Here is a 57,460-nt window from a genome sequence, read left to right as displayed (position 1 = left end):
ATCCGTCGTGCCACCGTCGAGGACGTGCCCGCGATCGTCGCCCTGCTCGCCGACGACGACTTGGGCGCGCGGCGCGAGTCACCGGACGACCTGGCGCCCTACCTGCGGGCGTTCGAGGCGATCGACGCGGCCGGGCACGAGGTGCTGGCGGTGGCCGAACGGGAGGGCGAGGTCGTGGGCACGCTCCAGCTCACGGTGTTGCGCGGCCTGTCGCGGCGGGGTGCGGCGAGGGCGCAGGTCGAGGCGGTGCGGGTGGCGTCCGCGCTGCGCGGGCAGGGGTTGGGTGAGCGGCTGATGCGGTGGGCGATCGACGAGGCGAGGGCCCGGGGTTGTGTCGTCGTCCAGTTCACGTCCGACAAGTCCCGCGTGGAGGCGCACCGGTTCTACCGCCGCCTCGGGTTCGCCCAGTCCCACGAGGGCTTCAAGCTGACCTTGTCGTGACGCGGGGTAGGTTGGCCGCGTACCTCCGCTCGACCGGGAAGCTGAAGATGATCCCTGTCCTCGCGACCGCGTTGACGGTCGTGGCGCTCGTCGCGGCCCTGTGGTCGCTGGTCCTGGTCGTCGCCGACCGGCCCATCACGCTCGCCACCAAGCCCACCCTCGGCCTGGCCGCGGTCGTCGTGCTGCTGGAAGTCGGGCTGCTCGTGCAGGCGGTGGCGGCGACGATCACCGTGCTGACCGCCGACCACCCCGGCCTGGACGCGCCCACGTTCTTCGGCTACCTGGTCGCGGTGGTGGCGGTGCTGCCGGTCGGGGCGTTCTGGGCGTTGGGCGACCGGTCGAGGTGGGGTGCCGGGGTGCTGGCCGTGGCGTGCCTGAGCGTGCCGGTGATGGTCCTGCGGCTGAACCAGCTGTGGGCGACCCATGGCTGAGCGGCGCGACGAGCTGAAGCGCACGACCAGGTCCGGGCCCGGCCGGATGCTGATCGCCGTGTACGGGATCTTCGCCGTCGCGGCCACGGCCCGGTCGGCGGTGCAGATCGCCACCCGGTTCGACCAGGCGCCGCTGGCGTACGTGCTGTCGGCGTTCGCCGCGGTCGTGTACCTCGTGGCCACCGCCGCGCTGGCCGGTGTCGTGTCACGGCGGATCGCCTACCTCGCGTGCGGGGTCGAGCTGGCGGGCGTGCTGGTGGTCGGCGCGGCCAGCCTCGTGGCCCCGGCGGCGTTCCCCGAGGCCACGGTGTGGTCGGACTTCGGCGGCGGCTACGGGTTCGTGCCGCTCGTGCTGCCCGTGCTCGGGCTGCTGTGGCTGCGCCACACCGGCCGCGCTCAGCTGGACCGCACCACGACGTCCACCCAGTAGTTCGTGGCGTTGAACGTCGAGTTGGGGAAGCTGCCCGCCGGTCCGTAGGTGAAGACGCCGTTGCCGCCGCCGCTCGCGCTCGACAGGCCGGTCAACGAGCCCTTCACGTGGTGGGCGCCGAAGAAGTCCGGCGTGGCCGAGTACGGCGCGTTCGTGTGGTACGACGCGATGTAGGTGACGCCGGCGGTCAGCGGCACGGGCGTGCCGAAGACGACCTGCTGCCAGCCGCTCGCCGTCTCGCCGGTGAACGTCGCCGACGCGAGCAGCACCCCGTTCGCGGTCCACAGGTGGGCCGTGTGGGCGCCGGTGTTCTGCGGTCCTTTGTAGAACCGGATCCCGACCGCCGCCGCGTCCGTCGCCGACGTGCGGAACTTCGTGCCCAGCTGCACGGGTCCCGAGTCGGCCACCGTCACGACGGCGGGCGTGTCGGCGACCTCGAAGAGGGTCCGCAGCAGCGGCGCGGGCGCGTCGACCACCACGTCCACCCAGTAGTTCGTGGCGTTGAACGACGAGGTCGGGAAGGCGGCGGACGGGCCGTAGGCGAACACGCCGTTGCCTGCAGAGCCGGCGCTGGACGGCGCGACGAGCGCGTCGCGGGTGTGCGCGTTGGCGAAGAAGTTCCCGGTGACGGCGTAGTTGCCGGCCGTGGTGTGGTACGACGCGACGTAGGTCGTGCCGGCGGTGAGGTCGACCGGTGTCGGGAAGGTCGCCTCCTGCCAGCCGCTCGCGGTCTCGCCGGTGAACGTCGCCGACGCGAGCAGCGTCCCGTTCGCGGTCCACAGGCGGGCCGCGTGCGTGCCGGAGTTCTGCGGCGCCTTGTAGAACCGGACGCCCTTGGCCTTGGCGCCCGTCGTGGTGCAGTGGAACTTCACGCCGAGGTTGACCGGGTGGGGGTCGTCGAAGCCCGCGACCGCCGGGGTGTCGGTCGGCCGGAACAGCGTCTGCCGGACGGCGGCGGCCAGCACGGACACGGACACCGTCGCCGACACGGGGGCGTTGTGGCCGTTGGTGATCGTGTAGCGGAACGTGGCCAGGCCCGCGAAACCCGCGCTGGGCGTGAACGTCACCGCCTGCGCGGCCGCGGACCACGTCACCGTGCCGTTGACGGGGTTGTCCGCGCCGGTGATCGACAGCGGGTAGCCGTTGGGGTCGCTGTCGTTGGCCAGCAGCGCCGCGGCCGGGATCACGATCGCCGTGCCCTGGTTGGTGGTGAAGCCGCCGTCGTTGCCCGCGACCGGCGGGAGGTTGCCCGCGCCGCCCGCGCGGGCGAAGACGACGTCGACCCAGTAGTTCGTGCCGCGGAACGTGTTGGCGGGGAACGTGGCCGACGCGCCGTAGGCGAACACGCCGTTGTCCCCGGCGGGCGCCGTCACCGCGCCGCCGGTCCGCGCGGTCGTGTAGTAGTTCGGGTCGGCGGAGTAGAAGCCGACGTTGTGGTAGGACGCGATGTAGGTCGCGCCGCGGGACAGCGCGACGGGCGCGGGGAAGTTCGCCTGCTGCCAGCCGCTCGCGGTCTCGCCGGTGAACGTCGCGGTCGCGAGCAGCGTGCCGTCGGCGCTCCACAGGTGCGCCGTGTGCGCGCCGGTGACGTGCGGGTTCTTGTAGAAGCGGATGCCGGTCGCCGAGCCCGCGGTGTTGACGGAGAACCGCACGCCGAGTTCCAGCGCGGCGTGCTCGGCCGTGCGCAGCGCGAACGGCACGTCGGTCGGGTCGAACAGCCGGACCGACGCGGCGGGCGTCACGGTCACGGCGACGCTCGCGGCGGGCGACTGGACGTTGAGGCTGTCGTCCACCGCCCGCACCCGGATCGTGTGCTGCCCCGGCAGGCGGGGCCACCAGTCGAACGTCCAGCTCGCCGTGCCCTGCGCCGCGCGCCACGACGTGCCGCCGTCGGTGGAGACCTCCACGGCGGCCACGACACCGCCGACGTCGCTCGCCGTGCCGCTGACCACGACCCGCTGCTGCTGCACGACGGACGCGCCGTTCGCGGGCGCGGCGATGACCGCCGTCGGCGGCGTGACGTCGGTCGACGCGGTCGCCGCGACCAGGTCGCCCTGCCGCGTGGTCGGCTGCACGGTCATGTCGGCGAACAGGTTCACCATCGTCTGCTGGACGGCGCGGTCCACCACGACAGGGGGATACGTGCCGTTGCTGGTCTCGTCGTGCACGGCGTCGAGCCCGAACGCCCAGAAGACGGTGCCCGCGCCGAACACGATGGCGCCGCTCGGGGCCCGGTAGAGGGTGAGGTGGTGGGTGGCGGGCGCGGCGGCCGTCGTCCGGCCGTAGTCGACCAGGTAGGCGTGCACGTCCAGCGAGGTGGACGACAGCCGGATGAGGCCCGGCGGGCGGAACCGGTTGTTCGGCGACTCGTCCCACTCGTAGCCGAGCAGCCCCGGCACCAGGTCGGTCGTGCCGCCGGGCGGGGTCAGGGCGACCCGGGTGTCGCGCCAGAACCTGGACCGCGTCAGCGGGTGCGGCACCCGGATGACGTCGTAGCGGTAGGAGTCGACCTGGAAGAGCGTGCCGGTCAGCGCGTTCTCCGGCCGGCCGCCGTCCGACGGCGGGGTGGCGGCGGTGTCGCGCCAGGTGCCGGTCCACTCCGCGCTCGGGTCGATCTTCTCGCCGGCCCAGGTCTCCTTGTAGCAGACCAGGGTGCGGCCGGGCGCCCCGGTGATGTCCGGCTCCCACCTGGTCTTCCAGTAGACCTCGTTGCCGCTGATGAAGACCAGGTGCACGCCCGCGTCGCGGGCCGCCTGGACGTGCGCGCGCTGGTCGCCCGACCAGTACTCGTCGTGGCCGGTGGACAGGAACACCTTGAACTGCGTGAGCGGCACGTTGCCGGGCCCGACGTCGACCGCGGCGAGGTAGGCGACGTCGTAGCCGTTGCGCTCCAGCCACCGGATCGCCGCGTACTCGGCGCTCAGCAGGTAGTCCTGCGGCGCGGCGGCGGCGCCGACCCGGTCGCGGGTGCGGATCGGGCGGTTGTAGCTGACCTTGTACGCGCGCCCGTCCGGCGCGGCGGTGGCGTTGCCGCCGTACAGGTTCGCCCCGCCCCACCCGTTGTAGGCGTGCCAGGTGGTGTCGGAGGTCTGGAAGGCGATGTCGTGCTGGGTGCCGTCGGCGCGCACCACGAACGGGATGTGGGACGCGCCGGTGACGCCGTCCTGCCGGACGAGCTTGGCCAGGTACACGCCGGACACGGCGTCCGCGGGCACCGCCCACGACGCCGTGACGCTCCAGTTGCCCGCGTCGTAGTAGCCGATCGCCGGGTCGCCGCCGGGCGCGGGCTGGGGTGACGGCGTGGTGCGCTGGATCGTCGCGACCTTCCGGGCGCCGAGGCCCGCGTAGTAGCCGAGCCGGTACACGTCGATCCGGTAGTTCGACGACGTCGTGTTGATCTTGAAGTCGACGGTCGTGCCGCGGTTGACGCTCATCCGGGTGGCGAAGCCCTCGATGGTGGGCGACGCCGGTCCGCCCAGGTCCCACTCGCTCGCCGGGTTCCCTGGCTTCTGGTTCTCCAGGGCGATTGCGTTGAGCGGCATAGACACCTCGCACAGGTGATGGCGGTCACACGTCGGATACCTGTGACATCACCCTGTGGTGAACCCTGTTACGGCCGGTCACGAACAATCCCCCGAAAGGAGTAGTGGTGCCGAAGCGTTCGCCGTGATAAAGATCACCGGACGGGGACGATCTTGTCGGGCATGGCATCCGCGCAGGTCAGAGGCGTCCTGAGGGGCGCGCGGTCAACCCATGTCTGAGTCCGTTCTCAGGTGGCGTGTGCCAGCGTTCGCACATCCGCCCGCGGCACCCCGAGCAGTCGCCTGCCGGCAGGTCCCGCCCACCAAGGAGATTCCCACGATGTCCGTGCTGGCTCGGCTGAGCCTGGCCAACCGAAGTCTCGTCGGGCTGCTCAGCCTGCTCGTGATCGGTTTCGGCGTGTTCTCGCTGCCCTCGATCAAGCAGCAGCTCTTCCCGTCCATCGAGTTGCCCGCCGCGGTGGTCATCGCGCCGTTCCCCGGCGCGTCGCCGGACCTGGTGGACAGCCAGGTCGCGGAGCCCATCCAGTCGGCGGTGCGCGGCGTCGAGGGCGTCGAGCAGGTGTTCACCCGCTCCGCCGAGAGCTCCGCGACGGTCCAGGTGATGTTCACCTACGGCACCGACATCGACGCCGCCGTGGCCAAGATGCAGCAGGCGGTGAACCGGCTCCAGCCGCGCCTGCCGCAGGGCGTCGAGCCGACCGTCGCGCAGGGCAGCACCGACGACATCCCGGTGATCGCGCTCGCCGCGACCTCCGGTGACGACGACATCGCCGCCGCGGCCCGGCTGCGCGCCGAGGTCGTGCCCGGCCTGGAGGCGATCCCCGGCGTCCGGGAGGCCACGGTCAGCGGTGAACGCGACCGCCAGGTCAACGTCACCGTGGACTACGCCCGCCTCGGCGCGGCCCGCGTGGACCCCCAGGCGCTGACCGCGGCCCTGACCACGGCGGGCGCGGTCATGCCGGCGGGCACCGTGCCGGAGGCCGACAAGACGCTGACCGTGCAGATCGGCAGCCCCGTCGCCACCGTGGACGACCTGCGGAACCTGCTGCTCGCCTCGCCCGCCGGCCCGGTGAAGCTCGGCGACGTGGCCCGGGTCGAGTCCGCGCCCGAGGCGGCGACCGTGCTCACCCGCACCAACGGCGAGGCCACGTTGGGCGTCGCGGTCACGATGACCGCCGACGGCAACGCGGTCGAGATCTCCCAGCAGGTCCGCGCCAAGCTCGGCGAGTGGGGCGAGGCGGCCGACTCCACGCTCACCGTCGCGTTCGACCAGGGCCCGCAGGTGGAGAAGGCGATCAGCGGCCTGACCACGGAGGGCCTGCTCGGGCTGCTGTTCGCGGTGGTCGTGATCCTGCTGTTCCTGCTGTCGGTGCGGTCCACGCTGGTGACGGCGGTGTCGATCCCGCTGTCCGTGGTGGTCGCGCTGATCGCCCTCTACACCGGCGACCTGTCGTTGAACCTGCTCACCCTCGGCGCCCTGACGATCGCGGTCGGCCGGGTGGTGGACGACTCGATCGTGGTGCTGGAGAACATCAAGCGGCACCTCGGCTACGGCGAGGAGAAGCAACGCGCCGTGCTCGACGGCGTGCGCGAGGTGGCGGGCGCGGTGACCGCGTCCACGCTGACCACGGTCGCGGTGTTCCTGCCGATCGCGTTCGTCGGCGGCATCGCGGGCGAGCTGTTCGGGCCGTTCTCCATCACGGTCACCGTGGCGCTGCTGGCGTCGCTGCTGGTGTCGTTGACGATCGTGCCGGTGCTGGCGTTCTGGTTCCTCAAGCGCCCGGCCGTGCCGACCGACCCGGAGGAGGCGGCGAAGGCGCGCGAGGCGGCGCTGGAGAAGGAGAAGCGCAGCCCGTTGCAGCGCGCCTACGTGCCGGTGCTCAAGTTCGCCACCACGCGCCGCTGGGTGACGTTGCTGATCGCCGTGCTCATCTTCGGCGGCACGCTCGGCCTGGCCGGCTCGCTGGAGACCAACTTCATCGACAACGCGGGCGGCACCGCGTTGCAGGGCAGCCAGAAGCTGCCGCCGGGCAGCAGCCTCGCCGCCCGGGACGACGCGGCGCGCAAGCTCGAAGGCGTGCTGGCGGAGACCGACGAGGTGGAGACCTACCAGGTCACCATCGGCACGGACAACAGCCTGGCCGCGTTCGGCTTCGGCGGTGACGGCGACACCAGCGTGCGCGCCACCGTGCGCGAGGGCACGGACCTGGAGGCGTTGCAGGACCGGCTGACCGAGCAACTCGCGAACACGCCCGGCGCGGGCGAGGTGGCGTTCGGCGCGGCGGCGTCCGGCTTCGGCTCGGACACGATCGACGTGCTGGTCACCGCGCCCGACGCGGACTCGCTGCGGGCCGCGGCCGACCGCGTGCGGCAGGTCGTGTCCGGCACGCCCGGCGTCGGCGAGGTCACCGACGACCTGTCGGTGAGCGCGCCGCGCGTGCAGGTGACCGTGGATCAGGCCGCGGCGGCGGCGCGAGGGCTCAGCGGCCAGGTCATCGGCCAGTTCGCGGCGCAGGCGCTGCGGGGCGTGCCGGTGGGCCAGTTGCCGATCGACGGCAGCTCGCAGCAGGTCGTGCTGCGCACGGGCACCACGCCGGCCGACGTGGACGCGTTGCGCGCGTTGCCGCTGCCGGGTGGCGTCACGCTCGGCCAGGTCGCCGAGGTGGCCGTGGTGGACGGTCCGGTGCAGGTGCGGCGCACCGACGGCGCGCGCAGCGCCACCGTGTCGGCCAAGGCCACCGGGTCCGACCTGGGCGCGGTGACGGCGGACCTGACGTCGCGCCTGGACGCGGTGGACCTGCCCGCCGGCGCCACGCACAGCATCGGCGGCGTCAGCGCCGACCAGGCCGAGACGTTCGCCGACCTGGGCCTGGCCATGCTCGCCGCGATCGCGATCGTGTTCCTGATCATGGTGGCGACGTTCCGCAGCCTGGTGCAGCCGCTGATCCTGCTGGTGTCGATCCCGTTCGCGGCGACCGGCGCGATCGGCCTGCTGCTGCTCACCGGCACCCCGCTCGGCCTGCCCGCGCTGATCGGCATGCTGATGCTCGTCGGGATCGTGGTGACCAACGCGATCGTGCTGATCGACCTGGTCAACCAGTACCGGCGGGACGGGATGCCGGTGCGCGAGGCGGTGGTCGAGGGCGGTCGGCGGCGGTTGCGGCCGATCCTGATGACCGCGGCGGCGACGATCTTCGCGTTGCTGCCGATGGCGTTGGGCATCACCGGCGAGGGCGCGTTCATCGGCAAGCCGCTGGCGATCGTGGTGATCGGCGGCCTGATCAGCTCCACGCTGCTCACCCTGGTGCTGGTGCCGACGCTGTACTCGATGGTCGAGGGCCGCAAGGAGCGCCGCCGGGCGCGCAAGGCCGCGCGGCCCGTCGAGGACCGGGAGCCGGTCACCGTCTGACGTTCGCCGGTTCGACAGGCCCCGTCGCCCTTGGTGGGCGGCGGGGCTTTGTCGTGACGGCGCTTATTCGGCTTCGCCGCGCCGGCCGTGCGACCCACAATGGCGAGGTGATCACGATGACCCCGGTGTTGGAGCGCCCGTTCGGTGACTGCCCGTTCTGGCCCGTCGAGCCGGGGGAGTACTTCCTGGAGGTGCCGCGCTCGCCGACCGCGGGCCGGGTCGCCACCCTGGCGTGGGCGCTGGTCGCGCACGGCGTCGGCGACGTCGACCTGAACGCCGACGTGCCGGACGCGGCCGGCGCGGTCGAGGCCTTCCTGGCCGCCGACGCCGACGAGGACGGCGACCGCCACTCGCCCGGCGGTCTCCGGGTCGCGTCGGGCGGGCTCGTGGTCCAGCCCGGGTGCTGCTTCGGGCTGGAGGAGTGGCGCACCTGGCTGGACGTCCTCGACGGCGAGGCGATCTGGCTCGGCCACAGCCCGGACGCCGTGATGGCGCACCGCGGCGAGGTGGTCCGGATCTGGCCGGACGACGACCTGGTGAACCCCCGGCGCACCGGGCCGCACGTCGACGTCCCGACCGCGGCCCTGCCCGGTCTCCTCCGGGACGTCCGGCGGGACCTGGTCGGGTTCCTCGACGCCCTGGGCGCGTGGGCGCGGTCCGTCGTGCCCGACCGGGCCGACCGCTTCGTGGCGGCCGTGGACCGGCGGCTGGTGATCAGCCCGCCCCTGGACCGCTGACCGTTCCGCCCGCACCGAAGCGGAGGCCGTCGATGAGCAGCGCGACCATCCGCTGCGTGTGGCCGTCGTCCTCCCGGGCGGGCAGGGTCAGGTTGGCCGTGGCGCGCAGCAGGTCGTACGGGTCGACGTCGGAGCGGACCTCGCCGGCCTCGGCCGCGCGGTCGAGCAGGGCGCGCAGGACGGGCACGAAGCGCTGCTGGAAGTAGGCGGGCAGGCTGCTGTAGGCCGGGTCGCCGGAGTGCAGGGCGGCGCTGAGCCCGTGTTTGGTGCCGATGAACCCGGTGAAGCGCTGCAACCACTTCACCAGCGCTTCGAGCGGCTCGTGCTGTGCGGCGAGGGCGGGCGCGGCGTCGGCGCACGCGTCGACCTCGTGCCGGAACACCGCGGCGATGAGGTCCGAGCGCTGCGGGAAGTGGCGGTAGAGCGTGCCCGCGCCCACGCCCGCCTTGGCGGTGATCTGGCGCACCGGGGCGTCCACGCCCGAGGTGGCGAACACCTCCGCGGCAGCGCTGAGCAGGGCGTCGGTGTTGCGCTGCGCGTCGGCGCGCACGCGCTTGCCCGCCCGCTCCCCGGTCACGCCGGCGTCGACTTCCTCGCTCACGACCACCCCACCTTGCTAAGCGGAACGTTGTTCCGTATCGTCGAAGTTGAACGTTGTTCCGTTTGTGTCAGCGTAGCGCTGCGCCGGGCACCTGCCAACGCACGAGGAGAACCATGAAGTACCGCACGCTGGGCCGCACCGGCATCAAGGTCAGCCCGTACGCCCTGGGCGCGATGATGTTCGGAGCCGCGGGCAACCCCGACCACGACGAGTCCGCCCGGATGATCCACAAGGCGCTGGACGCGGGCGTCAACTTCGTCGACACCGCCGACATCTACTCGTACGGCGAGTCCGAGGAGATCGTCGGCAAGGCCCTCAAGGGCCGTCGGGACGACGTCGTGCTGGCCACCAAGGCCCACCTGCCGATGGGGGAGGACCCGAACCGCCAGGGCAACTCGCGGCGCTGGCTGGTCCGCGCCCTGGAGGACTCCCTGCGCCGCCTGGAGACCGACCACGTCGACCTGTTCCAGGTCCACCGGCCCGCGCCCGACACCGACGTCGAGGAGACGTTGTCGGTCCTCACCGACCTCATGCGGGCCGGGAAGATCCGCGCCATCGGCACCTCCACCTTCCCCGCCTCGGAGATCGTCGAGGCGCAGTGGGTGTCCGAACGGCGCGGCCTGGCCCGGTTCCGCACCGAGCAGCCGCCGTACTCGATCCTCGACCGGCGGATCGAGAACGAGGTGCTGCCCGTCTGCGAGCGCTACGGCATCGGCACGCTCGTCTGGAGCCCGCTCGCCCAAGGCCTGCTCACCGGCCGTTACCGCAAGGGCACGCAGACCGACAGCAAGCGCGCGAGCTACGGCTTCAAGCACATGACCGACGAACGGCGGCTCGACGCGGTCGAGCAGCTCATCCCCGTCGCGCAGGACGCCGGGATGTCCCTGACGCACCTGGCGATGGCCTTCGCGATCGCCCACCCCGGCGTCACGTCCGCGATCATCGGCCCGCGCACCATGGACCAGCTGGACGACCTGCTGGCCGGCGCGGACGCCGTGCTGGACGACGACGTCCTCGACCGGATCGACGCCATCGTGCCGCCCGGCACCGGCGTGGGGGCGCTCGACATGGACTACCGCACACCGGCCGTCCAGCAGCCCCGCCTGCGCCGCCGCCCGGCCGACGAACGCTCGGCCGCCTGAGTCCGGCTGCCCCGTCGCCTGACCGGCGAACGCTCGGCCGCCTGACCTCGGGTCCTTTTACCGCTGATTCCGCATTCGTTCCCGGAATGGTGCTGCCCGCTTCTGCGGAGAAGGGGCAGCACCATTCTCTTCACCCATGGGACCGTTGATTAACGGGTAATGTGGTCAGCTGGAGTACCAGTCCACGCAAAGCTGGGCGACGTAACCGGTGCGGCCGTCCCACTTCACCTGGACCCACCAGTCGCTCGTGCCGCCGCACGCGGTGTAGCTCCCGCCCGACGTGGCCTCGCACGCCGCCGGCGCCTGCTGCCCGGGCTGGATGATGCCCAGGCGCGTGGAGTCGTCGTTCGCGCGCAAGCGGACGTTGACGCCGCTCACGCCCGATTTGGGTGTGACGTGACAAGCGGGCACCGCCGACCGGTCCACCGCGTAGCCGGTCGGCGCCGGCGCGGCCAACGACGCCGCGGACGCGGACGACGGCGCCAACGCCATCATGACGAAAACGATCAGCGCGCCCGTGGACGCGATCAGAGAATTCTTTTTCACAGCTCCCCCTTCGGGATCCATTCACGGTCCCGAAGGCGACGATAGCCATGACTTCGAAGACTTCGCAGTCCCTCGTCAGTGTGAATGCGGCGACACGCCGACGAGGGACTGTTGATCCTTTATCCGCGCATTCGCGCGACCGGTCAGGCGCCCGGCTCGTAAGCCAGGTTCGGCCGGAGCCAGCGCTCGACCTCCGCCACCGGCATGCCGCGCCGGCGCGCGTAGTCGACCACCTGGTCGCGGCCGATCCGGCCCACGGTGAAGTAGCGGGCCTCCGGGTGCGCGAAGATCACCCCGCTCACCGCCGCCGCCGGCGTCATCGCGAACGAGTCCGTCAACGCCAGACCGACCCGCTCGGCCTCCAGCATCGCGAACAGGTCCGCCTTCTCGCTGTGGTCGGGGCTGGCCGGGTAGCCGAACGCGGGCCGGATGCCGCGGAACCGCTCGGCGTGCAGGTCCTCCAACGCCGGGTCGGCGTCCGGCTCGAACCAGTCCCGCCGCGCCTGGAGGTGGACGTGCTCGGCGAACGCCTCGGCCAGCCGGTCCGCCAACGCCTTCACCATGATCGACTTGTAGTCGTCCTGCTCCCGCTCGTACCGCGCGGACAGCTCCTCGGCGCCGTGGATGGCCACCGCGAACCCGCCCAGGTGGTCGCCCGCGGGCGCGATGTAGTCGGCCAGGCTCCGGTTCGGCCTGCTCGCCGGCTTCTGCGTCTGCTGGCGCAGCATCGGCAGCCGCCGCCCGTCCACCACGATGTCGTCGCCCTCGGATTGCGCGGGCCAGAAGCCGTACACGCCCTTCGCCTGCAACGAACCGTCCGCGATGATCTGGTCGAGCATCGCGTTCGCGTCGTCGAACAGCTCCTGTGCCGCCGGGTTGGTCTGCAGGATCTTCGGGTACTTGCCCTTGAGCTCCCACGCCAGGAAGAAGAACGTCCAGTCGATCATCGCCCGCAGCTCGGCGAGCGACGGCTCGACGACCCGCAGCCCGGTGAACGCGGGCGTCGGCAGCTCCTCGAACGACACCGCCTCGGCGTTCGCCCGCGCCTGCTCCACCGTCAGCAACGGCGTGCTCTGCCGGTTCTCGTGCTCCTCGCGCAACCGCTGCTGCTCGACCCGCGTCGCCACTGCCAGCTCCTCGGCGCGCTCGTCGTCCAGCAGCGCCGACACCACGCCCGCCACCCGTGACGCGTCCAGCACGTGCACCGTGGTCTGGTCGTACACCGGCGCGATCCGCACCGCCGTGTGCTGGCGGGACGTCGTCGCGCCGCCGATCAGCAGCGGCAGCTTCATCCCGCGCCGCTGCATCTCCGCCGCCACCGACACCATCTCGTCCAGCGACGGCGTGATCAGCCCGGACAGGCCGACCGCGTCCGCGCCCTCGGCGATCGCGGTGTCCAGGATCTTCGCCGCGGGCACCATCACGCCCAGGTCGACCACGTCGTAGTTGTTGCAGCCCAGCACCACGCCGACGATGTTCTTGCCGATGTCGTGCACGTCGCCCTTCACCGTGGCCAGCACGACCTTGCCGTTGCCGCGGGTGGAGCCGGAGGCTTCCTTCTCCGCGTCCATGTACGGCTCCAGGTGCGCGACCGCGCGCTTCATCACCCGCGCGCTCTTCACCACCTGCGGCAGGAACATCTTGCCCGCGCCGAACAGGTCGCCGACGACCTTCATGCCGTCCATCAGCGGACCCTCGATCACGTCCAGCGGACGCGCGGCCTCCAACCGGGCCTCTTCGGTGTCCTCGATGATGAAGTCGACGATGCCGTGCACCAGCGCGTGCTCCAGCCGCTTCGCCACCGGGCCCTCGCGCCACGCCAGGTCGATCACCCGCTTGGTGCCCTTGCTCGCCACCGACTCGGCGAACGACACCAGCCGGTCCGTGGCGTCCGGGCGGCGGTCGAACAGCACGTCCTCGACCAGTTCCAGCAGGTCCTTGGGGATGTCCTCGTAGACCGCGAGCTGACCGGCGTTGACGATGCCCATGTCCAGGCCCGCGCGCACACCGTGGTACAGGAACGACGAGTGCATCGCCTCACGCACGGTGTCGTTGCCGCGGAACGAGAACGACAGGTTCGAGATGCCGCCGCTGATCCGCACGCCCGGACAGCGCTGCTTGATCAGCGGGATCGCGTCCAGGAACGCCTTGGCGTACCCGTTGTGCTCGGAGATGCCGGTCGCGACCGCGAGCACGTTCGGGTCGAAGATGATGTCCTCGGCCGGGAAGTCCGCCTTCTGCGTCAACAGGTCGTACGCGCGACCGCAGATCTCGACCTTGCGCTCGGCGGTGTCGGCCTGGCCCAGCTCGTCGAACGCCATCACCACCACGCCCGCGCCGAAGTCGCGGATGCGGCGGGCCTGGGCCAGGAACGACTCCTCGCCCTCCTTCAGGCTGATCGAGTTGACCACGCCCTTGCCCTGCACGCACTTCAGCCCGGCCTCCAGCACGCTCCACCGCGAGCTGTCGATCATGATCGGGACGCGGGCGATCTCCGGCTCGGTGGCGACCAGGTTGAGGAACGTGGTCATCGCCCGCTCGCTGTCGAGCAGGTCGGCGTCCATGTTCACGTCCAGCAGGTTCGCGCCGCCGCGCACCTGCTCCAGCGCGACGTCCACCGCCGCCTGGTAGTTGTCGCTCTCGACCAGCCGGCGGAACTTCGCCGAACCGGTCACGTTGGTGCGCTCGCCGATCATCACGAACCCGGTGTCCGCGCTGATCTCGAACGGCTCCAGACCGCTGAACCTGGTCCGGTCCGGCACCCGCGCCACCGACCGCGGCGGCAGGTCCTTGACCGCCGCCGCGACCTGCGCGATGTGCTCGGGCGTCGTGCCGCAGCAGCCGCCGACGATGTTGACCACGCCCTCCGAGGCGAAACCGTGCAGCAGCGCGGCGGTCTCGTCCGGGGTCTGGTCGTAGCCGCCGAACGCGTTGGGCAGCCCGGCGTTGGGGTGGCTCGCGGTGTAGGTGCCGGCGATCCGGGACATCTCGGTGACGTGCGGTCGCATCTCGGCCGCGCCCAGTGAGCAGTTCACGCCCACGATCAGCGGCTTCGCGTGCGCGACGGAGTTCCAGAACGCCTCGACGGTCTGCCCGGACAGCGTCCGCCCGCTCAGGTCCACGATCGTGACCGAGATCCACAGCGGCAGGTGCGGCGCGACCTCGCGGGCCGCGGCGACGGCGGCCTTCGCGTTGAGCGTGTCGAAGATCGTCTCGATGAGCAGCAGGTCGACACCGCCCTCGGCGAGCGCGCTGATCTGCTCCGCGTAGGCGTCCTTGACCCGGTCGAACGACACCGTCCGGTACGCCGGGTCCTCGACCCGCGGCGACAGGGACAGGGTGACGTTGAGCGGGCCGACGGAACCGGCCACGAACCGGCCGCCCGCCTCGTCGGCGGCCTGGCGGGCGAGCTGCGCGCCGCGCAGGTTCATCTCGCGGACCAGGTTCTCCAGGCCGTAGTCGGCCTGCGCGATGCTCGTCGCGGTGAACGTGTTCGTCGTCGTGATGTCCGCGCCCGCGGCCAGGTACTGCCGGTGGACGTCGAGGATGACGTCCGGCCTGGTCAGGTTGAGCAGGTCCGGGTCGCCGGTGACGTCGTGCGTGTGGTCGCCGAGCAGGTCGCCGCGGTAGTCGGCCGGGGTGAGCCCGGCGGCTTGGAGCATCGTGCCCCAGGCGCCGTCCAGCACCGCGACGCGCTGGTCCAGCAGCTCTCGCAGGGCGTTTTCCGACACGCGGCCTCCCAGGTTTGGGAGGCGCCCTTCGGATCGTCGAGCCCCGGCCGAGCGTGGCGGGCTCGTCGCCCGTTGCAGCGCCTCTCGATCGGGAGTCCGATCCTAGCGAACCACGCGATCGTGGGCGGACCCGCCCAAAGGGTGAGACGGCGGTGACGGGATTCAGCGCGTGATCACGACCTCCAGCGTGCGCGGACCGTGCACGCCTTCGACGCGTTCCAGCTCGATGTCGCTGGTCGCGGACGGTCCGCTGATCCACGTCTGGGTGCGCACCCCGACCAACGCCGCCACCGCGTCCGGCACGCCCGCCACCACCTGGTCGGCCCGCACGACCACCAGGTGGTAGTCCGGCACGAGGGTGAGGGCTCGGGGGCCTTGGTCGGCGGCGTCGTGGTCGAGCACGATCGTGCCGGTTTCCGCGACCGCCACGTGACAGGCCGTGACCACCGCGTCGGCGGCTTCGACGATCCCGCGAAGCGCTTCGCGAGCGTCCCCGCCAAGGGGAACCCTTGATTCGATTCTACCGACGGGGTCCGACAATTCCGCGTGCTCCGACCCCGCCCCACCCGGTTCCGACCCTGGTCCGCCTGGTTCGGCACCTGATCCGGTCGCCGGTCCCGCCGCGGGTTCAGCCGCCGGTTCCGCCGCTGGTCCGGTAGGTTCCGCCTGGGATCCGGTCGCCGGTTCGTCGCCCGGCCCGGCGGCCGATCCCGCCCCCGGCCCGCCGGCCGGTTCAGCCCCGGATCTCGCCCACCCCGCCGTCCACTCGGGCGGAACGCCGGGTGCCGTCACGACGTGGCGCGCGCCCCGGTCACGCAGCGCCGCGGCGACCGCGTCGGCCACCTCGTCGGCCGCCACCACGCGAACCAGCGCGCGGTAGTCGCGGAGGCGTTCGGTGAACAGTTCCAGGTCACCCGGCCCCCGCGTGCCCGCCGCCCGGTAGTCGCGCGGCACCGGCGGGACCTCACGCGGGCCCTTCGCCCGTCGCACCCTCGCCAAGACCTCGTCACGAGCACTCAACGTGACTCCCACCAGTCGCGGAACGTCTCCTGAGGCGGTTGTGGCAGGTCGCGGGCCGTCGACCAGCCCGGCAGCGGCACGTGCCGGCTCGCCACCCGCCCGAACTTGCCCAACCGCACCAGCCGACGCCACCGCCGCGCGTCCGACATCGCCCACGCCAACGCCCGCATCGCCGTCGACTCCGGCGTGGTCCGCTTCGACGACGTGACCCGCTCCCGCAAGTGCACCAGCATCGACGGGATGTCGATCGCCACCGGGCACACGTCGTAGCAGACACCGCACAGCGACGACGCGAACGGCAGCGTCGGGTTGCGGTCGACGCCGGTCAGCTGCGGCGACAGCACCGCGCCGATCGGACCGGGGTACGTCGAGCCGTACGCGTGCCCGCCGGTGCGCTCGTACACCGGGCACGAGTTCAAGCACGCCGAGCACCGGATGCAGCGCAACGCCGCCCGCCCGTCCGGGTCGGCGAGCGTGGCCGTGCGGCCGTTGTCCACCAGCACCACGTGGCTGGTCTGCCCCTCGGTCGGCCCCGTCCACACGGACGTGTACGGGTTCATCCGCTCACCGGTCGACGACCGCGGCAGCAACTGCAGGAACACCTCGAGGTCGCGCCACGACGGCACCAGCTTCTCGATGCCGACCACGCTGATCAGCGTGCGCGGCAGCGTCAGGCACATCCGGCCGTTGCCCTCGGACTCAACCACCACCAGCGACCCGGTCTCGGCCACGCCGAAGTTCGCGCCGGAGATGGCCACGTCCACCGTCATGAACTTGTGCCGCAGGTGCCTGCGCGCCGCCTCCGCCAACGCCCGCGGGTCGTCGGTCAGCTCCGGGTCCACGCCCGGCATCTCGCGCCGGAAGATCTCCCGGATCTCCGACCGGTTGCGGTGGATCGCGGGCACCAGGATGTGGCTCGACTTGTCGTTGCCCAGCTGGACGATCAGCTCGGCGAGGTCCGTCTCCACCGCGTGCACGCCGATGTCGGCCAAGGCCTCGTTCAGCCCGATCTCGACCGTGGCCATCGACTTGACCTTGATCACCTCGCGCGTGCCGGTCGCCCGCACCAGGTCGGAGATGACGCGGTTGGCCTCGTCGGCGTCACGCGCCCAGTGCACGTGCGTGCCGCGGCTGGTCAACGCCTCCTCGAACCGCACGAGGTACTCGTCCAGGTTCGCCAGCACCTCGTCCTTGATCGCCGCGCCCGCCGCGCGCAGGGGCTCCCAGTCCGGCAGCTCGCCGACGACGTTCGCCCGCTTCGCCCGGATCGTGCCGGTCGCCTTGGCCAGGTTGCGGCGCAACTGGGCGTTGCCGAGGGCCTCGCGCGCCGCCTTGGGGAACGGCTCGCCGGTCAGGTTCCCGCCGCCGGCGGGCATGCCCAGGAACGTCGTCATCGCGTGTGCTCCAGGATCTGGGCGAGGTGCAGCGGTCGGACGCCGCTGCGCAGCCTGCTCAGGCCGCCGCCGATGTGCATCAGGCACGACGAGTCGCCCGCCGTGAGCACACCGGCCTTCGTGCTCAGCACCGCGCTCATCTTGTCGCCGAGCATCGCGGTGGAGGTGTCGGAGTTCTTCACCGCGAACGTGCCGCCGAACCCGCAGCACGTCTCGGCGGACGGCAGCTCGACCAGGTCGATGCCCTCCACGGCGCGGAGCAGCCGCAACGGTCGGTCGCCCACCTTCAGCACGCGCAGCGAGTGGCACGTCGGGTGGTAGGTGACCCGGTGCGGGAAGTACGCGCCCACGTCGGTGACGCCCAGGACGTCCACCAGGAACTCCGACAGCTCGTACGTGCGCGCGGCGGTGTCCGCGGCGGCCTCGGCCAGCTTCGCGTCACCGTGCTTGCGGGCCACGTCGGCGTGCTGGTGGCGCACCGATCCCGCGCACGACCCGGAGGGCGCGACGATCACGTCGGCGCCCTCGAACGCCTCGACGTGGTTGCGGATCACCGGCATCGCCTGGCCGGGGTAGCCGGTGTTGATGTGCATCTGGCCGCAGCAGGTCTGGGCGGACGGGACGACCACCTGGTGGCCGAGCCGTTCCAGCAGCCGGACGGTGGCCTTGCCGACGTCCGGGAACAGACCGTCGACCAGGCACGTGACGAACAGCGCGACTCTCACCGCGGTGAGTCTAGACTCTGTGGTCTGACCACACCAGGCTGTGGTCAGACCACAGTGCGGAGGTGTTCCCTTGTCCGGGTACGGCGAGGTGCTGCGGCACGTCGAGGCGGAGCTGAGCGCGGGCCGGCTCGGCGTGGGGCAGCAGCTGCCCGCCGAGCGGAAGCTGGCCGAGGACCTCGGTGTCAGCCGCGCCACCGTGCGCGAGGCGATCCGGGTGCTGCAGGCCATGGGCGTGGTGCGCAGCGGCGTCGGCTCGGGACCGGACGCCGGCACCACCGTCATCGCCGATCCGGCGGGCGGGCTCGGCGCGGCCCTGCGCCTGCACCTGGCCACGCGCCGGCTGCCGATGGCCGACCTCGTCGGCACCAGGGTGATGATCGAGAGCCACTCCGTGCGCGCGGCCGCGGTCCGGCCCGACCACCCCGACCTCGTCCGGGCCGCCGAGCTGCTGACCAGGATGGACGCGCCGGACCTGGACGCGGACGCGTTCCACCAGCTCGACGCCGACTTCCACGTCGCCCTCACCGCCGCCGCGGGCAACGCCGTGAACACCGCGATCATGGCGGCGCTGCGCGACGCGATCCACCGGACCGTGCTGGACGCCGTGCAGGCGTTGCCGGACTGGTCGCGGACCGCCGTGCGGCTGCGCCGCGAGCACCGGTCGATCCTGCGCGCCGTCCAGGCGGGCGACGGCGAGCTGGCCGCCACCAGGGTCACCCGCCACGTCGAGGGCTTCCACCGCGAGTGGGTCCGCCACGCGTGAGCGGTGGGCGTTGGCCGCGCGACCGGTCCCCGGCCTTCGAGAGGGACCGGTCGCGGGCGAACGTCAGTCGCCGAGCGGGTTGAGCAGGTCCGCCTTGCCCTCGAACGCGAACAGCAGCAGGTCCGTCATCCGGAACGTCTGCGCGTCCGGTCCGAACGCCGGCCGCCACGACGGTTCGCGGACGATCGACGTGCGGCTGCCCTCGATGGCGCGGTGGAACACCTCGGCCACGATCCGGCCGCCCACCGGCCCGAGCCTGCCGTGGTTGAACTCCGCCTCCCGCAGCACGTACAACCACAACGGGGTCGCGACGGTCACCGCGGCCTTCTGCGCGTCGGTCAGCGCGTCCAACGTGACGCCCCCGTCGCCGACCAGGATCTGCTCGTCGGTCAACGGCTCCACGCCGAAGAACTCCGCCAGCTGCTGCCCGCTGGCCAGCCGGACCATGTTCGCCCGGGTCAGGTTGCGGAACGCCAGGTTGCGCTCGATCTCCGGGAACGTGGTGCCGCGCCCGGCGAACGTGCCCGCCGGGAGCTGGGTCAACGGGTTCACCAGCAGGCTGTCGACCCGCTTGGTGACGTTCCCGCCGTCGGCCGTCGGCGGCGCGAGGTCCGGCCGGTCGGCCTCGGTGAAGTCGAACAGCCTGCGGAAGTCGGCGATCCAGTTGGTGGGCAGCGTGTCGACCGTGCCCGAGTTGGGGTTGTCCAGGTCCGGCAGCGTCGATCCCGGGTCGAAGTTGCCGGACGTGCCGGTGAAGACGAACAGCAGGAACAGGGTGGCCGCGCCGCCCGGCCCGTCCGAGTTGAACACCCGGTTCCACTGGTACGCGCCCCGGATCATGCTGTGGCCCAACCGGTACGCCGCCACCGAGAACTCCAGCGGCATGGTGGGCTGGAGCCCGTGCGGCGACCGGCCCCGGCCCGGCGCCTCGAAGAACCGCCGACCGTTGGCGAACACGTCGTCCACGATCGCCGGGTCCACGATCCGCGGCAGGAAGTCGGTGCGCAGCATCCACTGGTAGTGGCGCACCACCTGCTCGCGTGCCGCGGTGAACAGCCGCGGCCCGGTCAGCCCGCGCAACGCCAGCTCGTCCACGACCCGGTTGTGGAACCTGATGAACGCCAGGTGGGTCTGGGCGACGGCCAGGTTCTCGTCGTTGCGGCTGTCCGGGATCAGCGGCCTGCGCCGGTCCGCCCCGGTCGTGCCCGCCGCGCCGAACCTCGGCAGGTCGAACCCCTCCAACGCGACGTTGACCCGTTCGTCCGGGAACGGCACCGGCGAGGTGCTGCCCACCTTCAGCTTCACGCCGTCCGCGGCGTAGAAGATGCGGTCGGTGCGGTCCTGGGGACCGCGCCCGTACACCGAGTCGAGGTCCAGCGCGGGCGAGCGGCCCTGCACCAGCTCGTCGAGCGTGACGTCCTCGCCGAGCTGCGACTCGGTGCGGTCCATGGTCAGGTCGTGGTCGACGAACTGGCCGAGGTAGGTGAAACCCGCCGGGATCGACGGGTCCGCGGAGTCGGGCTGCGGCACGTCCGCGGTCATGGCGGTGGCCAACGCGATCCTGGTCTCCTCGTCCAGCGGAGTCCCCTCAGGACCCAAGCGGGAGAACCGGAACCGCCGTAACTCCTCGACGGTGAGCGGCGCACGGGTCGTCGCCGTGCCGTCGCGGTCGAACTCGAGCACTCCTTCGCCCACGACGAAGAAGCTGTTCGTGCCGTGCTGTTTCATCGATCCCCCACGTCATTTGGTACGCCCGGGAATCCCGGGTGGGACGAACGCACCCCCTGTGGCCGCCCTCACCAACACATGTACCAGCATTTGTCGATCAGATACGCGGCCCATTCCACTGGTCCGGTCGCACTAGTCCAAGTGGGCGGGCAACCCGCAGGTCCACCGCTTCCTGTGGAAACCTGTGAATCCCACGCCACCGCGGTTTCGTCATGACCGTCACACCGCCGCCCACCGCCAGGCCCGGGGTTTCCCGGCGTGACCCTCTACCGTGACGGGGTGTTCTCCGACTTCCACCGCGCGCCCAACATCGCCGACCACCCCGACGTCTACGAGCGCGAGAACGAGGCGATCGACCCCGACGGGCGGTTGTGGCGGGCGTTGCGCGAGCGGGCCGACTGGGCTGGGCGCACGGTGCTGGACCTGGGCTGCGGCACGGGGTTCTGGCTGCCCCGCTACGCGGTGGACGCGGCCGAGGCGATCGGGGTCGAGCCCGATCCGGACCTGCTGGTCAGGGCGGCGGAGCGGGGGACGGTGCGGCACGGTTCGGCGGAGCACATCCCGTTGGCCGACGCGAGCGTGGACGTCGTGCACGCCCGGTTCGCCTACTTCTTCCCGCCCGGCTGCGACGCCGGTCTCGCCGAGGTGCGGCGCGTGCTGCGGCCCGGCGGCACGCTCGTCGTGATCGACAACGACGGGCGGCGCGGTGAGTTCGCCGACCTGCTCACCGCCTCACCGTGGGCGTCGGCGCAGTGGACCGCCGACACGACCGACGCGTGGTGGCGCGAACGGGGCGCCGAGCGCACCGAGGTGATGGCGTCGTGGCGCTGCCGTGACGCGGCGGAGCTGGAAGCCGTGCTGCGCATCGAGTTCCCCGGCGACGTGGTGGACGGCTGGGTCCGCGCGAACCCCGGCCGGCGGGAGCTGAGCTACGGCTACGTGCTGTTCACCGTGACCGCTTGACCGTGCCCCTGGGGTAGGGGTTAGACAGGGCGGCACACAGGGCGAGGGGAGCCACACATGATCGACTACGCCACGCACAGCCGGTTCACCGATCCCGGTCCGGCGGGTGAGTGGTTGGCCGGCGTCGGACCGGACCTGGCCGAGCTGCGGCGGGTCGCGTCCGGGCTGGTGTTCCACTTCTGGGGCAACGGGGACATCACCGACCACGGGTTCCCGGCGGAACGGCTGGCGGAGGTCGACCTGCGGTACGCGGCGGACATGTTCGCCCGGCTGCGCGCGCTCAACCCCGCGCCGTTGGCGGAGGAGCGTGCGCCGACCGAGCGGATCGTGGGCTGCTGCCGCGACTTCACGCTGCTGTTCGTGTCGATGGCGCGGCACCACGGGATCCCGGCGCGGTCGCGGGTCGGGTTCGCCGGGTACCTCTCGCCCGACTGGTACATGGACCACGTGGTCGCCGAGGTGTGGGACGGGAGGCGGTGGCGGTTGGTCGACCCGCAGTTCCTGGACGGCAGCGTCGACCTGATGGACGTGCCGAGGGACCGGTTCCTGGTGGGCGCGGACGCGTGGCGGGCGTGCCGGTCGGGCGCGATCGACCCCGAGCGGTTCGTGGTGTCACCGGAGCTGACCATCCCCGGCACGCGCGGCCTGACCCAGGTGCGGCACGACCTCGTGCAGGACCTCGCGTCGTTGAACAAGCACGAGATGATCCTCTGGGACCTGTGGGGCGGGTTGAGCGACGCGCCGGAACTGTCCGAAGAGGACGTTGCGGCGGCCGACGAGCTGGCCGCGTCGATGCAGGACCCTCACGTCGACCTGCGGGCCCTCTTCGACACCGACGCCTACCGCGTGTCGCCGGTGATCACGTCGTTCGACCAGGTGACTCAGGTGCCGGTGGAGGTCGTGTTGCGCTGACCCGAGGTGCGGGCGGCGGCCGGGCTGAGGCGGTTCATCACGGCCAGGTGCGAGGTGGGGAAGAGACGGGCCAGGAGGTCGGGCACCACGGCGGTCCACGCGATCAGCACCCGGCCCTTGCGCTTCGCCACACCGGCCAGGATCCGCTCGGCCGCCTTGTCCGGGGGATAGGTGAGGAGCTTCGCGAAGCTCTCCTTGCCCCGCGCCGCCTCCGCCGCGTCGACCCCGGCCGCCACCCGCGCGGACTCCGCGATCCTGGTGCGGATGCCGCCCGGGTGGACGCAGGTCACGCCCACGGCGCGGTCCGCCAGTTCGTGGCGCAACGACTCGCTGAACCCGCGCAGGGCGAACTTGCTGGCGGAATACGCGGTCTGACCGGGTGGCGCGATGAGCCCGAAGAGGCTGGACACGTTGACCACGTGGCTACCGGGGGTCGCCAGCAACGTCGGCAGGAACAGCCGGGTCAACGCGACGGGCGCGCGGAAGTTGACGTCCATGACCCAGTCGAACTCGTCGGCGCCGACCTGGTCGAACGTGCCACCCAACGCCACGCCCGCGTTGTTCACCAGCAGCGTGATCCTCGGGTTGGCGGCCAGCACGCGCGCCGCGAGCCCGTCCAGCCCTGCGATGTCCGCCAGATCGGCCACGACCGTCTCGACCTGGACGCCCCGGATCTTCCCGGCCACCGCCGCGAGCCGTTCGGCGTCCCGGTCGATCAACACGAGCCCACTGCCGCGCCGCGCCAACCCGTACGCGAGGTGCTCGCCGATCCCACTGGCCGCCCCGGTCACCACCGCCGTGCCACCCGCGAACCGGTAGGGCGAGAGCTGGGACATGCGGCCTCCTCGAACGTCGACGTTCCTCACCATTCTGGCCCGCCGCGCACGCCTCGGGCTCACCTTCACGCACCCGACATCGACCCGCCCCGACCGATCACGCCACCCGACCGATCAAGCCCACCTCATGCCCCGCGGCTCATGCCGCTGGGTCGGGCCGCCGAGGCCCGCCGCTGGGGTACTGCCGCTGGGTCGGCCCGGCGGGGGCGTTCGCAGGGGTGGTTGCTCGGGCTCCTCATTTCTTCAACCGACGTTTGACGGCAACGATAACGGCGTTTTCTGGATTGCCGAATGTCAAGTTCACTCGACAGTGTTCGGGTGACCGCCGCCACCCTTGGTGTTACCCCAGGTCGGAGGGGGTTGGCAGGTCCAGCACACTGGAGGGCATGACCACTCCCGAGCACCTCGACGTCGTGATCGTGGGCGCCGGACTGTCCGGTGTCGGCGCGGCCTACCGGTTGCGGGACGAGTGTCCGGGCAAGTCCGTCGCGATCCTCGAAGCCCGCGACACGATGGGCGGGACGTGGGACCTCTTCCGGTACCCCGGCATCCGGTCGGACTCGGACATGTTCACGCTCGGCTACCCGTTCAAGCCCTGGCGCGAGGCGAAGTCGATCGCGGACGGCCCGTCGATCCTCGACTACATCCGGGACACCGCCGCCGAGTTCGGGATCGACCGGCTGGTGCGCTACCGGACCAAGGTGGTCGCCGCCGACTTCTCCACCGAGACCGCCCGCTGGACGTTGACGATCAGCCGCCGCGACGAGCACGACACCGTCACGGACAGCGTGATCACCTGCGACTTCCTCTACTCCTGCGCCGGCTACTACGACTACGACCAGGGCCACGACCCGGTGTTCCCCGGCATCGAGTCGTTCCGCGGCGACGTCGTGCGGCCGCAGTTCTGGCCCGACGACCTGGACTACGCGGGCAAACGGGTGGTCGTGGTCGGCAGCGGGGCGACGGCGGTGACGTTGGTGCCGGCGATGGCCGAGACCGCCGCGCACGTCACGATGCTCCAACGCTCGCCGACGTGGATCGGTGTGGTGCCCGGTCGCGACAAGCTCGCCGACAAGGTCCGCGAACTGCTGCCCGCCAACGCCGCGCACCGGCTGATCCGCGCCAAGAACATCCTGTTCGGCCTGGCGTTCTACCAGTTCTGCCGCCGCTGGCCGAAGGCGGCGCGCAAGGTGCTCACCGGGCTGTCCGCCAAGGTGCTCAACGACGACGACGCGATCCGCGAGCACTTCACCCCCACCTACGACCCGTGGGACCAGCGGCTCTGCGCGATCCCGGACGCGGACCTGTTCAAGGCTCTCAAGCACGGTCGGGCGTCGGTCGTCACCGATCACATCGACACGTTCACGCCGGACGGCGTGCGGCTCAAGTCCGGCCGGGAGCTCCGCGCCGACGTCGTGGTGACGGCGACCGGTTTGCGGCTGCTCGCGTTCGGCGGGATCGCGCCGAGCGTGGACGGGCGGCGGGTGGAGCTGTCCGAGCAGTTCATCTGGCGCGGCGCGATGATCACCGGGCTGCCGAACTTCGCCGTGTGCGTCGGCTACACGAACGCGTCGTGGACGTTGCGCGCCGACCTCACCTCACGCCTGGTGTGCCGGGTGGTCAACCACATGGACCGGCACGGCTACGCGTCCGTCGTACCCACGCCGGACCGCCCGCTGACCCGCCGCCCGCTGCTGGACCTCGCGTCCGGCTACATCCAGCGGGCCATCGACGCGTTCCCGCGCCAAGGCGACCGCGGCCCGTGGCGGGTGCGGCAGAACTACGTGCTCGACGCGGTGTCCACGTTGCGCGGCGACCTGAGCCGGCAGCTCGTCGGCAAGCGGCGTGCGACTGGCAAACCCGCGACTGCCGAACCCGTGGCGGTCGACGGCGCGCTGCCGGTGGTCCAGGGCCGGTAGGACGTCAGGGCCGGTAGCGCAGGCCGTCCATCACGAGGTCGAGCATGCCGTCCGCCGGGCCGACGTCGGGCACGGTGAGCGCGATGCCGCCGATCGTGGCGATCACGTCGAGCGGTTCGACGTCCGGGCGGTCGACGGCGGCCAGCAGCGTGCGCATCGCCTCGGTCAGCCGGTCCTTGCTCTCCGCGTACGGGTCGCCGCCGGACGCGATGACGGCGCGCAACGCCTCACCCATGCCCTGCTTCGTGGCCATGTAGGCGACGAACCGGTCCATCCACACCCTGGTCGCCGCGTGCGGCGGCAGGGTGGAGAGCAGCTCGGGCACGGCGTCGCAGAGCTTCGCCAGCTCGTTGCGGTAGACCGCCTCCACCAGCGCCTCACGGGTGGGGAAGTGGCGGTAGAGCGTGCCGATGCCCACGCCCGCGCGCTTGGCGATCGCGTCCAGCGTGGCGTCCGCGCCCTCGGTGGTGAACGCCTCCAGCGCCGTCTCGATCAGGCGGTCGCGGTTGCGCTGGGCGTCCGCGCGCAGTGGGCGGGACAACGGTGCCTCCATACGGGTGTGACGCGGCTCTCACTGCTAACCGGAGGAACCTCCGCTTAAGGTGGAGTTACCGGAGGAACCTCCGCTTCAGTGTACGACAGGGGAGCAGATCATGACCGAGCACATCACCACGCCGTTCGGCGCGGACTCCACCGCGGCGGAGGTCGTGGCCGGTGTCGACCTGACCGGCCGGCGTGCGGTGGTCACCGGCGCCGCGTCGGGCATCGGCGTCGAGACGGCGCGGGCGCTGGCCTCGGCGGGCGCGGAGGTCACGCTGGCGGTCCGCGACACCGCGGCCGGGCGGCGGGTGGCCGACGAGATCGGCGGCGACGTCCGGGTCGCCCGGGTCGACCTGGCCGACCAGGCGTCCGTGGCGGCGTTCGTCGCCGGCTGGGACGGCCCGCTGCACGTCCTCGTCGACAACGCGGGCGTGATGGCCACGCCGGAGACCCGCACGCCGGAGGGCTGGGAACTCCAGTTCGCCACCAACCACCTCGGCCACTTCGCGCTGACCAACGGCCTGCACCGGTTCCTGGCCGCGGAGGGCGCACGGGTCGTGGTCGTGAGCTCCAGCGCCCACCTCATGTCGCCGGTCGTCTTCGACGACATCCACTACACCGACCGGCCGTACGACCCGTGGACGGCGTACGGGCAGTCGAAGACCGCGAACATCCTGTTCGCCGTGGCCGCGAACAAGCGTTGGGCGGCCGACGGGATCACGGTGAACGCCGTGATGCCCGGCGGGATCATGACGAACCTCCAGCGGCACGCCGATCCCGCGCAGATGGAGGCGATGATCGAGGGCGCCGTGGCCGACGGCTTCCGGCTGAAGACGCCGGAGCAGGGCGCGGCCACGTCGGTGCTGCTGGCGGCGTCACCGCTGCTGGAGGGCGTCGGCGGTCGGTACTTCGAGGACTGCGCCGAGGCCCTGCCGCACGAGGGCGGCAGCATGATCAGCGGTGTCGCGGCCCACGCGCTCGACCCGGAGGCGGCCGAGCGGCTGTGGCGGGTCACCGAGGAGACCCTGGCCGGCTGAGCCGGGCCACGACCAGGTCGATCACGGGCCGGTAGGCGCGCAGCTGGTCCGCCGGCCAGTCGCCGGACGCGCGGTTGTGGGTGACGATCCGGTAGATCAACGCCCGGAGCAGCACCTGATCCCACCCCGGCAGGTGCGACCACCGGTCGACCAGTGCCGGCGGGGCGCCGTACCAGCACAGGCAGTCCGCGACCGCGACCGCCGCCGCCCACGACGCGGGACGCCAGTACGGCGGCCAGTCGATCACCGCGGGCGGCAGGCCGGCGGCGAACAGCACGTTGCCCGGCAGGTCGCCGTGCACGACCTGGGCCGGCAGGTCCACCGGCCGGCGGGCCGCGACGAGCGGCTCCAGCAGATCGAGGGCCGCGGGGCCGACGTCCGCCGGCGCCTCCTCCCAGGCGACCCGGTCGCCGACCGACCACGGGTCGTCGCGCAGGTCGAGGTACGCGGGCCGGGGCACGTCGCGCACGGCGGCGTGGAACGCGATCCCGGCCCGCAGCACGTCGTCCGGCCTGCCGACGTCCGGCTCGCCCGCCACGAACCGGCACGCCTCCCACCCGTCGACCACCCAGTCACCGGTCGCGGACCGCACGGGAGGCGCGACCCGGAACGCGGTCGACGGCGGCAGCGCGGCGAGCACGTCGGCACGCCACCGCGTCTCGGGCTCGAAGTCCACCGGCTTGAGGACGAGCCCGCCGGCCCGCCACGTGCCGCCGCGGCCGCCGGGCAGCACGACGGGCTCGGCCGTGACGCCGAACGCGGCCAACGCCGTCCGGGGAGGTCTCGAAGGCGGTGGCACGGCCGGGATCGTAGGCAACCCGGCTCGGTGGCGGCGCGTCCTTTTCCCCAGGCCGAGGAGGACTGAGGACCACATGACCGGGCGAGCCACCGCACGTCGTGCCGGACCCGCGTGGGCGGGGTGGGCGATCGGCGTGCCGATGAACCTGGCCCTCGGCCTCGCCGGCTACTACCCGGTGCTGTCGCTGTGGCTGCTCGGCACGGTGGTCGTGCAGGAGTGGGGCTGGACGCCGTACGACTCGGACCTGGTCGAGGAGGGCTTCGCCCCGGTGGTGCTGCTCGCGGCCGTGCTGTGGGTCGTCTTCCTGCCGGTGGTCGTCGGCCTCAACCACGTCGTCACCCGCGTCACGGCGGTGCGGCGGCTGCCCTACCGGCTGGCCGCCGCGCTGCTCGTGGCGACGCCGTTCGGCTGGGAGCTGATCACGTCAGCTTGACGCCGGTGATCTCCGCGCAGGCGTCGAGCAGGCGGTCCTGGACCTCCACGTCGTACGCGGCGGGGTTGGCGCGCAGGTCCTCGCGCCACTTGAAGTAGCGGCCGGTGACGGTGGCGGCGGGCTCGTCGCTCGTCGCCAGCCACACCTGGGTGTCGGCGCCCGTCGGCAGCTCGTCCGTGGCGTCCGGGCCGCCCAGCTTGGTCTTGATCCAGCCGGGGTCGACCGCGTTGCTCAGCACGTCCGGCCACCGGCGGGCCACCGCGAACGCCAGCGCCACGTCCAGCAGCTTGGAGTCCGAGTACGCCTGCATGCCGTGCCACGGACCGCGTTCGTGCTGGAGGTCGTCGAGGTCCGCCACGCCCTGCGACTCCAGCCCGGACGTCAGGTAGACCAGCCGCCGCGGCCGGGGCATCAGGGCCGTGAGCAGGTACGGCGCCAGCACGTTGACCTGGAACAGCAGTTCGAGGCCGTCGTCGGTGACGGTCCGCTCGGGCAGGCCGCCGCCGAGCCCCGCGTTGTGGATCACCACGTCGAAGGGCTCCGCGGCGGCGGCCAGCTCCCTGGTCTGCGCCAGCGACGAGAGGTCGCCGACCAGCACGCCGTCCGCGCCCGGCACGGCGGCCAGCGCCTGCCCGGCCCGCGCCGCGTCGCGCGCGTGCAGCACCACCCGGTGCCCGAGCGACACCAGCGTCGCCGCCGTCTCCCGACCGATACCGTCCGCCGACCCCGTGACCAGAACGCTCGTCATGGGCGGCAGCGTACCGAGAGAGCGCTCCCAGGGCTCAGCCGTAGACCTGCCACCGGGCCAGCTGACCGGCCGGCCAGCCCGTGTTGCCGCTGAACCGCAGCCGCACGTGCCGGGCGCTCACGCCGGCGGGCAGCGCGACGGTGACCGCGTTGCCGGTGGCCGGGTCGAACACGTAGCCGGTCGCGCCGACGACCGTGGTGAACGCCGAGCCGTCCACGCCCGCCTCCACCGCGATGGTCTGCGTGCGACGGCCCCACGCCGGGTTCGGCGGCAGGCTCAGCACCATCCGGCGCGGCGCGGCCACCGTGCCGAGGTCGACCCCGATCCACTGCGGGAACGCGCCGTTCACGCTCTCCCAGTAGCTGTGCGGGTCGGCGTCGACGGCGAAGTGGCTGCCGTAGTGCTGGGTCTGGCCGCTCTGGGTGGTCGGCCTGCCCGCCGCCAGGTCGCGGTCGACGGGCGGTGTGTCGGAGAGCATCGGCTTGGTCGGGCGCACGGGGGTCAGCGCGATCGCGCCCTTGAGCATCCGGCCGCCGTCACCGGTGAGCCGCAGGTAGTAGTCCGACGAGCACCGCGTGCCGTCCTCGTCCAGGGCGAGGAAACCGGAGCCGGCCGGGATGCCCGCCTGCGTCTCCGGCGTCTTGGCGATCTGGTTGGCCTCGTTGTACTCGTCGAACATCGAGATGTAGACGCCCTGCACGCCGAGCCGGGCCATGTTGTAGAACTGCCGCCACATGAAGTCGCCGTGCGCCCGGTGCCGCCGGGACAGGTCGCCCGGCAGCACGCACGGCTGGTAGTCGATGCCGAGCCTGGCGCACTCGGCCAGGTCCGGCGAGTTCACGTTCGCGTGGAAGTGGTCGGCGTCCGTGACAGTCCCGATCCGGCCCACCATCCACGGCGAGATCATGTCGAAGCTGCGGTAGACGCCGCCGAAACCGGGCCGCGAGTCCTCGATCTCGCGCCGCCAGTGGGTCGGCACTCCGCCGATCAGGTACACGCCCTGGCCCTTGAACCAGTCGACCACGTCCTGGCACTGCTGCGGTGTGAACGGGCGGCCGGGGTCGTTGAAGCCGAAGCCCCAGACGCACACGACCGGCTTGCCGTTCTGGCGCGCGTACATGGGGGAGGCGGTGTGCGCGCGCATCTTGTCCAGCCAGTCGGCCTTGATCTCCGACTGCATGGCGGTCCAGTTCGTGACGTCGTACATGAGGTAGAACTTCACGCCGTGCGCCTCGGCGGCCCGCCGGACGTGCGCGGTGACGGCGTCGCGGATCGGGCCCTCGCCACCGTTCGGGTTGAACCGCTGCAACGCGGCGGTGTCGCAGCCGTACTCGCGCATCCAGCGGAAGTGCACGTCCACGGTCTGGTAGTCGTGGTTGGAGAACACGGTCGCCGGTCGGCCGTCGCCCAGGGCGCCGAACGCCGTCGGGTACCTGGTCGCGTAGTCGGTCATGTCCGGCCAGGCCATCAGCGCGTGGTTGGTCGGCGACGGCGGTTGGCCCCAGTTGTCGCTCCAGTGCCACCAGCCGTTGATCGGCGAGTTGTCGCCCCGTGCCGCGAACCAGCCCTGGTAGCCGACGGTGATCTTGCCGACCACGTCGCCCGGCGGGCTCGCCGCGCCCGCCGGGGTCGACGTGGTGGTGGTCAGGGCGGAGGCGGCCAGGGCCGATCCGAAGAATGTCCTGCGTGACAGGGGCACCGCACGCTCCTTCGTTGGAGGGACGGCACCAGCATGCAAGAAGTGAGCAGCGTCACGCAATAACTCGACAAACCGGGATTCTGTCGCCGGACCGGGACTACCCGAGTTCGGCGAGCACCGCGGCGGACTCCCGCGGCCGGACCAGGAAACCCATGTGGCTGGTGTCGAGGGTGCGCACGTCGAACGGGTTGTCCGGGAGCAGCGCGTCGGCCTCGCGGATGAACCGGTCCTGCAGCGCGACCGGGAGCGAGCGGTCGCCGGCCAGCCGGACGTAGGTGTGCGGCAGCCGTGCCCACGCGTCCGGGTCCACGCGGTCGGTGCCGCCGTCCAGGCTCTCGTCCGGCTCCAGGGTGTTCAGCGCGGCCAGGAACTCGGCGTCCGTGCCGTCGGCCAGGATCGCGGCCTTGAGCTTGGCCAGCAGGTCCGGGTCGGCGGTGCGCCAGTTCATCCGGAGCACGCCGAGGTCGGCCGGGTTGCCCGCGAGCAGGCCCGGGAGGTCGTTGAGCGCGCTCGACGCCCACTCCGGCCCTTCCGAGTACTCGCCGACGGTCGCGTCGACGCAGCACCACGCGGACACGTACACGACCCGGTGCAGCAGTTCGGGGACGGCGTTCGCCACCCCGGTCAGGGTCATCCCGCCCCGGCTGTGCCCGACGAGGACCACCGGCCCGTGCTTGCCCGCCCGCCGCACCACGTCGATCACGTGCGCGACGTTGTCGGCGTGGCTCGCGCCCTTGAGGCCGGCCGGCTCGACGGCGAGCGCGGCCGGGTCCTGGGGTGCCTGGTAGGACGCGGAGAACGTGGCGTCGAAGCCGTGTCCGGGCAGGTCGACGGCGAGCGCGCGGTGGCCGAGCAGGGTCAGCTCGCGCAGCAGGGGCGAGAAGTGGAACGAGTTGGAGTTGGAGCCCGGCACGAAGACGTAGATCGCGTTCATGCAGAGATCCTCACATTCGGTCGGGAGCGGGCCAGCAGCACACCTCCGATCACGATCACCCCGCCGACCACCGCGTGCCACCCGACGGGCTCGCCGAGCAGCAGCGCGCCGATCGCCGTCGACCACAGCGGCGTGACGTAGGTGACCGTGGACGCCACCGCCGGCCCGGCCGCCCGGATCACGTCCAGGTTCAGCACGTACGCCAGCCCGGTGCCGGCCGCGCCGAGCACGACCAGCGCCACCGCCGCCGACGTCCCCGGCCACGACGGCGCCCCGCCCAACGCGGGCGCGACCACCGCCAGCTGCAGCGTCGCGCACGTGATCTGCACGGCCGACAACGCGCTCGCGCTGTGGTCGCCGCCGGAGAAGAACCGCCGGGTGTAGGCGAAACCCGCGCCGTAGCAGGCGGTCGCGGCCAGGCACGCGAGGCTGCCTTCGAGGACGTTGTCCGCCAACCCGCGCCACGCGCCCAGCACCACGAGCACGCCCGTGAAGCCGACCAGCAGCCCGGCCACCCGCGCCCGCGTCATCCGCTCGCTCGGCACGATCAGCAGCACGAACACCAGCGTGGTCAGCGGCGTGGTGGCGTTGAAGACACCGGCCAGCACTGAGCTGACCTGCGTCTCGCCGTGCGCGAGCAGCGTGAACGGCGCCGCGTTGAGCAGCAGCGCGACCACCGCCGCGTGCCCCCAGGTGCGCCGGTCCAGCGGCACGGCCGCGCCCTGCGCCAGGCAGATCGCCCACAGCGTGAGCGCGCCGAACAGGCAGCGGGCCAACGCCACCCACACCGGGGGCACGCCCGCGTCCACCGCCACCTTGATCAACGCGAAGCTGCCGCCCCAGATCGCGGACAGCAGCACGAACTTCCCGGACGTCTGCACCGGGCGAGGATCGCCTCGCCTGCGATGATGAGTCCAACAAGTGACGCCCACCCACTCATGAGAGTTGTTCATGGCACTGAACCTCGCGCAGCTCCGCGCGTTCCTCGCCGTGGTCGACGAGGGCGGTTTCGGCGCGGCCGCCGACGCGTTGGGCCTGACCCAGTCGGCCGTGTCGCACGGCGTGGCCGCGCTCGAACGCACCCTCGGCCACCCGGTGCTGGTCCGGCGCGGCAGGCCGCGGCCCACGGCGTTCGGCGCGGAGGTCGTGGCGCACGCCCGGGCCGCGGTGTCCGCGTCGGTGGCGATCACGGACCTGGCCGCGCGGCACGGCGGCGCGGCCAGGGGCACGATCAAGCTGGCCGCGCCGCCGACCGTGTGCCAAGGGCTGCTGCCGGACCTGCTGTCCCGCTGGGAGGCGGAGTTCCCGCACGTGCGGGTGCGGGTGTTCGAGGGCGAGGACGACGAGGTCGCCGAGTGGCTGGCCAACGGCACGGTGGAGATGGCCGTGGTGGTCGACCCGCCGCCCGGTCACGGCGTGCTGGTGGGCGAGGACGCGTTCCACGCCCTGCTGCGCACCGACCATCCGTTGGCCGGTGAGGGCGAGGTAGACGTGGCGGACCTGGCCGACGACCCGTTCCTGCTGTCGTGCGGCGGGTGCGAGCGGCACGTGCGGCAGGTGCACGCGGGCCTGCCGTTCGACCCGCTGCACCGGGTGCGCGAGTTGGGCACGTTGCTGGCGATGGTGCGAGCCGGTGTCGGCATCTCGATCGTGCCCGGCCTGGTGGCGTCGATGCCGGCGCCGGGGCTGACCCTGGTGCCGGTGCGGCCGAGGGTGGTGCGGCGGCTGGTGGCGAGCGGCCCGCCGGGGCGCGAGTGGCACCCGGCCGTCACCGCGCTGGTCGACTCGCTGCGGGGAGGCGATCGTGCCTGACCACGCGTTCGCGGTGAACGGCCTGGGGTTCGGCGGCGCGCCGTTCCCGTTGACCTTCAGCGCCCGCGAGGCCGAAGGCTCCTGGGTGGTCGACGCGACCGCGGCGTCCGCCGCCGAGGTGGCCGACATCGTCGTGGGCGCGGCGAGCGAGCACGTCGCCGTCGTGGACCTGGCGACGGTCAGCTTCCTGGACGAGGAGTACGCGCAGTGGCCGCCGTCGCGCATCGCGGCGGAGCAGGGCGTCGGCGCGAAGGTCCACCACTTGGGGGCGTTGGCGTCCGGTGTCGTCGGCCTCAGCGAGGAAGTCCTGGTGCTGCGGCGGGACGACCTGCCCCGGTTCCTGGCCGGGTGGTCGCCGTACCAGTTGACCCTGGTCGACCTGCCCGGCCCGCCGAGCCCCGACCGGCTGGACGAGATCGCCCTCGCGCTCGGCACCGCCGCCCACGACGAACCGGTGCTGCCCCGTCTCGTCGGCTCGCGCGTGTGGTTCTCCGGGCACGACGACTGCTACGCGACCCTGGAGTCGACCGATCCGGCGATGCCCGCCGCGGTGCTGGGCCGGCTGCTCGCGCTGCTCGCCGGCACGGCGCTGGACGACGCCGTGGCCGAACCCGACCGCGCGCTCGTGGCGGACCTGGTCGCGCGGAACGCGCACTGGGTCGGCGGGGTGGGCCGGGTGTCGGCGGACTCGGTGGAGGTGAACCTGGCCGCCACGGCCGAACGGTGGCGGCTGACCACGCGACTCCCGGAACGGGTCGACCACACGGTGGTCCTGGACCGCGCGTGACGCGGCCGACCGACCGTGCCGCGCCGACCGTGCCCGCACCGACCGTGCCCGCACCGACCGTGCCCGCGCCGACCGTAGAGTGGGCGCGACGAGCCCGTTCGACGGTGGCGACATGAGGAGCGGCGGCCCGGTGGCACTGCGCGGAACGAGGCCCAACCCGGCCCAGTGGCTGTGGTACGCGTTCGGCGGGCGGCTGCCGCAACGGTGCAACGAGTGGGTGCTGCACGACGTGACCTGCCGCACGTGGGCGGTGCGGCACTTCGTGCGCGGGTTCATCCAGATGTCGCCGGTGCTGGTGCTGCTCCTGCTGCCCGGACCGCTGCTGATCCGCGTGCTGTCGATCGTGCTCGGCCTGCTCGTCGGCTACTTCTACTCCATGTCGTACATGTGGCAGACCACCGAGGAACGCCTGGTCAAGCAGGGCTACCCGCGTGGTCTCGGCGCGGAGACCCGCCGTGCCGCGCACGCCGAGCAGGACGCCGCGGCGCAGGCCGCCTACGAGCGGCTCTACCGGGGCGCCTGAGCGCCGTCGAGCAGTTCGGCGAGCCGCCCGACCGCGAACTCCACGAACGGCCGCGCCGGGATCAGCACGCACGACGCCCGGCCCACCGCGGTCCGCTCGACGCCCGCCCGCCGCTCGAACTCGTCGCCGACGGTGGGGAAGTGGGTGTCGTTGTCGTCGCCGACGTCCAACGCCTCCAGCCACACCCGCTCGCCGGCCACCAGGACCGGGAACCGGCGCAGCTTCAACCTCGGCCGCGGGGTGAACGTCTCGGCGTGGTGCAGGAAGCTGTCGCGGTTGTGCCGCACGCCGATCAGCAGGATGCGCGCGTCGAGGTCGCGCAGCCGGCCGAACGGCGAGTCCGCGCCCAGCGCGAAGTTCAGCGGCTGGTGCGCCACGACGTCCCGCGCGTGCCTGCCGACGGCGGCGACCGACGCCTGCGGGTGCGTGCTGCGAACGCTGTCCGGGCGGGTGCGCAGGGCTTCCGCGATCGCGCCCATCGGGCTGGGCAGGCCGGGGTGGAACAGCGGCACGGCCGCGCGCCGCGCCCGCAGGGCCGCCTCGGGCACGCCACCGCGGCCCGGCTCGGGGTCGGCGACCTGCGGCGTGAACGCCGGCACGACGACCGTGCCGGTGGGTCCGACGGCCGTGAGCAGGCTCTCCACGACGGCGGGCGCGCCGCCGTCGACCGGGCCGAGGGCGGACAGCGACGAGTGCGCGATCAGCGTCATGCCCTCGGTCACGCCGGTCCGTCGCCAGCCCTCCGTCAGCGTCGCGTGCGTCAGGGTCATCGTCGGCAGTCCTCGATCGTTCCTCCGGGGTCGACCAGATCGTGCCTCCCGGCGGCGGCACGCGTGCCGGCGGGGGCTGCGGCCTGCCGAAGCAGGTCCATTGTGGACAGATGGTTTACTGGTGCGAACACCGCCGCCGGTTCCACTTGATCAACGCCGATCAGTTGGAGGAGACCTCCGTGTCCGTCACCAGCTTCGCCCGCGGCCTGCTTCCCGCGCTGGCCGTCACGGCCGCCCTCGGCGCCGTGCTCGCACCCGCCGCGACCGCGGCCCCGACCACCGACCTCACCATCACCGTGTACGAGCCGCTCGGGCCGGTCGCCCGCCAGTACCGCCTCACCTGCGACCCCGACGGCGGCACCCACCCGTGGGCCAAGGCGGCGTGCGAGGCGATCCGCAAGACGCCGGGCGCCATCAAGCCGCCGCCGCCGACCGCGAACTGCTACGACCAGGTCTTCGGACCGCAGCACGCCAAGGTGCGCGGCCAGTTGTTCGGCGTCGACGTCGCGGCCGAGTTCAACCGCCGGGACTCGTGCCAGGAGGACCGCTGGCAGGCGTGGCTGCCGGTCTGGGGCTGACCGCCGACCGAGGGTCCCGGACCGGTGGTCGACCGGTCCGGGACACCGGCGGGCCCTACTTCCGGGTGATCTTGTAGGCGCGGATCACCGTGTGCTCGAACGTGTTGCCGTCGCTGTCGGCGCCGGACGCGCGCAGTGACACGTGCCCGGACGCGTCGGGGTGCCGCACCAGGGCCGCGCCGCCCGCGACCGGCACCCGCCGCCAGGTCTTGCCGTCGTCGAACGACACGTCGACCCGGACCTGGCCCACCTCGCCGTTGTCCGCGCCGTCCTGCTGCTCCACGGCGAGCGGCACGCTCAGCAGCCGTCCGGCGGGCGCGCTGCCCGCCGCGTCGAGCTCCGGGTTGAACCGCACCACCGACAGCGGCAGCCGGCGGCCGTGCCCGTCGGGCAGGGTCGCCATCCGGAACGTCCACGCGCCGCTGACCCGCGTGCTCAGCTCGTGCGCCGTCGGGTCGCGGACGATGTCGTGCTCCACCCGGTAGCGGCCCTCGCCCTCGGGCACGGTGAACTCGCCCCACTGGTCGCGGATCTGGCCGACGAGCCGCCCGTCCCGGTACACGGAGGTGCGCGCCGACTCGTGGCTGCCCCGGCCGAGGTTGCCGTCGCGGTCGTTGATCAGCGGGACCTGCGCCGTGACGCGGTCCTCGTGCACGCCGAGGTAGGTGGCCGAATAGCCGGACAGGCCGGGGCCGAGCACCGGGTGCACGAACCGTTCCGTGTGCCGCTCGCCGAGTCGGTAGGTGCGGTTGAACGAGGAGTAGTCGACCTCGGTCCGGTACTGGGGCGACAGCCGCTGGAAACCCCAGCTCCAGGTGAGCCGGTCGGGCGTGACCAGGTCGACCACCGCGCCGCCCGAGGGCACGGGCAGGCCCACCGACCAGCCGCCCGAGCCGTCCGGCGGGCTGGCGTTGCCGCTGTGCAGGTACTGGCGGTCGGCCGGGCCGGGCGCGAACGTGGTCCGCACCTCGGCCAGCTCGGCCGCCGTGGGCGCGCGGGTGTACCCGGTGGGCACCGCGCCCTGCTCCATCCAGCGGAACCGGTAGTGCGTCGGCGTGCCGTCGACCGGCGGGCTCTGGAACTGGGCGCCGATCGAGACGGTCAGCTCCTGGTCGGTCAGGGTCGGGCCGACGTGCCCGAGCGCCATGTCGCCGAAGCCGCCGATGAACGCCGTGTTGAGCACGACGCGCCTGCCGTTGAGGAGCCGGGACACGTTGATGTCGCCGATCATCGGCGCCGCGGCGGGATCGGGCGCGGTGACCCGCACCGGTTTCGCCACGCGGGCGTCGAAGGTGTAGCGGGTGTGGTCGGCGTCGACGGTCAGGACCGGCCGGGCGAGCACCCAGGTCTTGGGCCACGCGCGGATCACCGCCCGCGCCATGTACTGGCCCTTCGGCACGCGCGCGGTGGCGGTGCCGTCCGGGCCGTACAGGTTCTCGTAGGTGTCGTTGTCCATCCCGACGAGCGCGGTCGAGTTGTCCAGGGCCGGGTTGCCGTCGGCGTCGATGTTCTCGATCGCGATGTCGTAGCTCTCGACCTCGCGGGCGAGGCTGACCGGGACGCGCGTCGGCCCCCCGACCACGGCGCCGGAGTAGACGCCGTCGACTGCGCCGACCCTGGTGTCCGCGGTGACGGCGACGGCGGTCGTGCCGCCGGCGGGCACGGTGACCTTCGCCGGCGTCACGGTGAGCAGGCCCGCGGGCGCGGCGGCGCCGTTCGGGCCGCGCAGCTCGACGGCGAGGTCGAACGTGACGGGCTCCGGGCCGTCGTTGCGGTAGGTGACGGTCTTGGTGACCGGCGTGTCGTCGTGGTGCGGCCACAGCTGCTCTTCGAACGTGACGCTCACCGGCGTGGCGCCTACGTTCGCCGTGATCGCGCGCGACAGGTCGACCCGGCCCGTGCCCTGCTCGAACACGGTCAGCGCCGGGTTCGGCTTCGCGGAGGCCATGAGGACGGCCTTGAGCTGCGCGCCGGTCCAGTCGGGGTGCCGCTGGGCGAGCAGCGCCGCCGCTCCCGCGACGTGCGGTGTCGCCATCGAGGTGCCGGACAGGGACGCGTGCCGCCTGCCGACGGGCGTGCCGAGGGTGCCCTCGGCGGCCTTGGCGGCGACGATGTTCAAGCCGGGCGCGGTGATGTCGGGTTTCACCGCGTCGTCGCCGTTGCGCGGGCCGCGGCTGGAGAAGTGGGCGAGGTCGTCGTCGTGCCGGACCGCGCCCACGGTGAGCGCGGCGTCGGCGCTGCCCGGCGAGTCGATCGACCGGGACCGCCCGCCGTTGCCCGCGGCGACGACGAACAGGGTGCCGGTCTTCTCGGTCAGCTGGTTGATCGCCTCCTCCAGCGGGTCGACGCCGGGCGAGTCGTAGCCGCCGAGGCTGAGGTTGACGACGTCCGCGCCCTCGTCGACGGCCCACTGCACGCCGGCCAGGATCGCGGACTGGGGGCAGCCGTTGGCGCCGCAGACCTTGCCGTCGAGGATGCGGGCGTCGGGCGCGACACCCCGGTACGTCCGGCCGCCGCTCGCGATGGTGGCGGCGACGTGCGTGCCGTGCCCGGTGAGGTCGGTGGTGTCGGGGTCGTCGGTGAAGTTGCGCTCGGCCACCTCCTTGCCCGTGAGGTCGGGGTGGTCTCCGTCGACGCCGCCGTCGAGCACGGCCACCCGGACGCCCTTGCCGGTCAGGCCCGCCTGCCACGCGGCGGGCGCGCCGATCTGGGTGGTGGAGCGGTCGAGGGAGGGGCGCAGCACGCCGTCGAGCCACACCCTGGTCACGCCGGGGTCGGCGAGCAGTTGCCGGAACGTGGCGCCGACGTCGGCCTTGGGCGCGTGCGTGGCCACGGCGCCGGGCAGCGCGCGGGCGGCGCGCAGGCCGGTGGTGGGCGTGCCGGTGACGATGAGCGGCACGTGGTCGCTGCGGGCGTCGTCGTAGCCGGCTTCGATGAGGCCCGTGACGTCGAACAGCCGCGGGTCGAGCTTGCCCGCGGCGATGCCCTTGAGCGCGTCCTCGGGGACGACGTTCAGCCGACCGTCCCGGTGGGTCGTGTGGAAGGTGACGTGGTCGCGGCCGGGGCCGGGGCGGAAGGACCCGACCGCCTCGCCGGACACCACGACCCGGTCACCGGTGACGAGCGTGACGGTGCGCGGCTGCACGCCGGCGGCCGGTGCGTCACCAACGCTCACCGCCGCGCCGCTCACCGCCACGGCCTCGGTAGCGCTCACCGCCGGTGCCTCACCGCCGCTCACCGCCGCGGGTTCCGCGCCGGCCACGCCCGTGGCCGGCGCGGAGAGCAGCCCTGCCGCCACTAGGAGCGCTCCCAGGGCTTTCCCGCGCTTTCGTGGTCTGAACACACATACCTCCCGGTTTCGGCGCGCGCGATGGATCGCGCGGTCCGGGGGCGTCGCAGACCCGCGGTGGCGGTGGACCGGAAGTGACGAAGCCCCCAACGGCCTCGACGCTAGCCATCCCGTCCCGGTGCGGTCAGCGTCTGTTGGCAGGGTGTTCGGCCACCCGAATGCACCATCGGCGGCTCGTGCGGGTCACCAGGAGAGGTCGCCGGACTCCACCCGCGTGGTGAACGCGCCCGCGTCCGCGGCCACCGGCACGGGGTCCGGCGTGACGCCCAGCAGCGACACCGGGGCGGGGTCGCGGGTCAGGTCGAACGCGAGCCGCCCGCGTGAGCCGTCGTCGCCGACGGTCGCGGCACCGGCGTGCTCGGTGGCCTTCAGCGTCTCCGCCGGCGTGTAGAGGGTGACGACCGCGTCGCCCAGCCGGCCGCTGCGGAACCACGACTCGCCCTGGAGGTAGCGCCGCCACGCCGCCGGCAGCGGACGTCCCAGCCGGTCCTCGGCCTGAGCGAACTCGTCGTCCGCGACCGGGCCGCGGTACTCGGCCTCGCACACGATCGCGCCGACGATGTTGGCGTTGAACTCCTCCAGGTCCTCGGCGGGCACCCAGTGCTCCAGCACGTCACGACCGCCGGCCTGCTGCACGGGGTACCGGTCGAGGAAGTCCCGCCGCACGCTGAACCGCGTGACGAAGCCGACGCCCCCGGCGGGCACGTTCCACTCGCGCGCGATTTTCGTCGCGTACCAGCGGTTCGCCACCGGGTAGAAGATCGGCTGGTCGGGCAGCCGCGGCGGCCACGCCCGCCACCGCGACGCCGCGACGAGGTCCAGCTCGGCGCGTCCGGTCGGGCGCCACAAGTCCACCGTGTCCATGGCGGAGAGGGTAGGTCGATCTCCCCGCGACACCACCGGAATTAGTCGCGGACGGTGAGCGCGGCCGACACGCCGTACCACGACGGGTGATCGAATGCGGCCTCCTGATCCGCCCGTCGGTGCCAGAATCATCGGATCGCCGGCGGTGTGGAGAACACGGGAAGCGGTCGAGTGCGCATCAAGGGTCGTGAGCGTCGACGTGCAGCGGTGCTCGGTGTCGTGGGAGTCGCGTTCGTCGGCCTGGCGATCGCCGTGGTCAGCGGTGACCTCGCCGCGAGCGACATGGTGGCGAGCGTGGTCAGTGCGTTCACCGGGCTCGCCGCGCTGGCCGCGGCCGTGCTGGCGCTGAACCGGTCGCCGCGGTCCTCGCTCGGGGCGGCCGAACTGGCGCAGGACCTTGCCGAGACGCTGCGCGGCGAGTGGCTGGACGAAGCGCGGGCCCGAGGGCTGCGCGACGCCAAGGTGCTCCCGCTGTCCTGGTCGACCGGGCGCACGGACGGTCGGTTCGACGACGCCGCCGCCGGGTTGGCCGACGAGTACCGGAGCATCGCCAGCGGGCGGCTGGTGGTGCTGGGCGAGCCGGGCTCGGGGAAGTCGGTGCTGGCCGTCCTGCTCACGCTCGGCCTGCTCGCGGACCGGGAACCCGACGAGCCGGTGCCGGTGTTGTTGGCGGCGTCGTCGTGGGATCCGGTGCGTGACCCGTTCGACGAGTGGATCGTGCACTCAGTGGCCACGGGGTACTACAACGGCCGGGACGACGTGGTCCGCACGCTGCTCGCCAACGGCCTGGTGCTGCCGGTGGTCGACGGGCTGGACGAGGTGCCCGAGGACGCCAGGCGCCACGCGGTGCGACGGATCAACGCCGCGGTCGGCGTAGACCGGCCGGTGGTGCTGACGTGCCGCTCGGTGGAGTACGACGACCTGATCGACGCCGGCGCGCCCGCCCTGAGGAAGGCCCCGGTCCAGCGGGTGCGCCCGGTCGCCGTCGAAGACGTGGTCGGCTACCTCAGCGCGGTCGGCGACTGGCCCGCCGGCACGTCGTGGTCGGCGGTCTACGAAGCCCTGCGACGCGCGCCGGACGGCCCGGTGGCCGCCGCGCTGTCGACGCCGTTGATGGTGTCGCTGGCGCACACGACCTACCAGCGCGGCGGCGGTGACCCCGGCGAACTCCTCGACGTCGCCCGGTTCCCGTCCCGGTTGGCGGTCGAGGACCACCTGGTGGACCGCGCGATCGACACCGCGTACGCCCCCGACCCGGCGGGGACCGCGCCGGACCGCTGGGACGCCGTGACCGCGCGGCGGTGGTTGGTGTTCCTGGCCCGGTACCTGCACGACCGGCGCGAGCGCGGCCTGGTCTGGTGGCGGTTGGCCGACCACGTGGTGTCGCCGTGGGTCGCGCCGATGCTGGGCATCGTCCTCGGGCTGGTCGCGTTCGGGATCGTGTTCGGTTTCGTGGCGTTGGCTGTCCCCTCCGTGCAGCGCCCGGCGGACACGTTCGAGCAAGGCGCGCTGCTGGGCGTGATCGTCGCGACCCTGGTCACCGTCCTCTGGCACGGCACGGCGGGGCGTGCTCCCGGACGCATGGCGCTGGTCCGGCGTGGTTCGGCCGCCCGGCTCCGGCGGGGGTTCCGGGTCGGCGCGGGGTTCGTGGCCGTGCCCGGCCTGCCCTTGGTGCTGGGACTCGGTGTCTTCACCGTGATCGACGACCCCGGTTTCTCGGACATCACCGAATTCGTGACGCAGACCGCGTTCTTGGTCGGCTTGGTCGTCGTGGTCGGCGCCGCGGTCGCGGTCCACCACTGGCTCGACGCCCTCCCGGAACGGCCCTTGCGCGCGGACCCGATCGCGTTCCTCCGGCAGGACCGGCTGGCCTCGGTCGTGAGCGCGCTCGCCGCCGGCGCGGTCGCCGGGCTCTTGAGCCTGCCGGCCTTGCCGGTCACCGCGTTCACAGGCGAGGTGCTCGGTCGGGGTTTGGCGGGATGGCTCGGCGAATCCGGGGACGGCGATTTCTCCGGTGCGGGGGAGTGGAATGCCACAGAGGCCAAGACCGTGTCCCTGCTGGTGCTGCTCGTGGTGGCCGTGCTCGTGTTCATCGCCAGGGCTTGGCCGCGGTTCGTCGTCGCGAGCACGGTGCTCGCGGTCCGAGGCAAGTTGCCGTGGCGGCTGCTCGACTTCCTCTCCGACGCCAGGAGCCGGGGCCTGCTGCGGCAGTCCGGTGGCGCGTACCAGTTCCGCCACGTCCGCATCCAGGACCGCCTGGCGACACCGGTGGAGACGTCAGCGCCGCCGGCGCGCGGACGGCGGCGGCGCGCGGTGCCGGTCGGGCTCGCAGTCGCACTCGGTGCGACCGCGGTGGTCACGCTGACCACGGCCACCCACCTGCGCTGCAGGCCGGTCCTGCACTTGGGCGCCGACTTCGACCGGGTTCGCGTGTACGACGACGGAGTCGCGTCCTGCATCGGCCTGCTGGCCCCGTCCGACCTGGACCGGCTCGCCGCCTCGGAGAAGGCGATCGCCCGATTGCGCGAGGGCAACGAACTGGCGGAGGGCGTGCCCGGCGCCACGACGATCGCCCTCGTCCTGCCGTTGGGCGTGGGGACGTCGCTGACGCCGGCCGCCAGGTCGGTCGCCGAAGGGGTCGCGCTCGCGCAGCGGGAACGCGCCCGGCTCGGTTCACCCACCGTGGTCCGACTCGTGAACAGCGGTACCGACGACCGTCACCTCGGCACGGCCCTCGACCGGATCAGGGCGATCAACCAGCGCCCCGGACGCCACTTCCGTGCGACGGTCACGACGTTCGCCGACCGCAGCGAACTCGTTCTCGACGGGTTCCCGTTGGGGCTGCGGGGCGAATCCGTTCCCGACCGTCGCCTCGACGGGGTCCCGTCGGCGCTGCGGGGCGAATCCGTCCTCTTCTTCCCCCAGGACGGAGCGTTCGCCGAGATCGCCTTGCGCCAGTCGACCATGCACGAGCACATCCGCAACGTCCTGGACATGGAGTGGCTCGACGAGCTCCCCTCGCCGAACGAACAGCCGTCGGCGCTGCTCTACTACCGGAGGTTGGACCCTGACGGGCCGCTCTACGACAAGGATCTGTGTTGCCTCAGGTCCACGGTGCTCGTCACCCTGGACGAGGCGGTTCCCAACGAACTCCGGACGACCCGCGACGCGCGTGACTTCCTCGGCCTGACGCTGTACTACCCGACCCACACGCCCTCCGCCGCCCGCGACTACGCCGACGTGGTGCCCCGAGCCGGCTCCGACGGGTCCGACAAGTCCGACGCGTTGTCGGGGGCCGCCTACCGCACGGCCCTCAACGCGGCCGGGACGAGCGACTACACGATCCACCGGCTCACCGCCACACCCGACGGGTGGTTGGACGAGGTCGACCGGCGGTGACCCGCGCGCTCCGGCCGCAGCGAGGTTCAGCCCACCTCCACGCCCACCGGCATCCCGGTGACGGGCCGTCCGGTGGCGAACGCGATCGCCGCCGCCGCGGGCGGGTAGGCCAGTTCGCCCAGGCCGCCGATGGGCGCGTCCGACGGCACGAGCACCACGTCGATGTCCGGCGCTTGGTCGATGCGCGCCCACGCGTAGTCCCGGAACGACGACTGCACGACCCGCCCGTCCCGCACGGTGATCTGCGCGCCCGACACCGTGGACAGCGCGTCCATCACGCCGCCCTCGACCTGCGCGCGCACCCCGGACGGGTGCAGCACGGTGCCGACGTCCACGGCCGCGGTGACGCGCCGGACCCGGCCGTCGGAGGCGTCGGCGACCACCGCGATCACCGAGCCGTAGTCGTCGTGGCACGCCACACCGCGGGTGGAGCCCGCCCGGACGGCTCCCGCTCGTGCCGCCGCCGCAACCCGACCTGGTCGAGCCCGGCGCGGTGCCGTCCCGCAGCGTCACGTCCACCTGATCCGGCACCGCGTACGGGAAGTGGTCGCCGCTCGCCTTGACGATGGCGGGGTTGTCGAAGAACGGGAAGACGGTCAACGGCCAGGTGGCGACCCCGTGCGCCCGCCACGTGGGCACGCCCGACGCGTCAACCACGGCGGCAGCCGGTGCACCGACATCGGCCGGTACGAGAGTGCCGCAGGTCGTCGTCCCCGCGTCCACAGGACGCTCCCACCGCGGCCTCCTCCACGTTCGGCCTGCCTCATCGTGGTGGCATGCGGACCAGGCGGAAATCGTGCGTTCAGGGCCTCCGGCCGTGGAACGTGCGGCGCAGGTCGCCCACCCAGGCGTCGGGGTTCTCCCAGGGGATGAAGTGGCCGCCCCGGTCGTGGGCGTTGACGTTGACGTGGTTGAACAAGCCGGCCAGCGGACCGTTCTCGAACGCCCGGACGCGCTCCTCGGCGGTGTGGACGCCAGGCGGGTTCTCGTAGGTGACGAAGGTGAGGCCCACCGGGGCCCGCACGACCGGGGTGCGGTCGTGGGCCGGGGTCCACGGGTAGCGGTTGGCGTTGGCGTAGTAGCGCATCGACGTGGCGATGGAGTTGTTCACCCAGTAGATCGTGGCGTGGGTGAGCAGGTCGTCCTTGGTGAAGACGGACTCGACGTCGCCGCCGTTGTCGCTCCAGGCGCGCCAGCGCTCCAGCAGCCACGCGAGCAGTCCGGCGGGCGAGTCGCTCAGCCCGTGGGCCAGGGTGGCGCCGTCGAGCACGTGCACGGCGAGGTGGGACGCGAAGCGGCGGTCCAGCTCGACGACGCGGGCGCGGACGTCGGCGGGCTGGTCGTCGGTGAGGGGCCGGTTCCGGGCGAAGTCCCAGGCGCGGGGCCCGGCGAAGAAGTCCAGCGGCAGCCCGGAGCCGATGTGGATGCCGTACAGCTCGTCGGCGTACTTGTGGCCCAGCTGGCTGGAGACGATCCCGCCGATGTCGCAGCCGCCGGCGGCGTACTTCCGGTAGCCCAGGGTCTCGGTCATCAAGATGTGCCAGAGGTCGGCGACCTTCCAGAAGTTGACGTCCGGGAAGCCGGTGAGCGGGCCGGGGAAGCCGAAGCCGGGCAGGGACGGCACGATGACGTCGAACGCGTCGGCGGGGTCGCCGCCGGACGCGGCCGGGTCGGCGAGCGGGTCGATCACCTTCGACCAGTGCCAGAACGTCCACGGCCAGCCGTGGGTGAGGATCAGCGGGATCGGGCGGGGGCCGCGGCCGGGCTTGCGCATGAAGTGCACCGGGACACCGGCGACGTCCACCCGGTAGTGCTCGTAGGCGTTGATGGCGGCTTCGGCCGCGCGCCAGTCGTAGCCGTCCCGCCAGTGGGCGACCAGCTCGCTGAGGTAGCTCGCCGGGACGCCGTAGGACCAGTCCTCGTTGCCCTCGTCCAGCGGCGGCCGGGTCGAGGCGAGACGGGCGCGCAGGTCGTCGAGGACCTCGTCGGGCACGTGGATCGGGGTCGGCTCCAAGGGGAAGGGGTGCGTCACGGCGATGTTCCTCAGGGGTAAGGGTCGGCGGTGTCGTCGGTCCGGAACGTTTCCACATCCGCCCCGGGACGGTGGCGCACAGGTGATCACCGGTCCGTCCGACGGCGCTATGAAACGTTTCACTTCTGTGCGACAGTCGTAGTCCGCCGCCGCGACCCGACAACCGATCACCGAGGTCTTCAATGAGGAAGGCACCACTCGCCGTGGCCGCCGTGCTGACCGCGTCCCTGGTCCAACCCGGCGTCGCGCACGCCGCGCCGGGCGTCACCCTGTTGTCCGACACGCTGCTCGACCAGTCGGCGCTGTACTTCGTGTCGTACGACGGCCTGGTCAACAACAACGCGTTCCAAGACGCCCTGGTCACGTACAACGGCCACCAGTACGCGGCCTGGTACACGTCCAGCCGCAACGCCGTGATCGCGCGGCGGCCGCTGGGCGGGAGCTGGGAGAAGGCGGTGCTGCCGCACCAGCTGAGCGCCAACGACTCGCACAACGTGATCTCGCTGGGCATCTCGCCCCAGGACGGCACCCTGCACGTCGCGATGGACACCCACGACACCCGGCTGCACTACTCGAAGTCCGTCGCGGGCCTCGCGTCGCAGCCCGGGTCGCACCGCTGGTCGCCGTCGGTGTTCGGGACCGTGCAGCGGACCCTCGGCGGGGTGGAGCTGGGCAACATGACGTACCCGCAGTTCGTCGTCACGCCCGAGGGCGCGTTGCAGTTCAGCTTCCGCACCGGCCGGTCGGGCAACGGCGTGAACGAGCTGGCCGAGTACACCGGCGGCGCGTGGCGGAGGCTGGGCGGCTGGTCGTCCGCCACCGGCGACTACCGGGGGCCGAACGGCGTCGTGTCCACGACCCGCAACATGTACCTGCACGGCCTGACCTACGACCGGCGCGGTCGGCTGCACGCCGCGTTCACGTGGCGCGAGGGCAACTCGGGCGTGCTCTGCAACCCCGGCGGCCTGACCAACCACGACACCGGCTACGTCTACAGCGACGACCGCGGTCGGACGTGGCGCAACGCGGCGGGCGCCGTCGTCGGCGCCACGGGCGGCACGAGGGTGTCGGTCGGCTCGCCCGGCCTGGTCGCGGATCCGTTGGACCCGAACCACGGCCTGATGAACCAGGAGGGCCAGGGCGCGGACTCGGCGGGCACGCCCCACGTGGTGATCAGCTACGTGCCGGGCCGGTTCACGCAGTGCGTCTCGAACTACGCGCAGCAGCGCACCCAGTACGGCCGCACGTTCCACGTCGTGCGCAACGCGAACGGCACGTGGACCAAGCGCGAGGTGCCCGTGCCGCCGGGCAGCACCCAGCGGACGAAGCTCGTCTTCGACCGCGCCGACAACGCCTACCTGGTGATGCCGCGCGGCCGGATCGTGTCGGCGAGCAAGGCCAGTGGGTGGACCGACTGGACCCTCGTCTTCGATCGGGCGTCGATGAACGCGTTCGGCGAGGTCAACGTCGACACGTCCAGGCTGGCCGCCGACGGCGTGCTGTCGGTCCAGTACCAGCAGCGCTCCAGCGGCACCACGCCGTCACCGATCCGGGTGGCGGACTTCCGCCTGGGCTGACCGTCCCGGGGACGCCTCGGTGAGTCGCCCCCGCGGGATCACCTCGCGGGGGCGACTCGGACCGCGTTCGGGCTCGGTCCGACGACGGTCGATCACGGTGCCGGGTCAGTCGGGCAGGGGCACGTCCACGTGTCGCACGGTGAAGTCGCCCCGGACGGTCTCGGCGAACGGCGCGGGCGCGAGGCACGGGCGCAGCTCCCGGCCGTCGACCAGGCCCCAGGAGAAGCCCATGCGGTCCCGGTTGCCGTCCAAGACGCTGAAGCCGAGCCGTGCGCCGTGGGGCAGGTGGCCGTGCGACGTCGACGTGACGATCGCGGTCAGGGTCGCGACCGGGCCGCCGGTGAGCAGGCAGTCCACCTCCGCTTCGGCGTGGTACGCCGTGCCTTCGACCACGTGGGAGAAGCGGACGGTGCCGCGCGCGTCGGTCGGCAGGCCGGAGGGCGCCTCCGGGATCGGTCGGGTGAACGGCGCCGCGTGGACGTCGAAGTGGAACCGGATGTCGTCGTCCGGCACGGGGTGGTACCGGATCTGTGCCGAGCCGGTGACGCTCGCCGACCTCGTCGGCTTCGCGCCGCCGGCGTCGGGACTCGCGGCGGCCCCCGGCACGGCCGAGATGCCCGTGAGGAGCGTGGCGGTGGCCGCGAGGGTGATCAGTGCGTTCATGACGCACACCTTCGCGTTGTGCCGCTGAGGGCGCGCTGAGGAGCTGAAAGATCGCTCAGGAAGCGCCGACAGGCCGTCCGCGGCCGCCAGGGCGTTCGCCGGAGCCGTCCGCGTCGCACCATGACGGGGAGCCGGTCGCCGTGCGCGGGCGCGTCCCGTGACCCGGGAGTACCAGGCCCGGGTCACGGGACCGCCGCGAGTCGTCACGGCGCGACGTCGACCTGCTACGAGCGTCGGGCGCCTCGGTGCGTCGACAGGACGCGTCCGTCGGGACCGCGACCAGCTCAGTAGCCGACGTAGCCGGTGCCGGCGTTGATGCCGACGAGGCCGGGGTGCCGGGCGAAGCCGCCGTAGCGCGAGTAGGTGTAGCGGACACCCGCGATGATGTTGTCGACCGGCGCGTAGATGTCGTCGTAACCGGCCAGCTTGTACGTCTGGAACGTCGGGTCGATGCACTGCATCAGGCCCTTGGAGGGTGTGCCGCGGGCGGCGTTGGAGTCCCAGGTGTTGACGGCGTTGGGGTTGCCGTTGGACTCCTTGATGATGATCGTGTAGATCTCGTCGACGCTGCTCTCGTCGATCGCGGTGCCGTTGGCGGCCAGGACGCCGATCGCCTCGCGGATCCAGCCTTCGATCTGCCGCTGCTTCGGCGGCTTGCGGGCCTCGGCGGCCTCGCGCGCTTCCTGCGCCGCCTTCTCCTCGGCCGCCTTGCGGGCCGCGTAACCGTCCTGCGTGATGCCGCTGGCCTGGTTGAACGTGTGCAGCGCGGCCAGTTGCTCCTGGCGGATGATCCGGGCGGTCTCCGAGCCGAGGTCCACGGCGTGCACCGTGTCGACCTTGCCGGTGCGGACCGTGTCGTCCGGCACGCCGCCGAGGTCCGCGCCACCGGCCACCGGGCTGAACGTCCCGGTCATCGCGTGGGCCGCGGCCCCGGCGCCGGAGACGATGCCGACGGCCACCGCGACACCGGCGATGCGTCGCGGGAGGACCCGCTCGGCCTCGGCCCGGTGCGCGCCCTTGTAACCGGGCGGCGGCGGGGGTACCTGGAACGTGGTCTGCCCACGTTTGTTCTTGTGACGGACGTGCCGAGCCAAGGGTGCAGCCTCCTGCGGTCGGGGAACTCCGTCACCGAGGCCTGGCGGGGGATCCAGGTGGACGTGGGCCGTATCGGGGGATGTCGGGCCCGTGTCCCTTCGGTGATGGAACCGTGATCTGCGGCCGAGAACGTAACCGTTCGTGTTTTGCGGAGGCAAGGCGTGGACGTTAATGGGTGACGCTCATCACGTTTGTGTCACGCAACCACCGGCAACTGTTGCAGAGAGTGTTGCTAACCCTCGAAAGGGTCACGGTCGTGGATATGGGCCCGCCCTGAACGGCGTAAACGCGGGGCGCACCGTCACGTCGGCGCCGCTGAGCGGGTCGCGGGTCAGCTGCCGCGCGGGCCCCAGCGCGGCCGCGGCGGCGTTCATCGCGGCCACGTCGGCGCCCGGCCACCGCCCGGTCCCGATCCGCTCGAACAACGTCCGGAACGCGACGATCTCCTCCGCCGCGCTGAACCGGCAGTGCCCGGCCCGGTCGACCGCGTACTGGCGCAGCCGCTCCGGCTGCCGCACCCGCGCCGCGTACGCCGACCCGTTCGACCGGGGCGTCAGCCCGTCGCCCGCGTTGTGCACGGTCAGCACCGGCCACGGCGTCAGCCCGACGGGCAGGCTCGTCCGGGCCAGGTACGCCACCGCGCGCCGATCGGCCGCGACCCTGGGCGCGGCGGCCAGCCGGTCCAGGTCCGCCGCCAGGTCCAGCCCGGCCGCCGCGTAGGCCGCCGACACGAGCGCGCGCTCGTCGGACCGCGCCAGCACCTGCCGGTAGTCGACGCCGACGTTCCAGCTCGGGTTGCCGCCGGCCCACTCCTCCATGTCCGCCCGCGCGGACCCCGCCGCGCCCGACTTGACGTACCGCAGCCAGACGGCGGCCCACTCGACCTGCTCGTCGACGGACGTCGGGCGCGGCCGGGTCGGGTCGAACCACCCCGGCACGTCCGCTAGCGCCGCGGCCAGCGCCAGCCGCGGCCGGGCCGCCGGATCACCCGTGGCCGCCGCGATCGCCTCGACCAGCCGGGCCTCGTTCGCCTCCGGGTCCGCCGCCTTCACCAGGTCGACGTCCACGCCCAGCAGCACCGACAGCGCGAACACCACGTCCAGCCCGGAGTTCCAGTACGCCGTGCCGCCCGCCGTCGCGCCGCACAGCGACAGCACGCCGTCGAACCGTCCTGGGTGGCGTTCCGCCAGCACCAGGGACGTCGCGCCGCCGATCGACTCGCCTGCCGACACCGTCCGCCGCGGCCTGCCGACCTCGCGGCCGAACCAGTCCAGCAACCGGAGCTGGTCGCGCAACCCGTCCTCGGCCGACCAGCCCGCCGGCGTCCGGAAGAGGGACGCGCCCAGCGCGTACCCGCGCGACAACAGGTAGGCCTCGGTCTCCGGCCGGTCGGTCAACGCGATCTCGGCCGGCGGCGACCCGTACGCGCCGTGGCTCCACAGCACCAGCGTCCCGTTCCACCGGTCCGGCACCATCACCCGGTACCGCGCGCCGTCGATCTCGCCGTCGTACCGGCGGACACCGCTCGCCGCCGCGGGCGCGACGACCAAACCCATGAGCACGACCACGAGGAGGACCGCGAACCTGCGCATGACGACCTTCCTACCGAAGCCGCGGTCCGTGCGGGCCGAATCCGCACGTTTCCGGACGATTTCGGACAACGGTCGGGCCGGGCAACGGGAAAGGCCGTATCCGCAAGAGTGCGGCGACGTGCGCGACCATCGCGGAACCGCCCGAACCGGACGGTCCGGACGGCTACAGTCGGAAGTCCTGCGTCACACCGGTGAAGGTGGGGCGAGGCTGGTCCGCGCGAGGAGTCCGGTGGCCGAACACGGTGCGGGGGAAGGCTTTTCGTCGGTCGACGTCGTGGACGAGCTGGTGAAGCTCCTGCAGGAGCTCACCGAACGACCGAGGTTCGGCGAGCTGCCCGGCCGCCGGGCGGGCGCGCGGGCGAGCGGCGACCGGGGCATCCCGTTGGTCTGCCTGGTCCGCGGCACACCGGCCGACGGCCTGCTCGGCGCGCTTCGGGCGCACCTGCGCGGCGCGCACCCCGGCCGCGTGCCGCACGCCTACCACCGCTTCCCCGAACCGGCGCCCGACGGCGGCACGACCGAGACCGGCACGTTGGACGCCGTCGGCGCGGTGCTGGTGCGCATCGCCCGCGAACTGGCGCACGGCGCCAACGACCGCTACGGGCGGCACGAGTTCCGCCGCTTCGAACTCGTCTACTGGCTGATGAACCAGCGCACGGACGGCACCGACCCCGAGTCGACCGCGACCCTGCTGACCCGGCTGCGGGAACGGGACCTCGGCCGGCGCAGCGGCGACGACCTGAAGGACGTGCTGGACGACGCCGCCGAGACCGCGCCGTGGTGGGTGCGGCTGGTGGTGCGGCTCGTGCCGTCCTTCCTCTTCCGGGCGAAGCTGCGCGGGCTCGTGCCGGGCAGCGAGTACCGGTGGCTGCTGCGCCAGCCCTACCTCGCGCCGCACGACCCGGGCACGTTCATCGGCTTCGCCGAGCGGCTGACGTCCGCGCTCGTGCCCGGTCAGAGCGCCGAGCCGCGCGAGGACACCGGCCAGCTGGCCAAGCTCCTGGTCAACGCCTTCCTGGAGGACGTGCGCAGCGCGTACCGCCGGTCGTGGTGGCGGATCAGGTCGGCCCGCCGCACGGTGTACCCGGTCGTGCTGCTGGACGGCATCCGCCGCGACAACGGCGGCTACGCCCTGCTGAAGATCATCAACGACGTGCGCAACGACACCGGCGCGTTCGACCCGCTGGTGATCATCAGCGGCAGCGCTAAGGTGCCGCCGGACGCGGAGACCACCGCCGAACGCGCACCGGCGCCCGTGAGCCAGGCGAGCCACGCCTACGAGACGTGGGCGCGGAAGCTGGCCACCGACAGCCGCGCCCGCCGCCCCACCGCGTGGTTCCTGCCGTTGCAGGTGCCCGACGTGAGCGTCGAGCGCGGCGAGGTGCCGCCGACGGCCACCCTGTCCGTGCGGCAGGCCCCCGTCTGGTCGCGCACGTCGGTGCTCGCGATCGTGACCGTTCTGCTGCTCGCGTCGGTGGCCGCGGTCGGCTACCGGCACGTGGTCGACGTCGTCACCGCGGACGCGAGATGGAGCTACGAGCACTGCGGGCTGGAGCGCGACAACCCCGACGCGCACACCCTCCGGCGGATCGGCGACGACTGCGTCGGCGTCACCACCGGGCACGTGCCGCTGTTCGGCGAGGCGGACCCCGCCGACTTCCAGCGCTTCAACCGCATCCAGGAGCTGATCGTCCGCCAGAACGAGGAGGTGCTGGCGGCTCACGCGCGCGACGCCGGCCGCCCCTACGCGACCGTCGTGTACGTGTCGGCGATGAGCGCGGCCCGTGACGCGCTGGCGAGCAACACCGCGCGGCTGCTCGGCCTCGCGGCCCGGCAGGCCCGGCTGCTCGACCGCACCGACTCCGACGACCCCCTGATCCGGATCCTGCTGAGCAACGCGGGGTCGGCCATGCAGCACGGTGAGGTGGTCGCCGAGCAGCTCCAGTCGATGTCGGCGAAGGACAAGAGCATCATCGGCGTGCTCGGCATGGCGTTGAGCAGCACGCCGACCAGGAACACCATCACCGAGCTGGGCGAGGTCGGCCTGCCGGTGGTGGCCGCGACGCTGTCGGACGACGCGATGCCCACCGCGTCCCGGATGTACTTCCAGGTCTCGCCGACCAACGACCGGCAGGCGCAGGTCGCGGCGCGGCACGTGCGGGCGGCGTACCCCGGCAAGCGGGGCGTCGTGATCGTGCACTCCAGCGACGAAGCGGACTCCTACGCGGCGAACCTGCGCCTCGACGTGGCCGGGCGGTTCGCCGAGCAGGGCCTGCGGGTGCGCGAGGAGCCGTACCAGCCGGTGTCGGTCGGGCAGGGCTCCGACGCCAGGCGGCTCGGCCAGTCCCTGTGCGACGTCGGCGACGACGAGGTGGTGTTCTTCGCCGGGCGGCCCGCCGACTTCGGCAAGCTGGTGGACGGCGTGAGCGCCGGGTGCAAGAGCGACCCTCCCACCCTGCTCGCCGGTGACGACATCGCCCGCTACGCCGCCGACGACAAGCTGCGCGGCCGGCACCCGGAGATCCCGTTCGAGTACGTGTCGTTCGCGGTCGGCGCCGAGGGCTGCGCGGCGGCGACGGAGATGTACCAGACGCTGCGCGAACTCGTGCCGGAGGAGTGCGAGGGGAACGCGGACCCGTCGCTGGACGGCCACGCCGCGCTCACCTACGACACCCTGTACCTGTACGTGCACGCCATGATCCAGCTCGGGAACATCCCGGTCTCGCCCGGCCACATCTGGAAGGAGATGAGCGACGTCGGGGGCGCGCGGGCGTTGTCCGGCGAGAGCGGCGTGATCGACTTCGGTGACGGCCAGGTGCCGATCGACAAGTTCCTGGCCGTGCTCCGGGTGGCGGACGGCAAGGCGCCCACCGTGCTGGCCTCGTGCGGCGGCTACCCGAACCGCCAGGACGTCGACCTCCGCCGCGCGCCCTGGTGCCCCACCACGCCGCGCTGAGGCGGCCCGTCAAGAACCCGTCGCCCACCGGACGTCACCTGCCTCGCCCTGCGAAGCTCACCCGGGCGACCGGCCGTCCGCGAACTCCTGGCGCTTTCGTCGACACCGGCTCCACCCTGGTCCGCACGTCGACGCGGATCTCCTGACGCCTCAGCCGGACGACGCCGCGCGGTCAGCGACCGCGGGTGAGCCAGTCGCCCCGGTGCGGCGCTTCCGCGCCGATGGTGGTGTCCTCGCCGTGCCCGGTGTGCACGACCGTGCGGGCGGGCAGGGTCAGCAGCCGCCGCGTGATCGAGTCCACGAGCACGTCGAAGTCGGAGTATGACCGCCCGGTGGCGCCCGGACCGCCGTGGAACAGCGTGTCTCCGGTGAAGACCACACCGAGAGCGGGCACGTGGAAGCAGCACGCGCCGGGGGCGTGGCCGGGTGTGTGCAGCACGTGCAGCGCGATGTCCGCCACCTCCACCACCTGGCCGTCGGCGAGGTCGCCGGCCGGCTCCACGTCCGGGTGGGTCAGGTCCCACAGCGCGCGGTCGGCGGGGTGCAGCAGCACGGGCGCGCCGGTCGCGCGGGCGAGGTCCGGCGCCACGCGCACGTGGTCGTCGTGGGCGTGCGTGGCGAGGATCGCCTTCACCTCGCGGCCGCCGACGACCCGCAGGATCGCGTTCACGTGGTGCGGCGCGTCGATCACCACGCACTCGGTGTCGTCCCCGATGACCCAGACGTTGTTGTCCACGGCGAACGTCTGCCCGTCCAGGCTGAACGTGCCCCGCGTGACGGCGTGGTCGACGCGTGCCATCAGCAGACCACCGCCGAGCGCCGCACGTCGCCGCGGACCACCACGCCACGAACCGTCCGAGTCACGAAAAACCTTCCTCGTTCCCACACAGGGTGCACGCGCACCAGGAGAGAGTCCCACGCGCGCAAGGTGTTCGCCGACGGTGCGGGGGCCCGCCGTCGACTAGCCTGCCGTGTCGACGAAGGCGGGTGGGGCGGTGGCCGGTCGCAGGCAGCGCGCGGTGGACGCGGCGATCGAGGTGATCGCCGCCGACGGGCTGCGCGGGTTGACGCACCGGGCGGTGGACGTGCGGGCCGGGTTGCCGCCGGGCAGCACCAGCAGCGTCTTCCGCACCCGGACGGCGTTGCTCGGCGGTGTGCTCGACCGGTTGGTGGAGCTGGACGAGGCCGTGCTGCGGGACGTGCCGGTCACCGGGTGGGGTTCGGCGGCGGAGATCGCCGAGCTGCTCACCGGCCTGCTCACCTACTGGCTCGGACCGGCCAGGTCCCGGACGGTGGCGCGGCTGGAGCTGTACCTGGACGCCACCCGGCGCGCGGAGCTGACGCCGGAGCTGCGCACGGCGAACCGGCGGTTCCGGGACCGGACGGCGGAGGGGATGCGCGCGGCGGGTCTGCCCGATCCGGACGAGTCGGCGCGGATCCTGCTGGCGCAGCTGGACGGCCTGCTCTACGACGCGCTCGCGCGGCCGTTCGCGGGTGGCGCCGAGCCGGAGCGGCTGCGGCGCGCGGTCGACGTGATGCTGCGCGGGCAACTCGGGTAGCCTCCGGTTCGCTACACCTGTAGCGGAACGGGGGGCGGTCATGGACGCGGTGAGGTATCGGCCGGGCGAGCTCCTGCTGGCGGCGCACCGGCGGCGTGGTCCGGTGCTGCGGTTCGGTCCGTACACCTACCTGCTCGGGCCGGAGGCGAACCGGTTCGTGCTGGGCAACTCGGACCTGTTCCGCTGGCGTGAGGCGTTCCAGTCCCTGGTGCCGGTCGACGGCCCCACCTCGCTGATCGTCAGCGACGGCGAGGACCACGCCCGCCGGCGGCGGCTGGTGCAGCCCGCGCTGCACCACCGGCGGATCGACCAGTACCTGTCGATCATGGTCGAGCACGCCGACGCGACCCTCGCCACGTGGCGGCCCGGCCAGGTCGTGGACGTCTACCGGCAGTTCCGGTCGGTGATCCGGCGCGGCACGATCCACGCGCTGTTCGGCCGCAGGCTCGCCGGCGACGAGGCGTTCTTCGGCGAGCAGCTGCAGGTGCTGCTCGACCTGGTCGATCGGCTGCCCGCCTCGGTGACGTGGGCGCGACGGCTACGGACACCGGGCTGGCGGCGGGCGATGGCGGCCCGGGGCCGGGTGGACGAGCGCGTGCACGCCGAGATCGACCGGGTGCGGTCGGGTGTGCTGGACGAGGACGACCACGTGCTGGCGACGTTGGTCCGCGGCCGTGACGACGATGGCGCGGGGCTGAGCGACGAGGAGGTCCGCGACCAGGTGGTCAGCCTGATCGCCGCCGGCTACGAGACGACCAGCGCGGCCATGGCATGGGCCGTGCACCTCATGTTGTGCACGCCGGGTTCCTGGGAGCGTGCGCGCGCCGAGGTGGTGGAGGTGGTCGGGGACCGGGCTCCGGTCAAGGAGGACCTGCGGCGGCTGACCTACCTCAACGGGGTCGTGCACGAGGCCTTGCGGCTGTGCCCGCCCGCCGTGGTGGTGCCGCGGTGGGCGGTCGAGGACTTCACGTTCGACGGTCGGCGGATCCGCGCCGGCACCACCGTGCTCTACAGCCCGTACGTGACGCACCGGCTGCCCGAGGTGTGGCCGGAGCCGTTGCGGTTCCGGCCCGAGCGCTGGGACCCGGCGCGAGCCGACCACCGCAAGCCCGGCCCGCACGAGTTCCTGCCGTTCGGCGGCGGTCCGCACCGGTGCGTCGGGTCGGTGCTGGCGACCACGGAGCTGACGGTGATGCTCGCCCGCCTGGTCGTCCGCACGTCGTTGCGGTCGGCGCCGGGACGACCACGGCCGACCAGCCTGGCCGCCATGCGCCCGCGCGACGGCCTGCCCGCGCTGGTCAGCGCTCCACGGCCAGCCGGACACCCAGCCCGATGAACACCCCGCCGGTCGCCACGTCGATCCGGCGGCGGACGGCGTGCCTGCGGCGCAGCCAACCGCCGATGCGGCCGGCCAGCACGCCGACCGCGCCGTCCACCAGGAACTCCAGCGCGATCAGGATGGCGCCGAGCACGGCGAACTGGAGCCACACCCGGCCGAGGTCCGGGTTGATGAACTGCGGCAGGAACGCGATCGTGAAGGTGACCATCTTCGGGTTGAGCAGGTTGGTCGCCATCCCGGTGAGGTAGGCCCGGCGGCCGGACATGCCGCCCGTCACCGGCTCGCCGACCACGGTGCTCCCGCGGTGGCGGATGGCCTGCACGCCCAGGTAAACGAGGTAGGCCGCGCCGATCGTGCGGACCACCGTGAACGCCACCGGCACCGCGGCGAACAGCGCCGCCAGGCCCGCGGCGGCCACGATGACGTGGACGGCCTCGCTCGTCGCCACGCCCGCGGTGGCCAGCAGGCCGGCGCGCGGGCCGCCGCGCATACCGCAGCCGAGGACGAACAGCATGTCGGGGCCGGGAGTGACCATCGCGACGACGGTCGTCAGCGTGAACAGGACGAGCAGGTGCTGGTCGATCGGCATGCCGGGATGCAATCACCCGTCCGGTGGGCCGCGCCCGTGAATTCCCAAGCACCGGGACCGTGGGTCCGGAGTGGACGTTCCCGGAATTGTCGGACCCCTTTGGCACCATCACGGTGTCGAGGAGGGGAGTGGCGGTGGCGGTGCACGTGGCGAGCAGGCGGCGGGGGTCCGCGTGGTTGGCGAGGACGCATCCCGGCGCGTCGGTGGTGGACGTGACGTCGAAGGGGCCCGAGCCGTGGGTGCGGCTGAGCCCGTTCTACCCGCACGGCGGCATACCGGTGCCGTTCACGCCGGACGTGACGGCGCAGTCGGTGGAGGGCGTCTGGCAGGCGTTGAAGGTCTTCGAGGGCGCGGACGTCGACGCGGCGAAGCTCGCCGTGCGGACCATGTCCGGGTTGAAGCGCACGGTGCGGCGATTAGTACTCCAGCCGCAGTTCGTGATCATGTTCTGGTAGCTTGTCGATCTTGTGTTGGTCGATGAGGATGTCCAGGCGTGGATGACCGGCTTGGACGAGT

The 57,460-nt window shown here is 72.6% G+C and carries 47 protein-coding genes (1 of these 47 cut by a window edge); 22 read left to right on the top strand and 25 right to left on the bottom strand.

The annotated features are described in order from the left end of the window. The 3 genes in view from ADK67_RS23970 to ADK67_RS23960 are tightly spaced (at most 47 nt apart) and all read left to right on the top strand, a layout consistent with a single transcriptional unit that may run on beyond the window. Positions 1–441 carry the 3' portion of a GNAT family N-acetyltransferase gene (locus ADK67_RS23970; protein ID WP_082403722.1) on the top strand. The gene continues 6 nt to the left of window position 1, outside the view, so the window shows 441 of its 447 coding nt (coding positions 7–447); its start codon lies off the left edge, out of view; the stop codon is at positions 439–441. A 47-nt stretch (positions 442–488) separates the two neighbouring features. Beyond that, positions 489–872, top strand: coding sequence for a hypothetical protein (locus ADK67_RS23965; protein WP_053718751.1), 384 nt, complete (start codon positions 489–491; stop codon positions 870–872). Further along, a complete protein-coding gene (locus tag ADK67_RS23960) occupies positions 865–1,302 on the top strand; it encodes a hypothetical protein (protein ID WP_053718735.1) in 438 nt (145 codons plus the stop codon). Before ADK67_RS23965 ends, ADK67_RS23960 begins: the two co-directional genes overlap by 8 nt. Here ADK67_RS23960 and ADK67_RS23955 read toward each other — a convergent pair. Continuing rightward, positions 1,269–4,844: a DUF4082 domain-containing protein gene (locus ADK67_RS23955; RefSeq protein ID WP_053718734.1), complete on the bottom strand. Its 3,576-nt coding sequence runs from the start codon at positions 4,842–4,844 to the stop codon at positions 1,269–1,271. The two genes, ADK67_RS23960 and ADK67_RS23955, sit on opposite strands and share 34 nt — an antisense overlap. A gap of 319 nt (positions 4,845–5,163) precedes the next feature. Between ADK67_RS23955 and ADK67_RS23950 the strand changes: the two genes are divergently transcribed. Both ADK67_RS23950 and ADK67_RS23945 read left to right on the top strand, forming a co-directional pair. Next, complete coding sequence (locus ADK67_RS23950) at positions 5,164–8,253, top strand: efflux RND transporter permease subunit (RefSeq protein WP_053718733.1); 3,090 nt, start codon at positions 5,164–5,166, stop codon at positions 8,251–8,253. Positions 8,254–8,369: 116 nt separating this feature from the next. Then, positions 8,370–8,990: a hypothetical protein gene (locus ADK67_RS23945; protein WP_053718732.1), complete on the top strand. Its 621-nt coding sequence runs from the start codon at positions 8,370–8,372 to the stop codon at positions 8,988–8,990. On the opposite strand, the gene ADK67_RS23940 is transcribed toward ADK67_RS23945, so the two are convergent. Next, entirely contained in the window at positions 8,968–9,591 is a 624-nt protein-coding gene (locus ADK67_RS23940; protein ID WP_231648338.1) for a TetR/AcrR family transcriptional regulator, read from the bottom strand. The genes ADK67_RS23945 and ADK67_RS23940 overlap by 23 nt on opposite strands. A gap of 113 nt (positions 9,592–9,704) precedes the next feature. Between ADK67_RS23940 and ADK67_RS23935 the strand changes: the two genes are divergently transcribed. After that, positions 9,705–10,733: an aldo/keto reductase gene (locus ADK67_RS23935; RefSeq protein WP_053718730.1), complete on the top strand. Its 1,029-nt coding sequence runs from the start codon at positions 9,705–9,707 to the stop codon at positions 10,731–10,733. A gap of 165 nt (positions 10,734–10,898) precedes the next feature. On the opposite strand, the gene ADK67_RS23930 is transcribed toward ADK67_RS23935, so the two are convergent. The 5 genes from ADK67_RS23930 to ADK67_RS23910 form a co-directional block, all read right to left on the bottom strand. Beyond that, positions 10,899–11,279, bottom strand: a complete 381-nt coding sequence (locus ADK67_RS23930; RefSeq protein ID WP_157620790.1) for a hypothetical protein — start codon at positions 11,277–11,279, stop codon at positions 10,899–10,901. Positions 11,280–11,422: 143 nt separating this feature from the next. After that, on the bottom strand, positions 11,423–15,010 hold the full coding sequence (metH, locus tag ADK67_RS23925) for a methionine synthase (protein ID WP_197289591.1): 3,588 nt from the start codon (positions 15,008–15,010) through the stop codon (positions 11,423–11,425). Between the two features lie 162 nt (positions 15,011–15,172). After that, entirely contained in the window at positions 15,173–15,529 is a 357-nt protein-coding gene (locus ADK67_RS52690; protein WP_269436024.1) for a LutC/YkgG family protein, read from the bottom strand. A gap of 497 nt (positions 15,530–16,026) precedes the next feature. After that, positions 16,027–17,424 (bottom strand): LutB/LldF family L-lactate oxidation iron-sulfur protein, encoded by a 1,398-nt coding sequence (locus tag ADK67_RS23915; RefSeq protein ID WP_053718727.1) that lies wholly within the window; start codon positions 17,422–17,424, stop codon positions 16,027–16,029. Further along, entirely contained in the window at positions 17,421–18,149 is a 729-nt protein-coding gene (locus ADK67_RS23910; protein ID WP_053718726.1) for a (Fe-S)-binding protein, read from the bottom strand. Before ADK67_RS23910 ends, ADK67_RS23915 begins: the two co-directional genes overlap by 4 nt. A gap of 70 nt (positions 18,150–18,219) precedes the next feature. On the opposite strand from ADK67_RS23910, the gene ADK67_RS23905 reads away from it, so the two are divergent. Beyond that, entirely contained in the window at positions 18,220–18,912 is a 693-nt protein-coding gene (locus ADK67_RS23905; protein WP_053718725.1) for a FadR/GntR family transcriptional regulator, read from the top strand. 63 nt (positions 18,913–18,975) lie between these two features. Here ADK67_RS23905 and ADK67_RS23900 read toward each other — a convergent pair whose 3' ends face one another. Beyond that, on the bottom strand, positions 18,976–20,640 hold the full coding sequence (locus ADK67_RS23900; protein ID WP_053718724.1) for a peroxidase family protein: 1,665 nt from the start codon (positions 20,638–20,640) through the stop codon (positions 18,976–18,978). A gap of 258 nt (positions 20,641–20,898) precedes the next feature. On the opposite strand from ADK67_RS23900, the gene ADK67_RS23895 reads away from it, so the two are divergent. Both ADK67_RS23895 and ADK67_RS23890 read left to right on the top strand, forming a co-directional pair. Then, positions 20,899–21,603, top strand: coding sequence for a class I SAM-dependent methyltransferase (locus ADK67_RS23895; RefSeq protein ID WP_053718723.1), 705 nt, complete (start codon positions 20,899–20,901; stop codon positions 21,601–21,603). A gap of 57 nt (positions 21,604–21,660) precedes the next feature. Further along, positions 21,661–22,515, top strand: coding sequence for a transglutaminase-like domain-containing protein (locus ADK67_RS23890; RefSeq protein WP_053718722.1), 855 nt, complete (start codon positions 21,661–21,663; stop codon positions 22,513–22,515). Here ADK67_RS23890 and ADK67_RS23885 read toward each other — a convergent pair. Next, positions 22,485–23,351, bottom strand: a complete 867-nt coding sequence (locus ADK67_RS23885) for an SDR family NAD(P)-dependent oxidoreductase (RefSeq protein WP_053718721.1) — start codon at positions 23,349–23,351, stop codon at positions 22,485–22,487. The two genes, ADK67_RS23890 and ADK67_RS23885, sit on opposite strands and share 31 nt — an antisense overlap. Before the next feature lie 386 nt (positions 23,352–23,737). On the opposite strand from ADK67_RS23885, the gene ADK67_RS23880 reads away from it, so the two are divergent. Then, positions 23,738–25,270 (top strand): flavin-containing monooxygenase, encoded by a 1,533-nt coding sequence (locus ADK67_RS23880; RefSeq protein WP_082403720.1) that lies wholly within the window; start codon positions 23,738–23,740, stop codon positions 25,268–25,270. A 4-nt stretch (positions 25,271–25,274) separates the two neighbouring features. Here ADK67_RS23880 and ADK67_RS23875 read toward each other — a convergent pair whose 3' ends face one another. After that, positions 25,275–25,811: a TetR/AcrR family transcriptional regulator gene (locus ADK67_RS23875; protein WP_231648337.1), complete on the bottom strand. Its 537-nt coding sequence runs from the start codon at positions 25,809–25,811 to the stop codon at positions 25,275–25,277. A gap of 112 nt (positions 25,812–25,923) precedes the next feature. Between ADK67_RS23875 and ADK67_RS23870 the strand changes: the two genes are divergently transcribed. Then, entirely contained in the window at positions 25,924–26,847 is a 924-nt protein-coding gene (locus tag ADK67_RS23870) for an SDR family NAD(P)-dependent oxidoreductase (RefSeq protein ID WP_053718719.1), read from the top strand. Here ADK67_RS23870 and ADK67_RS23865 read toward each other — a convergent pair. Then, the gene (locus ADK67_RS23865) at positions 26,822–27,646 is read right to left on the bottom strand and encodes a TIGR02569 family protein (protein ID WP_053718718.1); all 825 of its coding nucleotides are present in this window, start codon (positions 27,644–27,646) and stop codon (positions 26,822–26,824) included. The two genes, ADK67_RS23870 and ADK67_RS23865, sit on opposite strands and share 26 nt — an antisense overlap. Positions 27,647–27,719: 73 nt before the next feature. Between ADK67_RS23865 and ADK67_RS23860 the strand changes: the two genes are divergently transcribed. Further along, positions 27,720–28,079: a hypothetical protein gene (locus tag ADK67_RS23860; protein ID WP_053718717.1), complete on the top strand. Its 360-nt coding sequence runs from the start codon at positions 27,720–27,722 to the stop codon at positions 28,077–28,079. On the opposite strand, the gene ADK67_RS23855 is transcribed toward ADK67_RS23860, so the two are convergent. The 4 genes from ADK67_RS23855 to ADK67_RS23840 all read right to left on the bottom strand — a co-directional run bounded on the left by ADK67_RS23855 (position 28,066) and on the right by ADK67_RS23840 (position 32,341). Beyond that, entirely contained in the window at positions 28,066–28,827 is a 762-nt protein-coding gene (locus tag ADK67_RS23855; protein ID WP_053718716.1) for an SDR family NAD(P)-dependent oxidoreductase, read from the bottom strand. The two genes, ADK67_RS23860 and ADK67_RS23855, sit on opposite strands and share 14 nt — an antisense overlap. 34 nt (positions 28,828–28,861) lie before the next feature. Beyond that, on the bottom strand, positions 28,862–30,526 hold the full coding sequence (locus ADK67_RS23850) for a discoidin domain-containing protein (protein WP_053718715.1): 1,665 nt from the start codon (positions 30,524–30,526) through the stop codon (positions 28,862–28,864). 97 nt (positions 30,527–30,623) lie between these two features. Then, positions 30,624–31,460 carry an alpha/beta fold hydrolase gene (locus ADK67_RS23845; protein WP_053718714.1) on the bottom strand — a complete coding sequence of 279 codons (837 nt, stop codon included), beginning with the start codon at positions 31,458–31,460 and terminating at the stop codon, positions 30,624–30,626. Further along, a complete protein-coding gene (locus ADK67_RS23840; RefSeq protein WP_053718713.1) occupies positions 31,457–32,341 on the bottom strand; it encodes a DMT family transporter in 885 nt (294 codons plus the stop codon). Before ADK67_RS23840 ends, ADK67_RS23845 begins: the two co-directional genes overlap by 4 nt. A 70-nt stretch (positions 32,342–32,411) precedes the next feature. On the opposite strand from ADK67_RS23840, the gene ADK67_RS23835 reads away from it, so the two are divergent. From ADK67_RS23835 to ADK67_RS23825, 3 genes are all read left to right on the top strand, one after another. Continuing rightward, the gene (locus ADK67_RS23835; RefSeq protein WP_053718750.1) at positions 32,412–33,272 is read left to right on the top strand and encodes a LysR family transcriptional regulator; all 861 of its coding nucleotides are present in this window, start codon (positions 32,412–32,414) and stop codon (positions 33,270–33,272) included. Continuing rightward, complete coding sequence (locus tag ADK67_RS23830) at positions 33,265–34,059, top strand: hypothetical protein (protein WP_053718712.1); 795 nt, start codon at positions 33,265–33,267, stop codon at positions 34,057–34,059. Before ADK67_RS23835 ends, ADK67_RS23830 begins: the two co-directional genes overlap by 8 nt. A gap of 130 nt (positions 34,060–34,189) precedes the next feature. Next, positions 34,190–34,582, top strand: coding sequence for a DUF5313 family protein (locus tag ADK67_RS23825; RefSeq protein ID WP_157620788.1), 393 nt, complete (start codon positions 34,190–34,192; stop codon positions 34,580–34,582). Here ADK67_RS23825 and ADK67_RS23820 read toward each other — a convergent pair. Further along, positions 34,567–35,352, bottom strand: coding sequence for an aminoglycoside N(3)-acetyltransferase (locus ADK67_RS23820; protein WP_053718711.1), 786 nt, complete (start codon positions 35,350–35,352; stop codon positions 34,567–34,569). The genes ADK67_RS23825 and ADK67_RS23820 overlap by 16 nt on opposite strands. Before the next feature lie 179 nt (positions 35,353–35,531). Between ADK67_RS23820 and ADK67_RS23815 the strand changes: the two genes are divergently transcribed. Beyond that, positions 35,532–35,930: an SSI family serine proteinase inhibitor gene (locus ADK67_RS23815; protein WP_197289590.1), complete on the top strand. Its 399-nt coding sequence runs from the start codon at positions 35,532–35,534 to the stop codon at positions 35,928–35,930. Between the two features lie 55 nt (positions 35,931–35,985). Here the strand turns inward: ADK67_RS23815 and ADK67_RS23810 are convergent, their stop codons facing one another. Further along, positions 35,986–39,273, bottom strand: a complete 3,288-nt coding sequence (locus ADK67_RS23810) for a S8 family serine peptidase (RefSeq protein WP_082403717.1) — start codon at positions 39,271–39,273, stop codon at positions 35,986–35,988. A gap of 189 nt (positions 39,274–39,462) precedes the next feature. After that, a complete protein-coding gene (locus ADK67_RS53815) occupies positions 39,463–40,143 on the bottom strand; it encodes a hypothetical protein (RefSeq protein ID WP_231648336.1) in 681 nt (226 codons plus the stop codon). 207 nt (positions 40,144–40,350) lie between these two features. Between ADK67_RS53815 and ADK67_RS23800 the strand changes: the two genes are divergently transcribed. Next, complete coding sequence (locus tag ADK67_RS23800; RefSeq protein ID WP_053718708.1) at positions 40,351–43,542, top strand: hypothetical protein; 3,192 nt, start codon at positions 40,351–40,353, stop codon at positions 43,540–43,542. Positions 43,543–43,568: 26 nt separating this feature from the next. Here the strand turns inward: ADK67_RS23800 and ADK67_RS23795 are convergent, their stop codons facing one another. Further along, complete coding sequence (locus ADK67_RS23795) at positions 43,569–43,961, bottom strand: molybdopterin cofactor-binding domain-containing protein (protein WP_053718707.1); 393 nt, start codon at positions 43,959–43,961, stop codon at positions 43,569–43,571. 383 nt (positions 43,962–44,344) lie between these two features. After that, a complete protein-coding gene (locus tag ADK67_RS23790; RefSeq protein WP_231648335.1) occupies positions 44,345–45,574 on the bottom strand; it encodes an epoxide hydrolase family protein in 1,230 nt (409 codons plus the stop codon). Between the two features lie 182 nt (positions 45,575–45,756). On the opposite strand from ADK67_RS23790, the gene ADK67_RS23785 reads away from it, so the two are divergent. Continuing rightward, the gene (locus tag ADK67_RS23785; protein ID WP_053718706.1) at positions 45,757–47,151 is read left to right on the top strand and encodes a BNR repeat-containing protein; all 1,395 of its coding nucleotides are present in this window, start codon (positions 45,757–45,759) and stop codon (positions 47,149–47,151) included. Between the two features lie 105 nt (positions 47,152–47,256). Here ADK67_RS23785 and ADK67_RS23780 read toward each other — a convergent pair whose 3' ends face one another. The 3 genes from ADK67_RS23780 to ADK67_RS23770 form a co-directional block, all read right to left on the bottom strand. Continuing rightward, positions 47,257–47,814 carry a hypothetical protein gene (locus ADK67_RS23780; protein ID WP_053718705.1) on the bottom strand — a complete coding sequence of 186 codons (558 nt, stop codon included), beginning with the start codon at positions 47,812–47,814 and terminating at the stop codon, positions 47,257–47,259. Between the two features lie 284 nt (positions 47,815–48,098). Then, entirely contained in the window at positions 48,099–48,908 is an 810-nt protein-coding gene (locus ADK67_RS23775; protein ID WP_053718704.1) for a transglycosylase SLT domain-containing protein, read from the bottom strand. A 249-nt stretch (positions 48,909–49,157) separates the two neighbouring features. Then, positions 49,158–50,501, bottom strand: coding sequence for an alpha/beta hydrolase-fold protein (locus ADK67_RS23770; protein WP_053718703.1), 1,344 nt, complete (start codon positions 50,499–50,501; stop codon positions 49,158–49,160). A 229-nt stretch (positions 50,502–50,730) separates the two neighbouring features. Between ADK67_RS23770 and ADK67_RS23765 the strand changes: the two genes are divergently transcribed. Then, entirely contained in the window at positions 50,731–53,457 is a 2,727-nt protein-coding gene (locus ADK67_RS23765) for an ABC transporter substrate-binding protein (RefSeq protein WP_053718702.1), read from the top strand. 172 nt (positions 53,458–53,629) lie between these two features. Here the strand turns inward: ADK67_RS23765 and ADK67_RS23760 are convergent, their stop codons facing one another. Continuing rightward, the gene (locus tag ADK67_RS23760) at positions 53,630–54,259 is read right to left on the bottom strand and encodes an MBL fold metallo-hydrolase (RefSeq protein WP_053718747.1); all 630 of its coding nucleotides are present in this window, start codon (positions 54,257–54,259) and stop codon (positions 53,630–53,632) included. 169 nt (positions 54,260–54,428) lie between these two features. Between ADK67_RS23760 and ADK67_RS23755 the strand changes: the two genes are divergently transcribed. Then, a complete protein-coding gene (locus tag ADK67_RS23755; RefSeq protein ID WP_231648334.1) occupies positions 54,429–55,016 on the top strand; it encodes a TetR/AcrR family transcriptional regulator in 588 nt (195 codons plus the stop codon). Positions 55,017–55,056: 40 nt separating this feature from the next. Next, positions 55,057–56,352, top strand: a complete 1,296-nt coding sequence (locus ADK67_RS23750) for a cytochrome P450 (protein WP_053718701.1) — start codon at positions 55,057–55,059, stop codon at positions 56,350–56,352. Here ADK67_RS23750 and ADK67_RS23745 read toward each other — a convergent pair. Then, a complete protein-coding gene (locus tag ADK67_RS23745) occupies positions 56,315–56,944 on the bottom strand; it encodes a LysE family translocator (protein WP_053718700.1) in 630 nt (209 codons plus the stop codon). The two genes, ADK67_RS23750 and ADK67_RS23745, sit on opposite strands and share 38 nt — an antisense overlap. A gap of 134 nt (positions 56,945–57,078) precedes the next feature. Between ADK67_RS23745 and ADK67_RS23740 the strand changes: the two genes are divergently transcribed. Next, positions 57,079–57,399 (top strand): DUF6939 family protein, encoded by a 321-nt coding sequence (locus ADK67_RS23740; protein ID WP_197289589.1) that lies wholly within the window; start codon positions 57,079–57,081, stop codon positions 57,397–57,399. Positions 57,400–57,460: the final 61 nt, after the last annotated feature.

It is taken from the genome of Saccharothrix sp. NRRL B-16348 (assembly GCF_001280085.1).
In the GTDB taxonomy this organism is placed as follows: Bacteria; Actinomycetota; Actinomycetes; order Mycobacteriales; family Pseudonocardiaceae; genus Actinosynnema.
The sequence above is the reverse complement of the archived record's forward strand: the minus strand, read 5'-3'. Positions and strand labels throughout refer to the sequence as shown.

Excerpts from the sequence above, each read along its gene's own strand:
- ADK67_RS23900 (WP_053718724.1), bottom strand. The coding sequence starts at position 20,640 with ATGAAACAGCACGGCACGAACAGCTTCTTCGTCGTGGGCGAAGGAGTG.
- ADK67_RS23745 (WP_053718700.1), bottom strand. The coding sequence starts at position 56,944 with ATGCCGATCGACCAGCACCTGCTCGTCCTGTTCACGCTGACGACCGTC.
- ADK67_RS23885 (WP_053718721.1), bottom strand. The coding sequence starts at position 23,351 with ATGTCCCAGCTCTCGCCCTACCGGTTCGCGGGTGGCACGGCGGTGGTG.
- ADK67_RS23785 (WP_053718706.1), top strand. The coding sequence starts at position 45,757 with ATGAGGAAGGCACCACTCGCCGTGGCCGCCGTGCTGACCGCGTCCCTG.
- ADK67_RS23945 (WP_053718732.1), top strand. The coding sequence starts at position 8,370 with ATGACCCCGGTGTTGGAGCGCCCGTTCGGTGACTGCCCGTTCTGGCCC.
- ADK67_RS23870 (WP_053718719.1), top strand. The coding sequence starts at position 25,924 with ATGACCGAGCACATCACCACGCCGTTCGGCGCGGACTCCACCGCGGCG.
- ADK67_RS23935 (WP_053718730.1), top strand. The coding sequence starts at position 9,705 with ATGAAGTACCGCACGCTGGGCCGCACCGGCATCAAGGTCAGCCCGTAC.
- ADK67_RS23950 (WP_053718733.1), top strand. The coding sequence starts at position 5,164 with ATGTCCGTGCTGGCTCGGCTGAGCCTGGCCAACCGAAGTCTCGTCGGG.
- ADK67_RS23750 (WP_053718701.1), top strand. The coding sequence starts at position 55,057 with ATGGACGCGGTGAGGTATCGGCCGGGCGAGCTCCTGCTGGCGGCGCAC.
- ADK67_RS23770 (WP_053718703.1), bottom strand. The coding sequence starts at position 50,501 with ATGCGCAGGTTCGCGGTCCTCCTCGTGGTCGTGCTCATGGGTTTGGTC.
- ADK67_RS53815 (WP_231648336.1), bottom strand. The coding sequence starts at position 40,143 with ATGGACACGGTGGACTTGTGGCGCCCGACCGGACGCGCCGAGCTGGAC.
- ADK67_RS23965 (WP_053718751.1), top strand. The coding sequence starts at position 489 with ATGATCCCTGTCCTCGCGACCGCGTTGACGGTCGTGGCGCTCGTCGCG.
- ADK67_RS23820 (WP_053718711.1), bottom strand. The coding sequence starts at position 35,352 with ATGACCCTGACGCACGCGACGCTGACGGAGGGCTGGCGACGGACCGGC.
- ADK67_RS23915 (WP_053718727.1), bottom strand. The coding sequence starts at position 17,424 with ATGACGACGTTCCTGGGCATGCCCGCCGGCGGCGGGAACCTGACCGGC.
- ADK67_RS23855 (WP_053718716.1), bottom strand. The coding sequence starts at position 28,827 with ATGACGAGCGTTCTGGTCACGGGGTCGGCGGACGGTATCGGTCGGGAG.
- ADK67_RS23835 (WP_053718750.1), top strand. The coding sequence starts at position 32,412 with ATGGCACTGAACCTCGCGCAGCTCCGCGCGTTCCTCGCCGTGGTCGAC.
- ADK67_RS23880 (WP_082403720.1), top strand. The coding sequence starts at position 23,738 with ATGACCACTCCCGAGCACCTCGACGTCGTGATCGTGGGCGCCGGACTG.
- ADK67_RS23845 (WP_053718714.1), bottom strand. The coding sequence starts at position 31,460 with ATGAACGCGATCTACGTCTTCGTGCCGGGCTCCAACTCCAACTCGTTC.
- ADK67_RS23960 (WP_053718735.1), top strand. The coding sequence starts at position 865 with ATGGCTGAGCGGCGCGACGAGCTGAAGCGCACGACCAGGTCCGGGCCC.
- ADK67_RS23955 (WP_053718734.1), bottom strand. The coding sequence starts at position 4,844 with ATGCCGCTCAACGCAATCGCCCTGGAGAACCAGAAGCCAGGGAACCCG.
- ADK67_RS23780 (WP_053718705.1), bottom strand. The coding sequence starts at position 47,814 with ATGAACGCACTGATCACCCTCGCGGCCACCGCCACGCTCCTCACGGGC.
- ADK67_RS23890 (WP_053718722.1), top strand. The coding sequence starts at position 21,661 with ATGATCGACTACGCCACGCACAGCCGGTTCACCGATCCCGGTCCGGCG.
- ADK67_RS23860 (WP_053718717.1), top strand. The coding sequence starts at position 27,720 with ATGACCGGGCGAGCCACCGCACGTCGTGCCGGACCCGCGTGGGCGGGG.